This window comes from Enterobacter sp. EGD-HP1 (assembly GCF_000733275.2).
In the GTDB taxonomy this organism is placed as follows: Bacteria; Pseudomonadota; Gammaproteobacteria; order Enterobacterales; family Enterobacteriaceae; genus Enterobacter.
Genome location: NZ_AVOP01000034.1, coordinates 228478 through 286148 on the forward strand (window position 1 = coordinate 228478; position 57671 = coordinate 286148).

Genomic DNA, 57671 nt, shown 5'->3' on the forward strand with positions numbered 1-57671 from the left:
GGAAGAAAGATTCCACCGCCGAGCTGTATCACTTCATCGGTAAAGATATCGTTTACTTCCACAGCCTGTTCTGGCCGGCGATGCTGGAAGGCAGCAACTTCCGCAAGCCAACCAACCTGTTCGTACACGGTTACGTGACGGTGAACGGCGCGAAGATGTCCAAGTCCCGCGGAACGTTCATCAAAGCCAGCACCTGGCTGAACCACTTCGACGCGGACAGCCTGCGCTACTACTACACCGCGAAGCTCTCTTCCCGCATCGACGATATCGACCTGAACCTGGAAGATTTCGTGCAGCGCGTGAACGCGGACATCGTCAACAAGGTGGTCAACCTGGCCTCCCGTAACGCGGGCTTTATCGCCAAGCGTTTTGACGGCGTGATGGCGGCTGAACTGGCTGACCCTGCCCTGTACAAAACCTTTACCGACGCGGCGGCCACCATTGGCGAAGCGTGGGAAACCCGTGAATTCGGTAAAGCGGTACGCGAAATCATGGCCCTGGCCGACCTGGCAAACCGTTATGTGGACGAGCAGGCACCGTGGGTTGTCGCGAAACAGGAAGGCCGCGATGCGGACCTTCAGGCCATCTGCTCCATGGGCATCAACCTGTTCCGCGTGCTGATGACCTACCTGAAGCCGGTTCTGCCGCAGCTGGCTGCCCGCGCGGAAGCATTCCTGAACACCGAACTGACCTGGGATGCTATCCAGCACCCGCTGCTCGGCCACAAGGTGAACACCTTTAAAGCGCTGTACAACCGCATCGAGATGAAGCAGGTTGAAGCCCTGGTGGAAGCGTCTAAAGAAGAGGTGAAGGCGGCTGCGGCACCGGTCACCGGCCCGCTGGCGGACGATCCGATTCAGGAAACCATTACCTTCGATGATTTCGCCAAAGTCGACCTGCGCGTGGCGCTGATCGAAAACGCGGAGTTTGTGGAAGGCTCTGACAAGCTGCTGCGCCTGACGCTGGATCTGGGCGGCGAGAAGCGTAACGTCTTCTCCGGCATCCGTTCTGCCTACCCGGACCCGCAGGTGCTGATCGGTCGTCAGACCGTGATGGTGGCGAACCTGGCGCCGCGCAAAATGCGCTTCGGCATCTCCGAGGGGATGGTGATGGCCGCGGGTCCTGGCGGGAAAGATATCTTCCTGTTAAGCCCTGACGAAGGCGCGAAGCCTGGCCAGCAGGTGAAATAACAAAAAAGCCGGATTCTTATCCGGCTTTTTTTTGCCGGGTGGCGGCTTCGCCTTACCCGGCCTACAAAACCCGTAGGCCCTGCAAGCGCAGCGCCGCTGGGCAAATCACACTTTCGGATGATGTACCCGGTGGGTCAGCCCGCGCAGGAAATTACGCAGGAACTGATCGCCACACTCGCGGTAATTTTTGTGGTCCGGCGCGCGCATCATGGCGGTCACTTCCGGCACGGATACGCGGTATTTTTGCTCGGTCATGATCGCCACAATATCGTCCGTTTTCAGCGAGAACGCGATACGCAGCTTTTTCAGCACCGTGTTGTTGTTCACGCGACGCTCCAGCGCCAGCTCCGGCGCGGCCGGATCTTTGCCACGCTTGTCGTAAATCAGGCCGTTCAGGAAACCCGACAGAATAATGTCAGGGCAGCGAACAAAGCCCTCTTCGTCTTCTTTGGTCATCCAGGTATCGAAACCGGCAGACGTGGATTCCATGTCCGACAGCGCAAGAATGCGCACCATGTCGTTATTGTTTGCCTTCAGGGTGTAGCGCAGGCTACGGAGAATATCGTTACTTAGCATAGAGCCTTCGAATGTCGATGATGCAATGGCGCGCAGTGTACCAGTTTTACAGGCCAATCGCCTCTTTCAAACTCTTCAGGTAGCGACGGCTGACGGGTACCGTTTGCCCGGCACGCAGCACCAGCTCGGCCTGGCCGTTATCTTCCAGGCGGATCTCCTTCAGGTGCGCCATGTTCACCAGATACTGGCGATGGCAGCGGATCAGCGGCGTGCGGCTCTCCAGCGTGCGCAGGGTCAGTTCGGTGAACCCTTCATTCCCTTCCGCGCTGGTGACAAACACCCCGCTCAGGCGGCTGCTGACGAACGCCACGTCATCCATCTGCAGAAGGTAGATTCGGCTGTGCCCGGTGCAGGGGATAAACTTCAGCGGCTGCTGGTTTTCCGGCAGCAGCGTGACATCCTGTACGGTTCGCTCCTGGCGTAAACGGGTGAGCGTTTTTTCCAGGCGCTTCTCTTCGATCGGCTTGAGTAAATAGTCAAACGCGTGCTCCTCAAAGGCCTTAACGGCATATTCATCAAACGCCGTCAGGAACACGATGTAGGGGCGATGCGCCGGGTCGAGCATGCCGACCATCTCCAGCCCGCTGATGCGGGGCATCTGAATGTCGAGGAACAGCACGTCCGGGCGCAGCTTGTGCACCGCGCCGATGGCCTCAATAGCGTTCGCGCACTCCCCCACAATCTCAATATCGGGCTGCTCCTGCAGCAGAACGCGCAGGTTTTCCCGTGCCAGCGGCTCGTCATCCACAATCAGCACTCTTAACATGCGTTTTCCTCCAGCGGCAGTCGTACGGTAATACGGGTAAATCGGTCTGGCTCACAGGCGACGGTAATGCCGCAGTCGTCGCCAAAATGGGCGCGCAGGCGTTTATCCACCAGGCTCATCCCCAAACCGCCGGAGGCGGAAGGCTGATAAAGCCCGGCATTATCTTCAATATCCAGCACCAGATGGTGGTTGAAACGGCTGGCGGCAATGGTTATCTCCCCTGTCCCCAGAAGCTGGGACGTGCCGTGCTTAATGGCGTTTTCGACAATAGGCTGCAGGGTAAAGGCCGGAAGATGCTGATACGCCAGCTCGTCCGGGACGGAGAGCGTCACCTGCAGGCGCGACTGGAAACGCGCCTGCTCAATCTGCAGATAGGCATTCACGTGCTCAATCTCATCGGCGAGGGTGACGATCTCCGACGGCCGTTTCAGGTTTTTGCGGAAAAAAGTCGACAGAAACTGCACCAGCTGCGCGGCCTGATCGCTGTCGCGGCGGATCACCGCTTTGAGCGTGTTGAGGGCATTGAACAGGAAATGCGGGTTGACCTGGGCATGCAGCAGCTTAATCTCAGACTGCGTCAGCAGGGCTTTCTGCCGTTCATACTGCCCGGCCAGAATTTGCGCGGACAGCAGCTGGGCAATCCCCTCCCCCAGCGTGCGGTTGATGGAGCTGAACAGACGGTTTTTTGCCTCATACAGCTTGATGGTGCCCATCACCCGCTGATTTTCCCCACGCAGCGGAATCACCAGCGTGGAGCCCAGCTTGCACTGCGGATGCAGCGAGCAGCGGTAAGGCACTTCATTACCGTCGGCATACACCACCTCGCCCGTTTCAATGGCGCGCAGCGTGTAGGCTGAGGAGATGGGTTTACCCGGCAGATGGTGATCGTCCCCGGTGCCGGTAAAGGCCAGCAGCCGCTCGCGGTCGGTTATGGCCACCGCGCCAATATCCAGCTCCTTGTAGAGCACCTGCGCAACCTTCATGCTGTTCTCTTCGTTAAATCCCTGGCGCAGGATCCCTTCGGTCGACGCGGCAACCTTCAGCGCCGTGGCGGAAAACGCCGAGGTGTACTTCTCAAACATGGCGCGCTTGTCGAGCAGAATACGCATAAACAGCGCCGCGCCTACGGTGTTGGTTACCATCATCGGGGCGGCAATGCTGCTGACCAGGTGCAGCGCATCTTCAAACGGACGGGCAATGAGCAGAATGATCGCCATCTGCGCCATTTCGGCCACAAAGGTAATGGCACCGGCGGTGAGCGGGCTAAAGACTTTATCCGGGCGGCCGCGTTTGATCATATAGCTGTGCACCAGTCCGCCGAGCAGCCCTTCCACGATCGTGGAGATCATGCAGCTGAGCGCCGTCATCCCGCCCATGGAATAGCGATGCAGTCCCCCGGTTAAACCGACAAGGCCACCGACGACGGGACCGCCCAGCAGCCCGCCCATCACCGCGCCGATCGCGCGCGTATTGGCAATAGAGTCTTCGATATGGAGACCAAACCAGGTCCCCATAATGCAAAATATGGAAAATACGACGTAACAGAGGAATTTGTGCGGCAGACGTACGGTGACCTGCATCAGCGGGATAAACAGGCGCGTTTTACTCATCAGCCAGGCAATGACCAGAAACACGCACATCTGCTGAAGCAACAGCAGCACCAGATTAAACTCGTACATACTCAAAACCGCACACGCTAAAAACGCGTAACATACACGGATGCGGCTCAACTTTCTTTGAAGCATCCCAAAAAAGCGCAAAATCGTGTCCGTTATCACACCTTTTTCAGAACATCGCATACGCTTCGCATTATTTGTGCAAAAAACAATCAATCCTTCCTGGTTCGCCAAAGTGAGTCTACAGTTAAGCTGGGGACGCGTAAGCCAGGGGGCGAATATGGCGCTTTACACAATAGGTGAAGTGGCACTCCTTTGTGATATCAATCCCGTTACCCTACGGGCGTGGCAGCGACGGTATGGATTACTCAAACCGCAGAGGACCGACGGTGGGCATCGCCTTTTCAATGAGGCCGATATCGACCGCATTCGCGAAATTAAAAGCTGGATCGACAACGGGGTGCAGGTCGGCAAGGTGAAGTCCCTGCTGAGCCACGACGATCCGGACACGCATCACCGCTGGCGCGAACAGCAGGAAACCCTGCTGCGACTCCTGCAGGCGGGCAATCTTCAGCGCCTGCGCGCATGGATAAAAGAACAAGGCCGTGATTATCCGGCACAGACGCTGATCAACCACCTTTTCATTCCGCTCCGTCGACGCCTGCAGTGCCAGCAGTCCACCCTGCAGGCGCTGCTCAGCATGCTCGACGGGGTGCTGATCAACTACATTGCCGTCTGCCTTGCCTCGGCGAAGAACAAAGCCGGAAAAGATGCGCTGGTGGTCGGCTGGAACGTGCACGATACCACCCGCCTGTGGCTGGAAGCGTGGATTGCGACCCAGAAGGGCTGGCGCGTGGACGTGCTGGCGCACTCGCTGGCGCAGCTCAGACCTGAGTTTTTCGACGGCCAGACCCTGCTGGTCTGGTGTGGTGAAGTGCCCTCCGCCACGCAGCAACAGCTGCTGACGGAGTGGCGAGAGAATGGTTACCCGGTTTATTCCCTTGGTCCGGATGAGCCATAACGGCATTTAATGGTTCATTAACAGCTGCGCTTCACCGTATAATTGTTCCGTTAACAACAGGAGCACATGATGAAGGCAACCAAACTGGCCATTATTACCCTTTTTGTCCTGATGGCCGTGAGCGGTATCGGCGGCGTAATGCTGGCAGGATACTCGTTTATTGTTCGCGGCGGTGTCGGCTGAGGTACAGCGCCAGCCGCTCAAAAAGGCGATCGACGACGATTGCCGCCAGCGCGACCAGTACCGCACCCTGCACAATATAAGCCGTATTAAACCCGCTCAGGCCGATAATAATCGGCGTTCCCAGCGTATTGGCACCGACCGTAGACGCAATGGTCGCCGTCCCGATGTTAATAATGACCGACGTGCGGATCCCGGCGATGATAACCGGTGCCGCCAGCGGCAGTTCCACCTTGCGCAGCCGCTGGCCGCGACTCATCCCCATCCCTTCTGCCACGCTTAGCACCGACGCCGGTAGCGCCGCGAGGCCCGCCAGCGTGCCCTGCAGCACCGGCAGTACGCCGTACAGAATCAGCGCAATAATGGCGGGCTGCTGGCCAAAGCCCATCACCGGAACCGCTATCGCCAGCACCGCCACTGGGGGAAACGTCTGACCAATGGCCGCTATCGTCTCCACCAGCGGACGAAACTCTTTGCCCGCAGGCCGCGTGACCGCGATGCCTGCCCCTACTCCCAGCACAACCGCGATTGTGCTTGAGAGCGCCACCAGCCAGAGATGCGCCAGGGCGAGATTAACAAAGCTCTCCTGCTGATAAACCGGCCGCGGCAGCCCGGGAAAAAGGGCGTTAAACAGCGCCGCGCTGTGCGGCATCAGAAACAGTAAGGCGACAAAGAGCGCTATCAGCCAGAGGAGCGGATCACGCAGTGCCTTCACGCGTCACCTCCCCGGCCAGCAGATCGCGAAAATGTAAGGTTCCGCACGGCGTTCCCCGGGCGTCCGAAACGGGCAATACCTCGCACTGGCGCGCGACAAACGCGGAGAGGGCATCCCTCAGGCTCATCTGTGCCTGCAGCGGTTCGCCGCTCACCGGTACCTCCTCCCGACGCATATAGTCGCTGACCGTCCGCAGGGAGAGCAGCCTCACGCCCAGTTCGCTGCGGCCAAAGAACTCGCGCACAAAGTCGTTCTTCGGCCATGTTAATAGCTCAAGGGGCGAACCCTGCTGCACCACTTCGCCATGATCCATCAACACCAGATGGTCGGCCAGGCGCAGGGCTTCATCAATATCGTGCGTCACGAGAACGATCGTGCGCCCGAGAATGCGGTGAATGCGGGTCATCTCCGCCTGCAGCGCCCCGCGCGTCACCGGATCCAGCGCGCCGAAGGGTTCATCCATCAGCAGTACCTGCGGGTTGGCCGCCAGCGCGCGCGCCACGCCCACGCGCTGCTGCTGGCCTCCGGACAACTGATGAGGATAGCGATCGCGCAGCGCGGCCTCCAGCCCCAGCAGAGACATCAGCTCATCCACACGGTCAGCGATTTTAGCCCGCGACCATTTCTCCAGCTGCAGCACGGTGGCGATGTTCTGCGCCACCGTCCAGTGCGGAAACAGGCCGATAGACTGAATGGCATAGCCCATCCGACGGCGCAGCTCCAGCACCGGCAGGCTGCGGATCTCTTCTCCGGCAAAGCGGATCAGTCCGCTGTCGTGTTCAACCAGCCGGTTGATCATCTTAAGCGTGGTGGATTTTCCCGAGCCCGAGGTGCCAATCAGCACGGAAAACGCGCCCTCAGCAAAGTTCAGGTTCAGGTGGCTCGCCGCCGGGCGGCCGGCAAAGGTTTTACTGACGTCATGAAATTCAATCATTGGCTCTTCTCCTGAGCAGCGCGAGCCATAAGGCAAACAGCGCGTCGACGACGACTGCCAGCGCAATCGTGGGCACCACGCCCAGTAACACCAGATCGAGCGCACTGCTCAGCAGCCCCTGGAACACCAGCGCGCCAAAACCACCCGCACCAATCAGCGCCGCAATCACCGCCATGCCGACGGTTTGTACCGCCACCACCCGCAGGCTGCGCAGCAGCAGGGGCAGCGCCAGCGGGAGCTGAATTTTCCAGAAACACTGCCGTGCGCTCATCCCCATCGCATGGGCGCTTTCCAGCACATCCGGCGCGACCTGGCCCAGGCCCGCGACCACGCCGCGCACCAGCGGCAGCAGCGCGTACAGCACCAGCGCAATCAGCGCGGGCGTTAATCCCGTTCCGGCTATGCCAAGCGTTCCCAGCACCGGAAACGACTTTACCAGCCCGGCCAGCGGCGCAATCAGCAGGCCAAACAGCGCAACGGAAGGAATGGTCTGGATAACGTTGAGTACCGCAAAGACCCCGCCCTGACGTGCAGGGTGGCGATAGCACCACATGCCGAGCGGTATCCCGAGCAGGAGCGCCGGAAAAAGCGTGCCGAAGAGGATAGTCAGGTGTTGCGCCAGGGCATCATCAAACACCTCCTGACGGTTGGCGTACTCTTTTAACAGCGAGAGATTGTTCAGCTCACCGCTGAACAGCAGGAACAGGGGAATACACCATATCTGCGCGTTGAGCACCCAGCGCCAGACGGGGCTGGAGATGAGTCGACGAATGGCATCGCTGCTGGCCAGCAGGCACAGCGCCAGCCACAGCCAGAGGCCGCTGCCCACCGTGGTTCTCGCCAGCGGGCTTTCCGCCGACGCCATATGCGTCGCCGCCTGCCCGGCTCCCCAGAAGAGGAGGATAAACAGCCCTTCAGCAAGCAGCAGCGTCAGCCACTGCGCCGTGCGCCCTTGCCAGAGCGATAGCGCAACCCACGCGCCCAGCGCCGCGGCCAGCCACCACGGCGTGAACGCCCACACTTCCCAGAGATAGCGCCCTTCCCCTGACATCAGGCGGTTAGGTGCGACATTCACAAACGGCAGCGCGACTGCCGCGATGGCCACGCAGGCCAGCAGCAGCAGTACGCGGTTATGACATTTTATTGGCACAGCCCTTTCCCGTTACTTCACAAGCCCTTGTTGTTTCAGGAAGTCGGCGGCCACTTTTTTGGCATCCAGCCCCTCGACGGCAATGCTGGCATTCAGCTGCTGCAGCGTTTTTTCATCCAGCTTTTCGAAGACCGGCTTAAGCCAGTCAGCAATCTCCGGATAGGCTTTCAGCACCGCCTCACGCACAACCGGGGTCGGAGCGTAGATCGGCTGAACGCCCTTAGGATCGGTCAGGGTTTGCAGGCCGAGTGCCGCCACCGGGCCGTCGGTGCCGTAGGCCATGGCCGCGTTAACGCCGGAAGTTTGCTGTGCCGCCGCCTTGATGGTTACCGCCGTATCCCCGCCCGCCAGCGAGAGCAGCTGCGCCTGGTCGAGCTTGAAGTCGTAGGCTTTTTCGAACGCCGGGAGCGCGTCAGGACGCTCGATAAACTCCGCGGATGCCGCCAGCTTAAAGTCGCCCTTCTCTTTCAGATAGCGGCTGAGATCCGCAAGCGAGGTCAGCTTACCTTTCTCCGCCACGTCCTTGCGCACCGCGATAGTCCAGGTGTTGTTGGCCGGGGCCGGGGTCAGCCAGACCAGCTTGTTCTGTTCTGCGTCGAGTTTTTTGACTTTCTCATACCCGGCTTTGGCGTTTTTCCATGCCGGATCGTTTTCATCTTTGAAGAAAAACGCGCCGTTGCCGGTGTATTCCGGGTAGATATCCAGCTCGCCGGAGGTGATTGCCCCGCGCACGACGGGCGTGGTGCCGAGCTGGACTTTATTGACGGTTTTCACGCCGTGGCTCTCCAGCACCTGCAAAATAATATTACCCAGCAACGCCCCTTCGGTATCGATCTTTGAGCCCACTTTTACCGGCTCCGCCGCCTGTAGCGGCAGGCTCAGCGCCGCCAGCAGCGCCGCAGATCCCAACATCCCCTTTGCAATCGTCATTCCGCTATCCTCATTTTTTTATCGCCTTTTTCAGAGGCTTGAGAGAAAAGCGTAGCTTAAAACAGCGGATTTACCCGGCAAAATGCCTTTTTAGCATAACGTAAGACGCATCCCCCGGAGAACGGGGGATGCAAAGGAAGGAAGGTTACAGCAGCTCGAACTCGCCTTTATTCACGCGGGCGGAATCCACCCCGATAAAGACGTTAAACTTGCCTGGCTCCGCATCGTATTTCATCTGCTGGTTCCAGAACTTCAGCGCGTCCACGTCAATCGGGAAGCTGATGGTTTGGGTTTCGCCAGGCTTCAGATTGACCTTCTCGAAGCCGCGCAGCTGCTTAACAGGACGGCTCATCGAGGCGGTGACATCCTGAACGTACATCTGAATCACCGTTGCCCCTTCGCGCTTGCCGGTGTTGGTCACCTCAACGCTGGCGGTAACTTTGCCGTCACGCTTCAGGGTTGGCGAAGACATTTTCACGTCAGACACCTTGAAGGTGGTGTAGCTCAGGCCGTAACCAAACGGATACAGCGGGCCGTTAGCTTCGTCGAAGTAACGGGACGTGTACTTATTCGGTTTGTCGGCGTTGTACGGACGACCGGTGTTCAGGTGGCTGTAGTAGACCGGGATCTGCCCGACGGAGCGCGGGAAGGACATCGGCAGCTTGCCTGACGGGTTGTAATCACCAAACAGCACGTCGGCGATGGCGTTACCGCCTTCGGTACCGGCGAACCAGGTTTCCAGAATAGCGTCAGCCTGCTGGTCCTCTTTCACCAGCGCCAGCGGACGACCGTTCATCAGCACCAGCACCAGCGGCTTGCCGGTGGCTTTCAGAGCGGCGATCAGATCGCGCTGGCTCTGCGGAATAGTGATGTCGGTCCGGCTGGAGGCTTCGTGCGCCATACCCTGCGCTTCCCCCACGACCGCAACAACGACGTCAGACTGCTTCGCCGCGTTGACCGCCTCGTCGATCATCTCCTTCGGCGTGCGCGGATCGACCTTCACCGCTTCCTCATACTGGTTGAGGAAGGTAACGATGTCTTTATCGTTAGTGACGTTCGCCCCTTTGGCATACACCACTTTCGCGTTATCACCCACGGCACTCTTGATCCCGGTCAGCACGGTCACGGACTGATCGGCCACCCCTGCGGCAGACCAGCTGCCCATCACGTCGCGCTTGCTGTCGGCCAGTGGGCCCACCACGGCAATGGTGCCGGATTTTTTCAGCGGCAGCGTGTCGAGGCGGTTCTTCAGCAGCACCAGGCTTTCGCGGGCCACTTCGCGGGCTTCTTTACGGTGCAGACGGCTTTCGGCATTGGTATCCGCCGGGTCTGAATCCTTCGGCCCCAGATGGCTGTATGGATCGTTAAACAGCCCCATGTCGTATTTCACGTTCAGCACGTGGCGCGCAGCATCGTCCAACTCCGCCATCGTGACCTTGCCGCTCTTCACCAGCCCCGGCAGGTATTTGCTGTAATACTCGTCGCTCATGCTCATGTTGATGCCGGACTTGAGCGCTACGCGCACCGCGTCTTCCGGATCGGAGGCGGTACCGTGTTTGATCAGTTCTTTAATCGCGCCGTGATCGGAAACGGTGATGCCTTTAAAGCCCCACTGGTCACGCAGCACGTCTTTCAGCAGCCAGGCGTCAGAGGTCGCAGGCGTGCCGTTTAGCGAGTTCAGCGCGACCATCACCGCGCCGCTGCCCGCATCCAGCCCGGCCTTGTACGGCGGCATGTAGTCGTTAAACAGGCGCTGCGGGCTCATGTCGACGGTGTTGTACTCTTTCCCGCCTTCGACTGCGCCATAGGCCGCAAAGTGTTTGACGCTGGTCATCACCGAGTAGCGGTCCGCCGGGCTTTTGCCCTGCATCGCTTCCACCATGGTTTTCCCCATCGTGGAGGTTAAATAGGTATCTTCACCAAAGCCTTCCGAGGCGCGGCCCCAGCGCGGATCGCGCGAGACGTCCACCATTGGCGCCCAGGTCATGTTCAGGCCATCGTCGGCTGCTTCATAGGCGGACACGCGCCCAACGGTTTTTACCGCGTCGAGATTAAAGGAGGAGGCTAAGCCGAGGCTGATGGGGAAGACGGTACGCTGGCCATGCACCACGTCATAGGCAAAGAAGAGCGGAATTTTCAGGCGGCTGAGATTCATCACCTGATCCTGCATTTTGCGGATATCCTCGCGGGTGACGGTATTAAAGATGGCCCCTACCTGCCCGTCTTTGATCATCTCGCGGATAGCCTCTTTCGGGTTATCCGGACCGACGCTGATAAGACGCAGCTGGCCGATTTTCTCATCAACCGTCATTTTCTTCAGCAATTCCGTGACAAACGCGTCCCGGGCTTCAGGCGTGAGCGGGTGATTACCAAACAAATCTTCTGCCAGCGCAGGTTGCAGCGCCAGGCTGACGGCGACACCTACAGAACATAGCCATTTCATGTCGTTTTACTCTCTCATCAATAACCGCCGGACGATCTCGGCCATACCGTGCGAAAAGCGCAGTGTGCCACAAACCCTCAGAACGTTGCAGGGTTATTCTCTGATTTTTCTCGTGAATACTCGACCGCTTAACAGTTAATCGCGCTATGCTTTACAGCGAGAAATTTGCCCCACCACAAGGAGTGGAAGATGTCTTCTGTTCGAACAAACGATAACACGGCTTTTATTAACGAACTGTCGCGCCTGGTTGGCTCCTCTCACCTGCTTACCGACCCGGCCAAAACCGCCCGCTACCGTAAGGGCTTCCGCTCCGGTCAGGGCGAGGCGCTGGCGGTGGTCTTCCCCGGCACGCTGCTGGAGCTGTGGCGCGTCCTGAGCGCCTGCGTCACCGCCGACAAGATTATTTTAATGCAGGCCGCCAATACCGGCCTGACCGAAGGCTCCACGCCGAACGGCAACGATTACGATCGCGACATCGTGATTATCAGCACCCTGCGCCTCGACAAACTTCACCTGCTGGATAAAGGCGAGCAGGTGCTCGCGTTCCCCGGCACCACGCTTTACTCACTGGAAAAAGCGCTTAAGCCGCTGGGACGCGAGCCACACTCGGTGATCGGCTCCTCCTGTATTGGCGCGTCGGTGATCGGCGGGATCTGCAATAACTCCGGCGGCTCGCTGGTGCAGCGCGGTCCGGCGTATACCGAGATGTCGCTGTATGCCCGCATTGACGAAAACGGCAAGCTGACGCTGGTTAACCATCTGGGTATCGATCTCGGCGTGACGCCGGAACAGATCCTCAGCAAGCTTGACGACGATCGCGTGAAGGACGAAGACGTGCAGCACGATGGTCGTCATGCGCACGATCACGACTACGTGACCCGCGTGCGGGATATCGACGCCGATACCCCGGCCCGCTACAACGCCGACCCGGACCGCCTGTTTGAATCCTCCGGCTGCGCCGGGAAGCTGGCCGTTTTTGCCGTGCGTCTGGATACCTTCCCGGCGGAGAAAAAGCAGCAGGTATTTTACATCGGCACCAACCAGCCTGAGGTTTTGACGGAGATCCGCCGTCATATTCTGGGCGAATTCACCCATCTGCCGGTGGCGGGCGAGTACATGCACCGGGACATTTACGACATCGCCGAGCGCTACGGCAAAGATACGTTCCTGATGATCGACAAGCTCGGCACCGACAAAATGCCGTTCTTCTTCACCATGAAGGGCCGCACCGACGCGATGCTGGAAAAAGTGTCGCTGTTCAAACCCCACTTCACCGACCGCTTCATGCAGAAGCTGGGTAACGTTTTCCCGGCGCATCTGCCGGAGCGGATGAAGACCTGGCGCGATAAGTATGAGCATCACCTGCTGCTGAAAATGGCCGGGGACGGGATTGCCGAAGCGCAGAGCTGGCTGACCGAATTCTTCAAAACCGCCGAAGGAGATTTCTTTGCCTGTACACCTGAAGAGGGCAGCAAAGCCTTCCTGCACCGTTTTGCCGCCGCAGGCGCCGCCATCCGTTACCAGGCGGTGCATTCCGAAGAGGTGGAAGATATTCTGGCGCTGGATATCGCCCTGCGCCGTAACGACACCGAGTGGTTTGAGCACCTCCCGCCGGAAATCGACAGCAAGCTGGTGCACAAGCTCTATTACGGCCACTTTATGTGCTATGTCTTCCATCAGGATTACATCGTCAAAAAAGGGGTCGATGCACACGAACTGAAGGAGCAGATGCTCGCTCTGCTGCGTGAACGTGGCGCACAATATCCTGCGGAACACAACGTCGGGCATCTTTATAAAGCCCCTGACGCACTTAAACAGTTTTATCGCGAGAATGACCCTACAAACAGCATGAATCCCGGCATCGGTAAAACAACGCGGAAGAAATACTGGAAAGAGAGCGCGGACGCGGAGCAGCACATAACGCAAACGTCTGATTAATTCCTACAGCCAAATTTGAGAGATTGTTAAGCGCTCCTTAATCGTAATAGAGTAATTGCTTATCGCCGGAGAAACGTTTCTCCGGCTTTCTATAACGAGGAGCAGGCACATCATGTCGGCTATTGATGTTTTATCCGAGACCGAGCTGGAAGTGCGCGACGCCCTTCCCGATGATGTGCATGCTGTTGCCGCGATCTATGCCTGGCATGTGCTTCACGGGCGCGCGTCATTTGAAGAAGTCCCCCCCACTATCGACGAAATGCGTCATCGAATGAAAAGCGTGGCGGAGAACGGTTTACCGTGGCTTATTGCGCTGTATCGCGGGATTGTAGTGGGCTACTGCTACGCCACCCCTTACCGTCCTCGACACGCCTACCGCTATACCTTAGAAGAGTCAATTTACGTGGATGCCAGCATCACTGGTCGCGGTTTTGGTTCGGCGTTAATGTCTGCGCTGATTGAACGCTGCGAACAAGGCCCGTGGCGGCAGATGATTGCCGTTGTGGGAGATGGCAATAATAATGCCGGCTCGCTGCGGCTGCATAAAAAGCACGGCTTCGAGATTGCCGGCCAGCTGCGCAGCGTGGGGTATAAGAAAGGCGACTGGCGGGATACGGTGATAATGCAGCGCCCGCTCAACGATGGAGACTGGACGCTGCCGGAATAGGCGCTTTCGCCCGGTGGCGCTTCGCTTACCGGGCCTACGTGTCGAGGTCTTTGTAGGCCGGGTAAGGCGAAGCCGCCACCCGGCGCTGACAAACGGCTCAGTCGTTCTGCGCCGTCGCCATCTGTTCCGCTTTCTGCTTTTTATACGTCAATGCTGCAGCCGGAACGGGCTGCACTTTTCCGGTCTCAATCCAGGTACGCAGGCGGCTCGCATCGGCGAAATGGGTATATTTGCCGAAGGCATCCATTACCACCAGCGCAACCGGCTTACCGTTAAACACCGTGCGCATCACCAGACAGTGTCCTGCCGCGTTGGTAAAGCCGGTTTTCGTTAACTGAATATTCCAGTTATCGCGGTATACCAGATGGTTAGTGTTGCGGAACGGCAGCGTATAAGCCGGGTTCGCAAAGGTCGCCATCTCTTCACGGGTGGTACTGAGCTGACCAATCAGCGGATACTGTTTGCTGGCAATAAGCAGTTTCGTCAGATCGCGGGCCGTGGAGACGTTATTGATCGACAGACCCGTCGGTTCAACATAATGCGTATTGGTCATCCCCAGCGCTTTGGCTTTCGCGTTCATCGCACGGATAAAGGCGTCGTAGCCGCCCGGATAGTGGTGCGCCAGGCTCGCCGCCGCACGGTTTTCAGACGACATCAGCGCCAGCAGCAGCATATTTTTACGGCTGATTTCACTGTTCAGCCGCACGCGAGAGTAGATACCTTTCATCTCCGGCGTGTGGCTAATATCCACTTTCAGCTTTTCGTCCAGCGGCAGATGGGCATCAAGCACCACCATCGCGGTCATTAATTTGGTTATCGAAGCGATCGGGCGCACCAGGTCCGGATGGCTGGCGTAGATCACCTTATTGGTGTTGAGATCGACAATCATCGCGCTGCCGGACGCAATTTGCGGCTGAGCAGCAGCGGTGGTCACTGCGGGCGTTTTAGCGACGGCCGGCACGGCAGCGGACGCGCCCAGCAACAGCGCCAGGCTAAGTAAAGAGACTCGGAATTTCAGCATGGTGAGACTTCTGATAATTATTCACGCACGTCATGACGTACACCGCCTGTATCAACGGATAAACACAGGCTGGCTTCGGCATCATAGCGGTCACCGGGCGTTGTCGCCAGCGGATAATCGTGAACAGATGCTGCATTGCTGGCATTTACGCCAGCAATGCAGTGAACTCAAAAGAGACGGTATCCATAACCCCAAAGAATAACCGTCAGCGCCAGTAGCGCCTCCAGCACCAGCACCCCAATGGCGAGCGTCGAACTGGAAAAGCTCAGGCCCTCTTCTTTATTGATATTCAGGAAGGTTGGAACCCCCAGATACAGCAGATACCCGGTGTAAAAGAGGGCAATGGTACCGATCAGCGCGCACAGCCAGACCAGTGGATAGAGCGCAACAATACCGCTTAAGAACAGCGGGGTCGCGACATATCCGGCAAAGACCATACAGTGCGCCAGCGATGGACGTTGCGGGTAGTTACGCGCCATCCAGTGAATGACCCGCCCCATGACCGCCACACCCGCCAGCATCAGGCCATAAAAAAGAATGGCCAGATAGAGCCCGGTAAACCAGGAAAGCTGAACCACGGTGCCGTCACCGAAGTTCCAGCCGATTTGTGTTGTTCCGATAAAAGCGCATATTACCGGCACCGCAGCCATCAGCAGCACATGATGCGTGTAATGATGCGAGACCGTTTCGTTCTCACTTTTAATGACATGCATTTCACGATCGGGATGGGAGAAAAGTCCCCAGACATGGTTCATAGCGCCCCCTTTTTGTCGGCCCGTCAGCGATACCTTAAGTATAATGCAGGCTTTAGATTATTTTCTGTACAGTGGGAAATTTCCGTTGATTTCCCCGCTGTTGATTCATGGGGTATATGATTAAACGAGGCACGAAGAGGGAGATAACATTTACGTAATGGATATTAACGCACTCATTGAACAATATGGCTATGCCGCGCTGGTCATCGGTAGCGTGGCAGAAGGTGAAACCATCACGCTGTTAGGCGGCGTCGCCGCGCATCAGGGATTGCTGAAATTCCCGCTGGTCGTCGCCGCGGTCGCGCTGGGCGGGATGATTGGCGATCAGCTGCTCTATTTTCTCGGGCTGCGCTTCGGGCCCACGCTGCTTAAGCGTTTCGCAAAGCACCAGAAGAAAATCCGCCGCGCTCAACGGCTCATTCAGCGTCATCCCTATCTGTTCGTCATCGGCACGCGCTTTATGTATGGCTTTCGCATCATCGGGCCGATACTGATTGGCGCCAGCCATCTGCCGCCCAAAATTTTCCTGCCGCTCAATATTGCTGGCGCGATTGCCTGGGCGCTCATCTTTACGACGCTCGGCTACGTCGGGGGCGAAGTGATTGCGCCATGGCTGCATAATCTTGACCAGCACCTGAAGCACTGGGCGTGGCTGATTCTGGTGGTCGTGGCAGTGATTGGGGTCAGGCTGTGGCTGAAGCACCGGGAAAAGACGCGGGATGAGGAGTAAGTGCGGGCTGGTGCCCTCACACCGGCCCTCTCCCACAGGGAGAGGGAGAAAGGCATCTACCCCTCCGGCTTAAACTGCGGGTTCGCCAGCATAAACCCCCCGTCGACGATAAACGATTGCCCAGTGGTATAGCTGGCGTCGCTGTCGCACAGCCACGCGACCAGGCTGGCAATTTCTTTGGTATGGCCCGGCCTTGCCAGCGGGATTTCCGGCATTGAGCCTTCCTTCACTTCGCTATCGTCCATGTCATTCATCGGCGTGGCAATGGCACCCGGCGCGACGGCGTTCACCAGAATATTGTGTTTAACCAGTTCCATCGCCATGGATTTGGTTAACCCGCCTAGCGCATGTTTTGCCGCCGTGTAGGCACTCGCCTCCGGCAGCGGCGTGTGCTCATGCACCGAGGTAATGTTCACAATCCGCCCCCCTTTCCCCTGCTTCACCATCTGCCGGGCGGCAATTTGTGAACAGAGAAACGCGCCGTCCACGTCGACGGTGAAAATCGTCCGCCAGTCGTCAAACGGCATATCAAGAAACGGCGCTTTGGTCATCGCTCCCGCATTATTGACCAGCACGTCCAGCCGACCAAAACGCGCAATCAGCGTTTCAATGGCCTCTGCACCTTCCGGCAGCGTGCTCAAATCAAGATGGATAGCCTCCGCGCGCTGTCCCTGCGCTTCAACTTCGCGGCAGGTTTCCAGCGCTCCTTTTTCATCCGAGTGCCAGGTGACGCCAATATCAAACCCGCGTTCGGCGAGCATCAGGGCCGTGGTTTTACCAATCCCGGAATCCGATGCGGTCACAATCGCTACTCTGGTCATACTCACCTCCTGAAAAACGACAAAGAGGTAAGTATAGATAATGACCTTTTTAGCCGTGGTGATAGCCACCGCCCAGCGCCGAGGTGAGCTGCAGCGTGGCGTCAACATACTGGCCTTTCAGCAACACGCCGGCGAGCTGTTCCCTGAGGGCCGGTATTCTGGCTTCACTGACACGGGAGCCCGCAACAATCCCCGCGCTGAAACGCGCCTGCGCCAGCGCCACAACCCGCGCCGCATCTTTTTCGACCTGCTGCTGATGGCGGTTCTTTGCCGTCAGCGTTTCGACTTCACTTGCCGTGCGCGCCACCTGATTGACGGCTTCGACCACCGCTTTGTTGTAATTGGCCACCGAGAGGTTGTTCTGTGCCTGGGCAATATCCAGGCTGGCGTTCAGCCTGCCGCTGTCAAAAATCGGCAGCGTCAATCCGGCAGTCACGCCCATCTGCTGCGCTGAAGAGCGAAACAGATCGCTCAGATGGAGGGCATCCTGCTGTAAGAACGCCATCAGGTTCACGTCAGGATAAAAAGCCGCTCTGGCAGCCTCCACTTCGCTCATGGAGGCTTCGATGTACCAGTGCGCTTCCTGAAGATCCGGACGCCGCGCCAGCAGTTCATAACCGAGCGTCGAGGGTAGCGAAGCGTCTACCGTCGGCAGCGCATGCCGCTTAAGCGTCACGGAGGAAGAATTCGTCAGCGCGACCAGACGCGCCACGACGGCCTTCATTTTCCCGTTAACTTCTGCCAGCTGCTCTTCGGTTTTGTTGGCGTTGATATCGGTTTCAACACCCTCCACGGAGGAGGTGATCCCGTGCTGATACAGCTCGCGGTCAGCGCCGATAATATTGTCCTGTTCATGTTTGATCTGCGCGAGAACCTCCCCCACCGCGGCCTGAGTCTGCCACTCCCAGTAAAGCCGCGCTACGCTGCTGGCCAGCAGCTGGCGGGTCTGCTCCAGCTCTGCTTTTTGCGCATTCACTTTGCCAATCCGGGCCTCGACCCGGGCACGATTTTTCCCCCACAGATCGAGATCCCAGCCTGCGGTCAGGCCAAAGGTGCCGTTGGTGTACCAGGGCCCGGTAGTGCCTGCAGCCGGGTCGGTAAGGGCAAAGGGCCCCATCAACCCTTCGGCGGACATTTTCTGGCGCTCCGCATCGGCCGAAAAATCAATTTGCGGACCATCGGCCGCCATAACGGCTTTCGCCTGGGCTTCGGCAAGCGTAATGCGCTGACGGGCAATCTGCATATCTGGCGCATCGCTCAACGCTTTCGCAATAAGCGAATTAAGTTCGGGATCGTTATACGCTTTCCACCACTCATTTTTCGGCCAGTCCTGATGACTCAGAACCGTATTCACCGACGCCGCAGTGGTTTGCGCTTTAATGGGAGATACCGTGGCATGTTCAGGTGCACAGGCAGCCAGAATAAAAACGAAGGGAGCACTCAGAGATAAAATAAGAGAACGTTTCATGACGCCATAAGCTCAAAAAATAAAGGCGCACGTTACGCTCGATGTCATCCTTTTTTTTAGTAACGCGTGGCAAACCGCAAATTGTCATACATTTTAATACCTGGAAATTTATTCCAAAAAATAATGATTAAATTCAATATATTCATGCGAACTATGAATGCGCTGCTACACTTATTCAGGACATACATGAGCGGGAGAAGGGAATGAAAATATTACTGTGGGTTATTTTAATTATATTTCTGATAGGGCTCTTAGTGGTCACCGGCGTATTCAAGATGATTTTCTGATTCATTTGCCCGGCGCATCGCCGGGCAACGTCCTTGATATCAGGATTTCAGCGAAGCGCCTTTCGTCGCAATAACCTCTTTATACCAGTAGAAACTTTTCTTACGGCTGCGCGCCAGCGTGCCGTTACCGCCGTCATCGCGATCGACGTAAATAAAACCGTAGCGTTTAGAAAGTTCAGCTTTAGACGCGCTCACCAGGTCGATTGGCCCCCAGCTGGTATACCCCATCACCTCAACGCCGTCTTCAATCGCTTCCCGCACCTGTACCAGATGGTCGTTAAGGTAGCTGATGCGATAGTCATCCTGCACCACGCCGTCCGCATCCGGTTTATCCTTCGCCCCGAGGCCATTCTCCACGATAAACAACGGCTTCTGATAGCGATCCCAGAGCACATTTAACAGGGTACGCAGACCGATGGGATCAATCTGCCAGCCCCACTCGGAGCTGGCCAGATGCGGGTTTGGCACCATGCTCAGGATGTTGCCGCGCGCCTGCTGGTTGAGGGCCTCATCCGCTGTGACGCAGCCCGTCATGTAGTAGCTGAAGGAGATAAAATCGACGGTCGATTTCAGCGCCTCGCGGTCGGCATCCGTTACCTCAAGCTGAATCCCGCTGTCGCGGAAGAAGCGCTGCATATAGCCCGGGTAGGCACCGCGGCACTGCACGTCGCCAAAGAATTGCCACGCGCGGTTTTCCTGCAGCGTCTCCAGGACATCTTCCGGCTTGCAGGTCAGCGGATACATCAGGCCGCCCAGCAGCATGTTGCCGATTCTGGCATCCGGGATAATCTCGTGGCAGGCCTTCACCGCCAGCGCGCTGGCCACCAGCTGGTGGTGGATCGCCTGGTAGACCTCCGCTTTGCTGCTGGTTTCCGGCAGGCCCACGCCGGTCATCGGCGCGTGCAGAGACATATTGATCTCGTTGAAGGTCAGCCAGAGCTTCACCTTCTCTTTGTAGCGCGCAAACACGGTGCGGGCGTAGCGTTCAAAGAATTCGATAGTCTGACGGCTGCCCCAGCCGCCGTACCGTTTCACCAGCCCCCACGGCATTTCGTAATGGGACAGCGTCACCAGCGGGGTGATGTTGTGCGCGGCCAGCTCGTCAAACAGCCGGTCGTAAAACGCCAGCCCCGCTTCGTTCGGCTGCTGCTCGTCGCCGTTCGGAAAAATGCGCGTCCAGGCAATGGAGACGCGCAGGCAGCTAAAGCCCATTTCAGCGAACAGTTTGATGTCTTCCGGGTAGCGGTGATAGAAGTCGATGGCGACATCCTTGATGCCGCTGTCCCCCGCCACGCGCTCAACCACCGGCCCGAAGACGCCCTGCGGCTGAACGTCTGAGGTGGACAGCCCTTTGCCCTCCTCCAGATACGCGCCTTCTACCTGATTCGCGGCAACCGCGCCGCCCCATAAAAAATCGTCCGGGAAAGTTTTCATCACGTTCTCCTGTTATTGATGGCTTACGCTGAGCAGCGGTGCACCGGCGTTGACGGACGTTGCCGCCACGGTCGCCACCTCGCGATACTCGTCGCTGTTACTGATAATGATCGGCGTCGCCAGGTCGTATCCGGCGTCGATAATCGCCTGTCGGTCAAACTCCAGCAGCAGGTCGCCGGGCTGCACCCTGTCGCCCACCTTCACGTGGGCGGTAAACGGCCTGCCGTCGAGCTTCACGGTGTCGATACCCACGTGGATTAACACTTCAATACCGCTGTCGCTGAGCAGGCCGATGGCGTGTTTGGTCTGAAACAGCGAGGCCACCACGCCGGCAAACGGGGCCACCACTTTGTTATCGGAGGGAATAATCGCGGCACCGCTGCCCAGCAGGCCGCTGGCAAACGTGGTATCCGGCACCTGGTCGAGCGCCAGAACGGTGCCGGTCATCGGTGCCAGCACATCGTTTTCACCCGCTGGCGCAACCGCCTCGGGCGCTGCGTGTCCCGGCATGCCCGCCACCAGCGTCAGGCCGCAGCTCAGCACCAGCGCTACCGCGGTGCCGATAAGGCCGCCCCACAGCGTAGCGTTTACCCCACCCGGCGGAATCATCTGGGCGATGGTAAAGATATTGGCGAAGCCGAAGGAGTAAACGTGGGTATCGCTGAAGCCGACTATCGCCCCGCCGATTGCCCCCGCCACACAGCCAAAGATAAACGGACGGCGCAGCGGCAGGTTTACGCCGTACACAGCCGGTTCGGTAATACCAAATATCCCGGCCGTCACCGATGAGCCGGCCAGCATCTTCTGGCGGGCGTCGCGGGTACGCAGGAAAATCCCAAGCGCAGCCCCCACCTGGCCAAACACCGCCGGTAGCAGCATTGGCAGCATCGAGTCGTGGCCCAGCACCGCGAGGTTGTTAATCATCAGCGGCACCAGCCCCCAGTGCAGGCCAAAGATAACGCAGACCTGCCACAGCGCGCCCATCGCCGCGCCCGCCAGCCACGGTGCCAGGACGTAAATCCACTGGTAGCCGTTGGCCAGCAGCTGGCTGAGCCAGGTCGCCAGCGGCCCGATAACGAGGAAAGTCAGCGGCACGGTCACGCCCAGACAGATCAGCGGCGCGAAGAAGTTTTTCATCGAGGACGGCAGCAGCCTGGTGCTCTGTTTTTCCAGCCAGCAGCTGACCCACGCGGCGAGAATAATTGGGATCACCGACGAGCTGTAGTTGAACCACGTAACGGGGATGCCTAAAAAGGCTTCCGAAACCGCCCCCGGCTGCTGGCTGGCGTTAAACGCCGCAATCATCATCGGATGGGTGAGCGCCCCGCCGATCACCATGGTAATAAACGGGTTACCGCCGAATTTCTTACCTGCGGTATAGCCCAGCACCAGCGGGAAGAAGAAGAACAGCGCGTCGCTTGCCGCGAACCAGATTTTATAGGTCCCGCTTTCGGTGGTGAGCCAGCCGCAGACCACGGCCAGCGCCAGCAGCCCTTTCAGAATACCGGACGCGGCCAAAATGCCGATAAACGGAGTGAAAATCCCGGAGACGATGTCAATCAGGCGGCCCAGCAGATTGCCCTTTTCGCCCTTCTCTTCCGCGACGGGCGCGTCATCGGTAAGGCCTGCCTCATTGCGCACCGCCTGCCAGACGTCGTGAACGTGGTTGCCAATCACCACCTGGAACTGGCCGCCGCTTTCGACCACCATAATGACGCCCGGGTTTTTCTTCAGCCCTTCGGCATCCGCTTTCTGGTTCTCTTTCAGTTTGAAGCGAAGCCGGGTCGCGCAGTGCACGAGGCTGACGATGTTCTCTTTTCCGCCAACGTGGCCGAGAATATCCTTCGCTAAAGCCTGGTATTCCATCTCGATTTCCTTACATCCGATGCCCGCAGGCACCTGTTGACTGAGTACAAAAAATAAAAAAACCCGAGAACGGCCTTCTGACGAAAGCCGCGCTCAGGTTTTGCCTGCGTAGTGCAGTAACAATCCTGTTTGAGGCTTAACGCCCCTCTTTTCTCACCCGCTCGATATGAATGGCGAGGAACATAATTTCTTCGGTTGTCAGCTCACGCTGATAGCTTTTGTTCAGGTGCTGGGCGATTTTCTCAGCGCATTTCCACGCCTTCGCGTAGTTGTCTTTTACCGCCGTATGCAGCGAGACATCGTCATCTTCCACCACGGTGCGGGTGAGCATCCGCTGGGCAAAAAACTTCAGATGCGTCACGAAACGCTGGTAGCTGAGCGACTCTTCATCGTACTCAAGCTGCAGCTGATACTTCACCAGCTGCAGGATCTCCTGCATCACCCTTGTCACGTGCATCACTTCCGGCATTTCGCTGTTCAGCTGCGCGGTGACCAGATGCAGCGCGATAAACCCGGCCTCATCCTCCTCCAGTTCGACGTTCAGGCGTCTGGCGATAATGGCCCGCGCTTCCTGCCCTAATTCGAACTCCTTCGGATACAGCCGTTTAATATCCCACAGCAGCACGTTTTTGATGGCCAGCCCTTTCTTCTGCCGCTCAATCGCAAAGTAGCAGTGATCGGTTAGGGTGATATACAAACTCTCCTGCAATTTTCCGAGCCGCTGCGCCGCCAGCCCGATGATGCGGTCGCAGGTGGTCATCACCTCCAGCGGAATTTGACTCAGCAGCTCGCCAAGTCGACGCACCAGCTCATCGCTTTGTAACGCAAACACCTTTTCAACCAACGCGGTATCCAGCGCTTCACCGACGCGCTTCTGAAAGGCCAGCCCACGGCCCATCACCACCTGTTCGCGCCCGCGCTCATCCTGAACAACCACCACGTTATTATTGAGTATCTTGGCGATTTTCATCTGAACCCCAGAAACAAAAAAACCTGACCTCCGGCAGATGCCAGAAAATCAGGTTTTGCCTGCCGAAGCAGTAACAATCCAGTTCTGGCACTCTATCAGTTTCATTCGTAGCCTCAATACGTCACGCATCAGAAACGTGATGCGGATCGACATTGCTAGAACGTCACAACGGTTTTCAGCTCCGTTACCCAGGCATCCTGCGTCCGGGATACACCGCCCGGATGGTGCCAGTACTGAATCCCCGGCTGCAGCTCCAGCCACGATGCCGGACGGAAGCGATAGTAAAACTCACCGTTCAGGGAGTGGCCCGGCACCGGGTGATACGCCGGATCGTTATAGTCCGACACGCCGCTCAGGCTGTTCATATAGCGCTGGTTGCGCGCGTACTGGCTGCTCATATCAATCCAGGTTAGCCCGAAGCCAATCCAGTCTTCCGGCCGGGCGTCAAACAGCCCGCGGTAGCGCAGCGAGGCGGCGTAAACCTGGTGCATGTAGTTAGTGCTTTGATCCGCAAGGCTCATGCTGAACGAGGTGCTCAACCCGCGATTCGGATCGTCCTGGTGCTGCGTGATCTGCTGGTTCAGCCCGGCGTACATAAACCACGTGCGCTTATGCTTCTCGTAACCGTCCGGATCGCTCGCCCCCGCCCCGCCGGATTTGCCGCGATAGAGATCGGTTTGCGGCGCGTTGGTAAACACCACGCCGAGGTTATACGCGCCCGGCAGGCCGTTAATCAGCGGACGCGCTTCGATTTCAACCGGGAGCAAGACCCCTTTGCTGCCCTTCGTCGACCAGCTCCATGCGTGGCTGCGGCTGGAGGCGTCCGGGTTTTGCTCCATCACGCCGCCTTTTAAGGTGACGGCTGGCGTGAGCTTATACTCCAGCGTGGTGCCCCAGGTGTGAACGTTCCAGTTGTTCCAGGTCAGCGAGTTGGCCGATTTCCCGCCGCACTGGGAGAGCAGCTGAAAGTCGCACGGGATGATCTGGTCGAAGGTTTGCACCTTGTTCATCATCCCGATGCGCCAGGTCAGACGCCGGTCATCAAAGCTGCGGGCAAAGGTCAGCCAGCCCAGACGGGTAATCGACTGTCCGCCCCAGCTCTCCTGGGTCAGGTCGTTAAAGTTGACGCGCGGATCCTGCACGCGTTTGGTGGTGAGGTCGTCATTGTGGTTGCGGTTGACGATGTTCCCCTCGATACGTGCATCCGGGATGCCGGTCCAGCGCTCCAGATCCTGGTTGAAGGTCAGCGCGAACTGGTCAATATAGGCCACGTGGGAGTCGTGGTTATATCCGCCACCGCCGTTCCAGCCGATTTCATTCAGGTATCCGAGGTTATAGGTAAAACCGTTATCGTTAAGGATTTTACGTATGCCGAGCATTTCGCCCAGAACAGGCTCCGGCGGGGCTTCAAACCCTAATACCGTTCCATTCCACTCCTGCGCCATTGTTAAAGGCGATATCATCAATAAAGCGAGGGCATAGAGATTATTTTTATTTGTCATAATAGCAACCTGTAGCTGAGTATTAGTGCGTAACTGTTCGCAGGAAATTTTTCTATTTCCTGTCGATATTTCATTTTTTTAAAATCAGTAAAAAGCGCTAAGCCAAATGTCTCTCCTGCGTAAACGACAGGCAAAAAAAAACCTAAGCGCTCCACAGCGAAAATGCTGTGAAACGCTTAGGTTTTGCCTGTTAACCAGTAACAATCCTGCGTTGAAAACAGTGGCACCTTAACACCGTCGCGCCACGTTGAAAACCAGAACTGTTTTCTGGTTTAAAAAATTGTGAGCAATTTAACGCTTATTATTTTGACTGAATCACCCGGGCAATATCAGACGACGTCTGCAATGTACGAATTTCCTGAAATAATCCCAGCGCTTCATCGTACTCTTTGCGTAAATAACTCAGCCATTGTTTAATTCGCGCGACGTGATACAAACCGGTGTCGCCCTGCTTTTCCAGACGGCTGTATTTTTGCAGCAGCGTGACGACGTCTGCCCAGGGCATACGCGGCTCGTTATATTTCACCACCCGGCTGAGGTTAGGGACATTCAGCGCGCCGCGGCCGATCATTACCGCATCGCAGCCGGTGGCCTGCAGACAGGCCTGCGCGCTCTCGTAGTCCCAGATTTCGCCGTTGGCGATCACCGTAATGGTGAGGCGTTTGCGGATCTCACCGATCGCCTGCCAGTTAATGCGCTCTGCTTTGTAGCCGTCCTCTTTGGTACGGCCATGCACCACCAGCTCGGTGGCCCCGGCCTGCTGCACCGCATCGGCGATTTCAAACTGCCGCGCGTCGCTGTCCCACCCCAGGCGCACCTTCACCGTCACTGGCAAATGCGAAGGCACGGCCTCACGCATGGCTTTCGCACCGCGGTAAATCAGCTCAGGATCTTTCAGCAACGTCGCCCCGCCGCCGCTGCCGTTCACCAGCTTCGACGGACAGCCGCAGTTGAGATCCACCCCGTAAGAGCCCAGCTCAACCGCGCGGGCGGCGTTTTCCGCCAGCCATTCGGGGTACTGCCCGAGCAGCTGAATACGCACCAGCGTGCCGGAAGAGGTCCGGCTCTGGTTGTGCAGCTCGGGGCACAGGCGGAAGAAGGATTTTACCGGCAACAACATATCGACCACGCGCAGAAACTCCGTCACGCAGAGATCGTAATCGTTCACCTCGGTCAGAAGCTCGCGCACGAGGGAGTCGAGCACGCCTTCCATTGGGGCCAGTAAAACACGCATAGCAGTTCCTGTGAAAAAAGACGCGCTATAGTAGCCGCTCTCTATATCGCTGGGAAGCGCTTCTGTTCAGGGAAAAAGTCAGCCGGCGTTGCTCCGACAATGGCGCGAAACGCCGCCGCAAATGCCGCCTGCCCGGAAAACCCCAGCATCCAGGCCACCTGTTTAACCGGATATCCGTTGGCGAGCAGGTCCAGAGAGGCACAAATCCTTGCTCGCTGTCGCCAGGCCCGGAAGCTAAAGCCGGTATCTTTAATAAAGGCGCGTGAGAATGTGCGTTCAGACATCGCGGCCTGTTCCGCCAGCCTGTCCATTGAAACATCCCAGAGATTGCTGGCAATGATGTCACAGGCAACGCGATGTAACCGCTCATCCACGGGCATCGGTAATTCGGCCGAAATCTGCTGCGCCTCGCTGAGGATGTCGAGCAGCAAAACGGCCATGCTGCGCTGACTGGCTGGCCGATATTGCTCACTGAACAGCCCGGCAATCAGCTCTTTGAACAACGCTGTCGCCATAATCACGTGAACCTCTTCTTTCCGTTTAAAAGGCTCACATTGCGATATCAGCGCCGGGCTAAACCAGACCGCGCGGAGCTCCGTTGCGGATAACACGCTGTAGGCGTGTTCCTGAAAAGGCGGGATCCACAGCGCGCGCTGCGGCGGGATGACCCAGCGTTTGGTGCCGGTTTCGACCAGCATCACCCCTTTGATGGCAAACAAAAGTTGCCCCTGTGAATGCCGGTGAGGCGGATCCACTTCGCCGCGCGTATAGCGAATTGCCCCTCTGGACCATCCAATGGCATCGTCGTGAATTGGCGTTTTATCGATAACGGTTGGCATTTCACATTCCTCCCTTCCTCTTATGATGCTGCTTGTACACGTAACCAGAGAGAGACGCAATGCACATTCATTTTATCCTGCATGAACATTTCGAAGCGCCAGGTGCCTATGAAATCTGGGGGAAAAACCGCGGCTGTAGCCTGAGCTACTCCAGAGTTTATCAGGGCGATCCGTTACCCGAAGACCTGGAGAGCACGGACGTGCTTATCATCATGGGAGGCCCGCAGTCACCCGCCACCACGCTTGAGGAATGCCCCTGGTTTGATGCGCAGGCGGAAATACGACTCATCGGCCGCGCGATAGAGGCAGGTAAAACGGTGATAGGCGTTTGTCTGGGCTCACAGCTTATCGGCGAAGCGCTGGGCGCAGCGTTTTGCCACAGCCCCGAAAAAGAGATCGGCAACTTTCCCGTCAGGCTCACTGAGGCAGGCAAGGCCAACCCGCTGTTTAAGGATTTTGGCCACGAGCTGAGCGTCGGTCACTGGCATAACGACATGCCAGGGTTAACGCCGCAGGCTAAGGTGCTCGCTTACAGCGAGGGCTGTCCCCGTCAGATCGTGCAATATGGCGAACGGGTTTACGGTTTTCAGTGCCATATGGAGCTGACGCCGGAGGTCGTTGAGCTGCTGATTGAACATTCGCAGAACGATCTCCGCCGCGCGGCTGAATTCCGTTTTGTCGAAACGGCGGAAAAACTTCGCTCGCATGATTATCGCGAAATGAATCAGGTGCTGTTTTCTTTTCTCGATAAACTGACCGCCTCGCGCTGATGCATTCTCTGGCGCGTCACTTCGCCACCGCACGCCCTTTCCTCTAAACTGTAGCCTGCCCCTGTAAGGTGATATCGGACGTTCCATTCTGGAATGTCTGGTATGCTCAAATTTCATGATGTGATCCGTGGCACATTTTTAGGTTTAATTGTATGATGAATGCGTTTCAGCAAGGACTATCACCATGAGCAAATCATTGAACATTATCTGGCAATATCTGCGCGCATTCGTTCTGATTTACGCCTGTCTGTATGCCGGGATTTTCGTCGCGTCGCTGCTGCCTATCACCATTCCCGGCAGCATTATCGGTATGCTGATCCTCTTTGTTTTGCTGGCGCTGCAAATCCTGCCCGCAAAATGGGTCAACCCCGGCTGCTTCGTCCTCATTCGCTATATGGCGCTGCTTTTCGTGCCTATCGGCGTCGGGGTGATGCAGTATTTTGATTTGCTCAAGGCCCAGTTCGGCCCGATTGTGGTCTCCTGCGCCGTCAGTACGCTGGTGGTTTTCCTGGTCGTGAGCTGGAGTTCGCATCTGGTGCATGGCGAACGTAACGTGATTGGGGAGAAAACAAAAAAATGATGGCCAATATCTGGTGGTCCCTGCCGCTCACTCTGGCAGTGTTTTTCGCCGCACGTAAGCTTGCCGCGCGTTTCAAAATGCCCTTGCTGAACCCCCTGCTGGTGGCGATGGTGGTGATTATTCCGTTCCTGCTGCTCACCGGCATTCCTTACGAACGTTACTTTGCCGGCAGCAAAATCTTAAACGACCTGCTGCAGCCTGCCGTTGTGGCGCTCGCCTTTCCTTTATATGAGCAGCTCCACCAGATCCGCGCCCGCTGGAAATCCATCATTACCATCTGTTTTGTGGGCAGCCTGGTGGCGATGATCACCGGAACGTCGGTAGCGCTGTTGATGGGGGCCTCCCCGCAGATTGCCGCCTCTATCCTGCCGAAATCGGTGACTACGCCTATCGCGATGGCGGTCGGCGGCAGCCTCGGCGGTATTCCGGCCATCAGCGCGATGTGCGTTATTTTCGTCGGTATTCTCGGCGCGGTGTTTGGTCACACCCTGCTGAACGGGATGCGTATTCACACTAAAGCGGCACGGGGACTGTCGATGGGGACCGCCTCCCACGCCCTGGGCACAGCCCGCTGTGCGGAGCTGGACTATCAGGAAGGGGCGTTTAGCTCGCTGGCGCTGGTGATCTGCGGGATTATCACCTCCCTGCTGGCCCCGTTCATTTTCCCGCTGATTCTGGCGGTGATGGGCTAAAATTTGCGATGCGTCGCGCAAATTTCATTTTGATTTCATAAGTTGCATACATAATGAGAAGTGGATCACATATAAAGCCCTGACGGCTCCGTAAACTACCGATCCATTAACCTTTATGAGGCAAACGCCATGCACCCACGTTTTCAAGCTGCTTTCGCCCAGCTTGCAGAGAATTTGCAGTCAGCCCTTGCTCCCGTTCTGGCAGATGCACACTTCCCCGCCCTGCTGACCGCGGAGCAGGTCACGATGCTGAAACAGGCAACGGGACTGGACGAAGACGCGCTGGCTTTCGCACTGCTCCCGCTGGCCGCCGCCTGCGCGCGGGCCGATCTCTCCCACTTTAACGTCGGGGCGATTGCGCGCGGCGTCAGCGGAACCTGGTACTTCGGTGGCAACATGGAGTTCCTGGGCGCGACCATGCAGCAAACCGTTCACGCCGAGCAGAGCGCCATCAGCCACGCCTGGCTGCGCGGTGAAAAAGCCCTGAGCGCCATTACCGTTAACTACACCCCCTGCGGCCACTGCCGTCAGTTTATGAACGAGCTGAACAGCGGGCTGCAGCTGCGCATCAACCTGCCGGGCCGCGCGCCGCACACGCTGGGGGATTATCTGCCCGACGCGTTTGGCCCGAAAGATCTGGAGATCAAAACGCTCCTGATGGACGATCAGGACCACGGTTACGCCCTGTCCGGCGATGACCTGAACCAGGCAGCCATTCGCGCGGCGAACAAGAGCCACACGCCTTACAGCAAGTCCCCGAGCGGCGTGGCGCTGCAGTGCCGCGATGGCCGAATCTTTAGCGGGAGCTATGCGGAAAACGCCGCGTTTAACCCAACGCTGCCACCGCTGCAGGGTGCACTCAACCTGCTGAGCCTGAACGGCTATGACTATCCGGACATTCAGCGCGCCGTTCTGGCTGAGATTGCTGATGCGCCACTGATTCAGTGGGATGCCACCGCCGCAACGCTCAAAGCGTTAGGCTGTACGACAATTGACCGCGTACTGCTTGCGTAATCCTTTCGGCGGGCAGAAGTGCCCGCCAGTTTGCTGAAAAACCCCTCAGTTGAGTCGCTGTTTCTTGCGCTAACCAGGCGGGTAAAGTAGCCTGAGTTAAATTTCATCCACGAACGAGCCATCTCCATGTTAAAGCGCGTTTTTTACAGCCTGTCTGTCCTGGTCGGCATACTGCTGTTGATCGTGCTGGGTCTCGACCGCTGGATGAGCTGGAAAACCGCCCCCTACATCTTTGATGACCTGCAGGACCTGCCCTATCGTCAGGTTGGCGTGGTGCTCGGCACCGCCAAGTATTACCGCACCGGCGTCATTAACCAGTATTACCGTTACCGCATTCAGGGCGCGCTTAACGCCTACAACAGCGGCAAGGTAAACTACCTGCTGCTGAGCGGGGATAACGCTCTGCAAAGCTACAATGAACCGGTGACGATGCGGAAGGACCTGATTGCAGCGGGCGTGGATCCTGCCGATATCGTGCTCGACTACGCCGGGTTCCGCACCCTGGACTCCATCGTGCGCACGCGCAAAGTTTTCGACACCAACGACTTCATCATCATCACCCAGCGCTTCCACTGCGAGCGCGCGCTGTTTATCGCGCTGCATATGGGCATTCAGGCGCAGTGTTACGCGGTGCCGTCGCCAAAAGATATGCTGAGCGTGCGCGTCCGCGAGTTTGGTGCGCGTTTTGGCGCGCTGGCAGACCTGTATATTTTCAAACGCGAACCGCGCTTTTTAGGCCCGCTGGTACCCATTCCGGCGATGCACGAAGTACCGGAAGATGCGCAGGGTTACCCGGCCGTCACGCCCGAACAGCTGCTTGATTTGCAGAAAAAAGAGAAATAACAGGGCCGCCTTTATACTTTCTTTACGCCGGGCCTGACGCTTTTTATCCCCCCTTTACGTCGGCTCTTTTAAGCTGAGTTCACTGCCGCTACGGCTTCATTGAAGAATGACTATGAACTCAATAATGAATGCGTTTTTCCTCAAAAGTCTCCGTCCGTATTTTAACTTTCCCGGTTTATCGCTTCCTGGCGCACTCAATTCCGGTCTCTGGCTTGATGAAAAAATTGACGCCCTGCAGCACAACATTTCAGTGGAAGTAGCAGATTATCTGGAACGTTACCCGCAGACGAAACATGTCGACGTTTACCTGAACGATATCAACGGCACGATGCGCGGCAAGCGTCTGTCGGTTGAGAGCATGCTGACCCTGGAAAAAGGCTGTTATTTTCCCCTTTCGGTCTACCTGATGGATCAGAAAGGAAAAATTGCCGCCCCGCTTCATGATGAGCCGGACCGACTCTGCGTTCCGGTCGCCGGCTCCCTGCGCCCCTGTCCGCAGGATCCGCAGTACAACGCGCAGATCCTGCTGACGATGAAAGACAGCAACGGTAACCCCTGCTTGCTTGAGCCGCGCGTGATACTGCAGAACGTGCTGGCCCGCTTCCACCAGCACGGGCTCTTCCCGGTGATTGCCCCGGAAATCGAGTTCTATCTGACGGGGCATGACGATCGGGATCCGCAAAATCAGGGCTGTTTTCACATGGATACCTCGTCGGCGCATGCGGCGCTGTTTGACGAGCTGGAACAGCTGGCGCACCTTCAGCGCATCCCGCTGTCCGGGATCGTGGCGGAAGCCGAGTCCGGCCAGTACGAATTAAACCTGAAGCACAGCCATCGCGTCGTTGAGGTCTGCGATAACGTGCTGGCGCTGCGTCGCCTGACCCGATACGTTGCCGAAAAGCGCGGCCTGCAGGCCAACTTTATGGCTAAACCTTTTAGCCAGCTGTCCGGCAGCGGCCTGCACTTTCATTTCAGCCTGAACAATCGTCACGGCGAAAATGTCTTTGCTTCCCCGGTGAACGCGCTTAACAGCATGATGCGTTTGTGCATTGCGGGCCAGCTGGCGCTGATGCCCGCCTCTGTCGCCATTCTTGCGCCGGGCGTCAACGCGTTTCGTCGCCTGCGTAAAAACCTGACGGAACCCGTATTTAACTCATGGGGCTATAACACCCGCTCCGCTGCCCTGCGTATTCCCTGTTCGGATGACAACAACCGTCGTATCGAGTACCGGCTGGCCGGGGCTGATGCCAATCCGTATCTGGTGGCAGCCGCTATCCTCACCGGCATGCTGTACGGGCTGGAAAACATCGACGAGGAGGATTTGCCCGAACCGCAGCACGATCGGCCCGAACTGCCGCTGTTTCAGCAGGAGGCGATTGAGACCTTTGCCCGCTGTCAGTACCTCACCGACAGCCTGGGCGACGCTTTTTCCGCACAGTGGGTCGCCTGCAAGCTCTCTGAACTCGACTGGTTTGAACGCATTGTGACCCGAGAGGAGTCACAGCTGGCATAGGGCATAAAAAAGCCCGCTCGGTGAGCGGGCCGGGTATAGCGAGAGACGATTATTTCTTACGCGCGTACTTCAGTGAATCCAGCGCGACCGCGAAGATAATGATCGCGCCCTTGATAATGTACTGCCAGTACGGGTTCACGCCGATATAGGTCAGCCCGTAGTTGATCACGGTGAAGATAATCACACCGGTCACCACGCCCAGTACCGTACCCACGCCACCGCTGAAGGAGACACCGCCCACCACGCAGGCCGCAATCGCATCCAGCTCGTACATGAAGCCAAGGTTGTTGGTTGCAGAGCCGATACGGCCAGCTTCCAGCATCCCGCCGAAGGCGTAGAACACACCGGACAGCGCGTAAATCATCAGCAGGTTCAGAGCAACGTTTACCCCGGACACTTTTGCCGCTTCCGGGTTACCGCCGATGGCAAAGATGTTTTTACCAAAGCGCGTTTTGTTCCACAGGATCCAGACGAAGGCTACCGCAATCAGCGCATAGAAGGTGATGTACGACAGGCGGAAGCTGCCCAGCGCGATAAACCCTTGCGTGAAGGTCGAGAAGCCGCTGTCAAAGCCCGAAATCGGCGACGCACCCACGAAGTCGTAGTACAGGGAGTTGATACCGTAAACGATGATCATCGTACCCAGGGTGGTGATAAATGGCGTCACGTTCAGGTAAGCGATGATAATACCGTTGATCAGGCCAATCACCGCCCCGATGGCGCAGACAATCAGGATCACCACGAAAATTGGCATGGTGGCCATTTCCGGGAAGACCTTGTTGGCGTTTTCCATCGACTGCAGCAGGGTTGCTGCAATAACCGCCGCCAGACCCACCTGACGACCGGCAGAAAGATCCGTCCCCTGGGTCACGATCAGGCCCGCCACGCCCAGCGCAATGATAATACGCACGGAGGACTGGGTCAGAATGTTACTCAGGTTCAGCAGGCTTAAGAACGTAGGGTCCTGGAAAATGATGATAGCCAGCAGTACTAAAAGAACAACGTAAATACCGCCTTCTTTCAGGTAAGTGAGAAAACTTTTTTTATTTAACGCACTCATGAGGAGCCCCTGATCTTAAAGGTGCAAAGACGCAAGACGCAAAATTTCGTTTTGCGTTGTCGTTTTGGTGTCAACAATACCGGCAACGAGACCATTGCTCATAACCAGAATACGATCCGTGATCCCTAACAATTCCGGCATTTCGGAAGAAATAATAATGATCCCTTTATTCTTTTTCGCCAGCTCGGCAATCAGCTGATAAATTTCAAACTTCGCGCCGACGTCAATACCGCGGGTCGGTTCATCCAGCATCAGAATTTCTGGCTGGGTTAATAACCAACGGCCGATAATGACTTTCTGCTGGTTACCGCCTGACAGCGAACCAATTTGGGTGCGGTGGCCTGGCGTTTTCACGCGCATGGAGTCAATGACCCATTGGGTATCGCTTTTCATGCGGGAGTTATCCAGCAGTCCGACTTTGTTTTTATAATTGCGAATGTTAGAAATTAACGAGTTAAAGTTAATATCCAGATAGGCATAAATACCGGTCGAACGACGCTCTTCCGTCACCAGCGCAAAACCATTATTAATGGCTTCGTTGGCGTTATGGTTGTTGATTTTCTTACCGTGCAGCGTAATCGTGCCTTCGGCTTTCTCACGGATACCGAACAGGGTTTCCACGATATCGGTACGTTTTGCGCCAACCAGACCGGCAATCCCGAGGATTTCACCCTTGTGCAGGTCGAAGGAGACATCGCGAATAGACGGCTGACGTAACGAGGTCAGATTGCGCACTTCCAGGATCACTTCGCCCGGCTTGTTTTCTTTGTCCGGGAAGCGCTGGTTTAAAGAACGGCCAACCATCATGGCGATGATCTTGTCCATGTCCAGCCCTTCCAGCGGCTGCGTGGCAATCCACTGACCGTCGCGCAGGATGGTGATCTCATCGCACAGCTGGAAGATCTCTTCCATTTTGTGGGAGATATACACAATGCCGCAGCCGCGATCTTTTAGCTTACGAATAATGGTAAAAAGGTGATTAACCTCTTTTTCCGTTAATGATGATGTTGGTTCGTCCATGATGACGATTTTCGCATCATAGGAGAACGCTTTGGCGATTTCGATCATCTGCATCTGGGAGACGGATAATGTTCCCACGCGGGCGCGCGGATCGATATCAATATCCAACTCGTCGAAAATCGCTTTGGTGTCGCGATACATTTTGTCCTGATCGACAAAAACACCTTTGGTTGGATAACGCCCCAACCACATGTTATCCATAACTGAACGCTGCAGCACCAGGTTTAATTCCTGGTGAACCATCGAGATACCGTTTTCCAGTGCTTCTTTCGCTGAATGGAAATCGATCTCTTTCCCCTGAAAAAGAATGCTGCCAGAATCTTTTTGATAGATCCCAAAAAGACATTTTAATAATGTTGATTTACCCGCACCGTTTTCACCCATTAAGGCGTGAATAGAGTGAGGACGAACTTTTAAATTAACATTATCGAGTGCCTTAACGCCGGGAAATGACTTGTTGATACCGCTCATTTCCAACAGGTATTCACCGGATGACTGAGTAGTTGTGCTGACCATAATTATACCTTGTTGGCCTCGCATATCGCGTTATAAAAGGGCGCAACGAATTGCGCCCAGTGGAGACAGTACCGCTAACTTATTTACCGATAAACTCAGCCAGGTTGGACTGGTCTACGCCCACGTAAGGTACGCGAACGATTTTGTTTTCAATTTTCCAGCTGGTGCCATCTGCCGCACCTTTGCCGTCGGCCAGGTTTTTCGCCAGATCGAAGGTCGCTTTCGCCTGGTTGTTGGCATCGTTCAGAACGGTACCGGCCATCGCACCAGATTTAACCAGCGCCAGCGCTTCTGGCAACGCATCTACACCGAACACAGGAATGGAGGATTTGTTGTGCGCTTTCAGCGCTTCTACCGCACCCATTGCCATCGCATCGTTGTTGGCGATAACCACTTCGATTTTGTTCGCGTTAGGGCCGGACAGCCACGCGTCCATCTTATCTTTCGCCTGAGCGGTATCCCACATCGCGGTATCTAACGCCAGCTGCTGGGTTTTCAGACCCTTGTCGTTCAGCTCTTTGATAACGTAAGTGGTACGGGCTTCAGCATCCGGGTGGCCGGGTTCGCCTTTCAGCAGTACGAACTGAATCTGACCGTCTTTGTTCAGGTCCCAGCTCGGGTTCGCCGCCCAGTGTTTGGCGATCAGATCGCCCTGAATAATACCGGACTCTTTGGAGTCGGTACCGACGTAATACGCTTTGTCGTAGCTATCCAGCGCCTTACGGGAAGGTTCTTTGTTGAAAAAGACGATTGGCACGTTCTGGCCGCGCGCTTTTTCAATAACCGTGCCTGCTGCAGCCGGGTCAACCAGGTTGATGGCCAGGGCTTTCACGCCTTTCGCCAGCAGAACGTCGATCTGGTCGTTCTGTTTGGACTGGTCGTTCTGGGAGTCGTTCATCAGCAGCTGAACGTCTGGCGCTGCTTTCGCATCTTTCTCAATTGCTTTACGCACAACAGACATGAAGTTGTCGTCGTATTTATAGATGGTCACACCAATACGGGTATCCGCAGCGTGCGCTGCTGCACCAAAAAGCATGCTTGCCATTACAGCAGACAGGGTCAACACCTTCTTATTCATGGTATCTCCGGTTTTTTTTATGCAGGGTAGTTCTTGTGAATAACGATCGGCGGGCAGGTGTTAATAAAACGTTACTGACAGCCGAAGTTCACTTATAAAATTTCTATCTTCCGTGTTCGGTAACGCTCCAGAAATGCGTTTTATTCGTTGTTTGCGGCACATTGGCTATAGTGAAAGTGAATAATCACCGTTACATAGCGTTTCAGCTCCTAAAACGCTGACATCATAGTCAGCGCCTTGTTAAGATACTGTGAATTTACTCACAGATTGAAAACGGTTACATCACCTGATGTAATCAGTTAGTGATCGGAACCACAATTTGCCTGGCCGCGACGGAGTGCCGGCGCACTAAAGTCGGCATGAAACAGTGCGTTGCGCCCGGATCCAGCAGCCCTGCCGCCCCCTGTAACGCCAGCTCAGTCGCCAGTTTCGCCATAGAGGCAATGGGGTAGCGCACCGTTGTCAGCTGCGGGTCGGTGTAACGGGCAATCGGAATATCATCAAAGCCAATGAGTGATAAATGCTGTGGCACCGCAATGCCATTATCTTTCAGCGCCGTCAGGGCCCCTGCCGCCATGCTGTCGTTATAGGCAAACACCGCAGAAAGCTGCAGGTTGCGGCCCAGCAGCTCGACCATTGCCGCCTCGCCGCCCTGCATGTCCGGCGTACCGGTGCCTGTCCAGCTTTCTGACGGCGTAATGCCGTGCTCTTTCAGGGCGTTTTGCCACCCCTCGCGCCGCATGTCGTCATCTTCAATATGATGGCTGGAGGCCAGATAGCCGATCCGCTGATGCCCGTTGTTGATGAGCATTTTCGTGGCCATCATGGCGCCGCTGACGTTATCCAGCCCGACGCAGCGATGGGCATAGCCGGGAACGATGCGGTTGATCAGCACCATGCCCGGGATCTGATCCATAAAGCCGGTTAACTCTTCATCACTCAAAGCTTTTGAGTGGACAATCAAGGCGTTACAGCGCTGGCGGATCAGCACTTCGATGGCATGGCGCTCTTTTTCCGCCTCATGATAGCTGTTGCCGATCAGGACATATTTCTGATGCTGCTGGGCGACCACGTCGACCGCTTTGACCAGCGCGCCGAAAAAGGCATCCGATACATCCATCACCACCACGCCGATGGTGTCGCTGACCTGCGTCGCAAGCGCCTGCGCATTGGCATTTGGCCGGTACCCGAGCTGGGTCACGGCTTTCATTACGGTTTCACGGGTTTCAGGGCTGACCAGCGCGCTGTTGTTCAGCACGCGTGAGACGGTAGCCACAGAAACGCCCGCCTGACGGGCGACGTCACGAATGGTGATCATATTCACCATCCTTCAAAGGATTGCAGCAACTCACAGACACCCCCTGTGTTTAGCAAGGTGGCTATTTTGGCAGCGAGAGAAAGGGGACTACGTGAAGAAGCTCACACTCATGAAAACGCTTACATCCGTTTTGTTAATGATTGTGATCCAGATCGTTATCTGGATGTATTTTTCATTGATATCCCTGAAGCATGTGCGGTTAACTGACGCCACACCCACTCCAGCGGTCCCTGGCGGAAATAGCGTAGCCAGAGAACAGAAAATGCCAGGTTTACTACCCAAACCGGGATAACAAACGCCAGCAGCGCGAGGCGGTCGAATTTCATAAACAGGCCAAAGCGATAGAAAAGCGTGGTGCAGATCAGCGTTTGCAGGAGGTAATTGCTCAACGCCATGCGGCCCACGCAGGCGATAGCGCTGACGATCCACAGGCGGGAAAGCGTTGGCCAGAAGCCATAGATCAGCGCCGCATAGCCGATGGTCTGGAACGGCGCGCTCAGTTCGCGCGGCACCTGAAGCAGGAACGCGCACCAGCGGTAATCCCAGTGGATGTGCCATTGTGCAATGACCGCCGGGAGGTTAATCAGCACGCCGAGCAGGACCAGCCCGACGCCCGTTCGCCGATAGTGACGCAGGCTGAACTCCCCTTTCAGCCAGCCGGTGCGCATCAGTGACGCGCCCATCAGCATCATGCCCGCCAGCTGCCAGCCGTATTGCGCCCCCAGCGCAAGGAGGTTATCCCCCAGCATATCCGCGCGGTTGCTTATCGCTTCCGTGCCGCCCTTCAGCTTCCAGTACTGTTCGTACTGCAGGTTAGCAGCATCCGGGATCCAGGCACGGTTTGTCGCCTCGCCGGAAATCATCCCCAGCAGCAGCAGTACCCCAAGCCCCATGACATAGAGCATCACGCCGGTGTTAAACAGGCTTTTTACGCTGTGCGCGTCGCGAATCAGACGCCAGCAGATGAGCCCGACTAACCCATACGCGAGAAGAATATCGCCGTCCCAGAAGAACAGGCCGTGGATAAAGCCGAGGAGAACCAGCAGCGTCAGGCGCGACTGGATCCAGCGCGTACCGCGTTTGAGGAGCAGTTGCAGACCAGCGCCAAACAGCAGGGCAAACAGCGTAAGGAATTTAACCTGCGCGAAGAGGTCAAGGACAGCCCAGGTCCAGGCATCACTGCGCGTGATGTCGCCATACCAGGCAGGATTGAGATAAGCCGCCTTCGGAAGACCGAAGGCGCTGATATTGAGCAGCAGGATACCGAGAATGGCGACGCCGCGAACAAAATCGAGCGTGACGTTTCGCTCCATGGTTCCTGCCCTGTAAGACTTAGTTGTGGTGACGTACCGCGCGCAGGAACTCCTGGCGGGTATTCTGGCTCGATTTAAACAGGCCGCCCAGCGAGGTTGTTGTGGTCGCACTGGTTGCATCACGCACGCCGCGCGCCTTCACGCAGTAGTGAACCGCGTCGATAGAGACGGCCACGTTATTGGTGCCCAGCAGCGTTTGCAGCGCGGTCAGGATCTGCTGCGTCAGACGCTCCTGAACCTGCGGACGCTGTGCAAAGAACTGCACGATGCGGTTGATCTTCGACAGGCCAATCACCGTGTCTTTTGGGATATACGCCACGGTCGCTTTACCGTCGATGGTCACAAAATGGTGTTCGCAGGTGCTGGTCAGCGTGATATCGCGTACCGTCACCATCTCATCCACTTTCATCTTGTTTTCAATGACGGTGATTTTCGGGAAGTTGGCGTAATCCAGCCCGGAGAAAATTTCGTCGACGTACATTTTCGCGATACGGTGCGGCGTCTCCATCAGACTGTCGTCACTCAGATCGAGATTCAGCAGCTCCATGATATCGGTCATATGACCGGCAATCAGACGCTTGCGGGTTTCATTGTCCAAATCCTGTACGGGCGGACGCAGTGGCGTTTCAAGACCGCGCGCAACCAGGGCTTCGTGGACCAGGGCAGCTTCTTTACTGAGTGATGACATTTTGTTCTCCTGCAGGTGTGGCGTCTTTTGCCCTCGTTGTGGCAAAAGTATGCGCTCATTGTGCGTGAGGCCGCGCACATAATCCAGTATTCACGGCGATAATTATTGCAATTGCTGTTGCCTTTCAGCGTGGCGATTCCAGACCAGAGCTCCCCCGACAAACAGCGCAATGCCCGCCAACCCCAGCGCGGGCTCCAGCCGGTGGGTAAGCCAGGTTGATAACGCCGAGGTCATCGGGCCAATCAACTGACCAATTGCATACCCGGTGGTGAGCAGGCCGGCCATATAGCGCGTGTGGTTTGGCGCCAGCTCGCGACCGTATAAAAGAGAGAGCTGCACGGCACACAAGAAGCCGCCGCCCACCAGCAGCCCGCCCGTCAGCAAACCGCCAATCCCCGGCAGCAGCCAGGCCGCCAGCACGCCAGCGCCCTGCAACCACAGCACGATAGCCAGCCTGCGGTTAGCCGTTGAGGTGTGGCGTAAAAGAATACTGAGCGCAATGCCCACCACGGCGGCGATGCCAAAAATCGGCCAGACAAACTGCGCAAACAGGCTGCCGGGAAAACGCACCGCCGCCATTTGCGACAGGAATGTCGCCGGCAGGATATAGCCAAACCCGGCCAGGCTGTAGCTCCAGACCAGGCGCTTTAAATCCGCCGTCAGCACCAGCGGCTCCGGGGCGGTGCCGGGGCGATGGAGCTGCCCGGATCGCGGGAGGTAGCGTGCCACCAGCGCGATTAGCACCAGCGCCAGCACGCCGTAGATTTGCCATGCCGCCCCGGCCGAAAGAGATTTTGCCTGGATATAGACGGCGAGCAGCCCGCTCAGGGCAATGCCCGCCCCCGGTCCGGCAAACACCGCAGCGCTCAGGCCTGGTTTACCCAGTTGCCCCAGCCTTTCGTTGGTCCAGGCGGCAATGAGCACCATCGACCAGCCGCTCATGCAGCCAATCACGAAGCGCAGCAGGCCGTGCACCACGGCGTTATCCGCCGCCGCGGAGAGCAGCGTCAGCGCAACCGCACCGGTGATGCCAAGCCAGAGGCGCGTTTCCACAAAGCGGTGCGCGCGCATGGCATCCCATGCCCCCACCAGATAGCCCAGATAGTTCATCGCCGCGACCAGACCCGCGCTGGTCAGTGTAAGCTGTCCGGCAGCAATCATGAGCGGCACCTGAGGCGTAAAGGCGAAGCGCCCTATCCCCATCGCCACCACCAGAACGACAAACCCACTGAGCGCAATACGCAGCGCCATGATGGCTCCAATTGTTAAAGAAAAGTAAATTTATGATGCAGCATCTCGCCGTCCGGCGAAAGTGAAAGTTGCTCACAGGTCAATGAAAAGGCTGTATTATGGTTTTTATGAATACGCATTCTCATTAAGGAGCCCTGCATGGAACTGCTCGAAGAGCACCGTTGTTTTGAAGGTCGACAGCAGCGCTGGCGGCATGACTCCACCGTCCTGAACTGTGCGATGACGTTCAGTATTTTCCTGCCGCCGACGGAAAATCCGCCGGTTCTGTTCTGGCTGTCAGGCCTGACCTGCAACGACGAAAACTTCACCACCAAAGCGGGCGCGCAGCGACTTGCCGCCGAGCTGGGTATTGCGCTGGTGATGCCTGACACCAGCCCGCGTGGCGATGATGTGGCCGACGATGCAGGATATGACCTGGGCAAAGGTGCCGGATTTTATCTGAATGCGACCGAGCAGCCCTGGGCGCGCCACTACCGCATGTATGATTACCTTCGCGACGAGCTGCCCGCGCTGGTTCAGTCCGGGTTTGCGGTAAGCAACCGCTGCGCCATCAGCGGACACTCCATGGGTGGACACGGGGCGTTAATCATGGCGCTAAAAAATCCGGGAAAATACGTTAGCGTGTCGGCATTTGCGCCAATTGTGAACCCAACGCAGGTGCCGTGGGGGCAGAAAGCCTTCACGAACTATCTGGGTGAAGATAAAGCGAATTGGCAGGAATGGGACAGCTGTGCGCTGATGCTGGCCAGCAGCTCGGCAAATGCGATCCCGATGCTTATCGATCAGGGCGATGCGGACCAGTTCCTCGCCGGACAGCTACAGCCTGCGGTGCTGGCAGAAGCGGCACGCCAGAAGGACTGGCCGCTGACGCTGCGCATTCAGCCGGGGTATGACCACAGCTATTACTTCATCGCGTCCTTTATTGAGGATCATCTCCGCTTCCATGCGGAGCATTTGTTCGCGTAAGTGCGGATGATTGCCGGGTGGCGGCTTCGCCTTACCCGGCCTACGTTCGTGGATTTTGTAGGCCCGGTAAGCGAAGCGCCACCGGGCATAGAGGTTACATCAGAACTTATAATCCACGCCGACAAAGTAGCGACGGCCATCTTCGGTATAGCTGTAATCGTCACGGCTCAGATCTTTATCCAGCAGGTTCTGCACGCCCGCGCGCAGCTTCATGGCTTTCGTTACCTGCCACGCGGCGCCGGTATTCCAGATGACATAGCCACCCGGCGTTGCTGCACTGCTGGTCAGCGCGCGTTTCTCACCGGTGTAGTTGCCCTGAACGTAGAACGACCAGTCCTGCGTTGCCTTCCAGTCAACGGTTCCGTTGGCGGTGTGGAACGGCAGATCGGACAGCGGCTTGTTGCCGCCGTTGCTGATATCACGACCGTCGTTGTAGGTGTAGTTCAGCGTCACTTTCCAGTCGTCCGCCAGCGGGAATTTCAGCTCGGTCTCCACCCCGCGGATGCGCGCCTTGTTAACGTTGTAGTAGCGGAAAATCGGCTCGCCGTCGGCATTCAGCCCGACATAGTTAGGGTAGCCCTGCGCCTGGTTTACATTGGCCGTACGGCTGATGCTGATGCGGTCATCCACATTATTCTGGAAGGTGGTGACGCTGGCCTGCACGCCCTCTAACCAGCCCTCTTCCCCACTGTAGTAGAGACCGAATTCGAAGCTCTCGCTGGTTTCCGGCTTCAGGTCCGGGTTACCGACAATCTCACAGGCACCGCGGCACGAGCCGGTGACCCAGTCAGGGCTCAGCTGCAGCAGCGACGGCGCTTTAAACGCGGTGGCCCAGCCCCCTTTCACCGTTACGGTATCGGTCGCGTTGTAGACCAGATAGGCTCGCGGGCTCCAGTGGTCACCGTAGGTATCATGGTCGTCCATACGGATGCCGGTGGTCAGCGCCAGAGGTTCAAAGATTCGCCACTCGTCCTCAAGGAACAGGGCATACTGGCTTGTCGACGTACTGCTGCTGGAACCGCCCGTCAGGTTGACCGGATCTTTCAGCTTATCGTGACGCCATTCGCCGCCGAAGGTCAGCAGCTGGTTGATTTCGCCCAGCGGCAGCACGTATTTTCCGTCCACCGCGTTGCTCTCGGAGGTGATCGGATGGCTGTTGCCCGGGTTTTTGTTATCCACCTTTTCGCCGTAAATCTTCAGCTCGCTGTTGCCGACGCCCCAACGACCGTTGTGGCTGAGAGAATAGTTATGACGTTCAAGGCGGTTTTTATCGAGGGAATCCGAGTCGCGATCCTGACGGTCGAAGCCGTAGCCCGCCGTAAAGTCGTGGTTTTCAGACGGTGTCCAGGCGAACTCCACATTCGCATCGCGGCTGGTGAAGCCCTCAATGCGCGGCGTTTCACCGCTCGCCGTGGTAGAGGATTTCTGCTGACCGTCTTTCTCACGCTTCGCGAGGCTACCGTAGGCTTTCAGCCCCAGCAGGCCGTCCACCAGCGGGCCGCTGGTATAGAACTGGCCGTTGTACGTGTCTCCACGGTCGCGGTGCTCCTGAATCGTGGAATCGGCGCTCAGGGTACCCGTCCATTTCTGGCCGATTTTTTTGGTGATAATGTTCACCACGCCGCCCAGTGCATCGGAACCGTACAGAGAAGACATAGGTCCGCGCACCACTTCGATGCGTTCGATGGCGTCAACCGGCACCCAGTTAAGGTCGAAATCATTATGCCGGAACACCGCGTTACGCGAGTTGACGCGCTTGCCGTCGATCAGGATCAGCGTATAGCTGCTGTCCAGTCCACGGATACTTACCCCTTTACGGTTGTCCCCTTCGCTTGTGAGCTGAACGCCCGGCACATCCCGTAACACATCTTTCAGATTCTGAACGGGCTTGCGCTGCAAATCTTCCTGGGTAATCACGCTGATGCTTGCGGGTGCGTCTTTCAGGTTTTGCTCGGTCGCGGAGGCCGTTACAACCATCGTGTCGCCGGATTCCGCTGCGATAACAGGCAGGGCCAGGGACATTGCGGACGCACAAAGTCCTCCCCTGACGAAGGGATTCAACCTAAACATTCCATATCTCCATGAGGTAAATACAACTAAATCAAATCATCATTGCTCACAGCGTCTTCCTTGCCGCCCACATCTGCGGTGGGTCGGTGACACGCTTATTTTTGATAACGATAAAGCAAACGATAATTATTATCAATTAAATTGTTAAGAAATATATCTTTGTTCCAGAATGCGGGAATAAAAAAACCCGCTCGAATGAGCGGGTTAAAAGAGAGGAAGTGCGGTTATTGTTTAAATCGTTCCGGGAATTCCATTTCACTGTAGCGAACGAATTTTGTTCCTTTCGTCAGCTTGTAGCCAAACCAGATGACGAGGAACAGCGGAATACCAATGTAGGTCGCCGTGACGGCGCCCCAGTCAATGGTGTCCGCCAGGAACGCTTCATAGTTCTGTCCAAGCGTAATGATCAGGCACAGAATGAAGGCGAAAATGGGACCCAGCGGGAAGAAGCCGGAGCGATACGGCAGCGAGTTAATATCGTGACCCTGCTTGACGAAGCCGCGGCGGAAACGGTAGTGGCTAATGGCAATCCCCAGCCAGGCAATAAAGCCCGTCATCCCTGAGGTATTAAGCAGCCACAGGTACACCGTCTGGTTACCAAACATGGAGGTCAGGAAGCACAGACCAGCGATTACCGTTGTCGCGTACAGCGCGTTACGCGGGACGCCGCCGCGGGACAGTTTCGCGAAAATACGCGGGGCTTTACCGTCGCATGCCAGCGTGTAGAGCATGCGGGTGGACGCGTACATCCCGGAGTTACCGGCTGAAAGCACAGCGGTCAGGATAACGGCGTTCATCACTGCCGCAGCAGAAAGCAGGCCGGCGTGCTGGAAGACCAGCGTGAACGGGCTGACGCTAATGTCTTTTACGTCATTACGCAGCAGGCTTGGATCGGTGTACGGGATGATCAGGCTGATAATCAGGATCGCGAACACATAGAACAGCAGGATACGCCAGAATACCTGACGGACCGCACGCGGAATATTTTTCTCCGGGTTCTCTGACTCACCGGCGGCGATACCAATCAGCTCGGTGCCCTGGAAGGAGAAGCCGACAATCATCGCCACGCCAATCATCGCCGACAGTCCACCGGCAAACGGCGCATCGCCTATCGCCCAGTTACTCCAGCCTGCAGGTTCTGCGCCTTTGAAAATACCAACGATCATCGCCACACCGACGACGATAAAGATGATGACGGTTGCCACTTTGATCAAAGAGAACCAGTATTCCGCTTCGCCGAAACCGCGCACGGAGATGTAGTTCAGCAAGAAGATGACGGCGAGGAACAGGGCGCTCCAGATCCAGCCCGGCGTATCCGGGAACCACCAGTTCATCACCAGCTGTGCGGCGACAAGGTCAACAGCGATAGTAACCGCCCAGTTGTACCAGTAGTTCCAGCCCAGCGCGAAGCCGAAGCCTTCTTCAACGTATTTTTGACCATAGGTCGAGAACGAACCGGATACCGGCATGTACGCGGCCAGTTCGCCGAGACTGGTCATCAGGAAGTACACCATCAGGCCAATCAGGATATAAGAGAATAATGCCCCACCCGGGCCGGCTGCCGAAATCGTTGCGCCAGAGGCAACGAAAAGACCTGTACCGATTGAGCCGCCAATAGCGATCATCGTCAGGTGACGCGCCTTGAGTTCACGACGTAGCGTGGGCGCTTCTGTGGTTTTAATTTCTGAAACCATATGAAAATGCTGTCCATTTAATAAATGAGGCGCGATTGTAGCAGACGATCCGCGTTCCTTCCGGCAGAAATACTCAGTTATAAGAGAGCTTCATGACTCGGCCAGGATTATAAGTAAAGCATAAAAATGTGGGGTGACGGGCGCGCGTAGCCCCGGTAAGCGAAGCGCCACCGGGGAACGTTAAATGGCGCAGTAGCGCAGAAAACGCTGCAGCGAGCTGGAAAGGTGTTTCTGGCGGTGATGAATGCACCATAACGTGCGCACCAGCTTCGGCAATGGAACCGGTATTTCAACCAGCGACCCCGTTTCAAGCTGTTCGGCAATGACGCGCCGGGAAAGACAGCTGATCCCCAGACCGTGACGCACCGCGTGCTTGATAGCCTCGGAGTTCCCCAGCTCCATCCCTAACTGGAAATGCGGCAGATGGGAAAGCAGCAGATAATCGACAATTTCACGCGTGCCGGATCCCTGCTCGCGCAGGATCCACTGGGCCTGCGCCAGGCGCTCCAGCGTCACCTCGCCCTGCAATAACGACGAGGCCGGGGACGCAAACACCACCAGCTCATCTTCCAGCCAGGGCTCGGCAATGATATCGACGTTATGGCAGGGCCCTTCGATGAGGCCGATATCCACGCGGAAATCGATCACCGCGTTGATCACGTCCTGGCTATTGCCCACGCTCATCTCCAGCGGCAGGGTCGGGAAATCCCGGCGGTAGCGGGCAATCACTTCCGGAAGGATGTAATTCCCAATGGTGCTGCTGGCGTAGACGCGGATCGCGCCGTTGTCCTCGCGGAACAGCTGTTCGATTTCGATAGCCTGTTCCAGCAGCGCCAGCGCGCGTGGATAAAGAAGACGACCGTGCTCGTTGACCACCAGACGCTTCCCTACCCTGTCGAAAAGCTGAACGCCCAGCTGTCCTTCAAGATCGGTCAACGCCGCGCTGACCGCAGACTGCGAGAGCGCCAGCATTTGTGACGCCTGGGTTGTCGAACCGCTTTTCAGCACCTCGGCAAACACTTCCAGCTGACGCAATGTAATGTGCATGGTTTCTTACCACTTATATAGATTGATTATAAGTATATAATCAATTTTATTTTTAAGCCAGAGCGCCGTAACCTTTAGCCAGACAAAGGAGAAGGTTATGTCAGAAATCACCTTACAACATCATCGTACAGTGTGGCACTTCGTGCCGGGCCTCGCGCTAAGCGCAGCAGTAACCGCCGTAGCGCTATGGGGCGGCAGCATCCCGGCTATCGCAGGCGCAGGCTTTAGCGCGTTGACGCTGGCCATTTTGCTCGGCATGGTCGTGGGAAACACCGTTTACCCACATATCTGGAAATCCTGCGACGGCGGCGTGATCTTTGCCAAACAGCACCTGCTGCGTCTCGGGATCATCCTTTACGGCTTCCGTCTCACCTTTTCGCAGATTGCGGACGTGGGCGTGAGCGGAATCGCCATCGACGTCCTGACCCTGACCAGTACCTTTTTGCTGGCCTGCTTTATCGGCCAGAAAATCTTTGGCCTGGATAAGCAAACCAGCTGGCTGATCGGTGCCGGGAGCAGTATCTGTGGAGCCGCGGCGGTGCTGGCAACAGAGCCCGTCGTTAAAGCCGAAGCCAGCAAGGTGACCGTGGCGGTGGCGACGGTGGTGATCTTCGGTACGCTGGCGATCTTCCTCTATCCGGCGATGTATCCACTGGTGGCGCACTGGTTTAGCCCGGAAACCTACGGCATCTACATCGGTTCGACCATGCACGAAGTGGCTCAGGTGGTGGCGGCAGGACATGCCATTAACCCGGAAGCTGAAAACGCGGCGGTGATTGCCAAAATGCTGCGCGTGATGATGCTGGCACCGTTCCTGATTTTCCTCGCGGCGCGGGTTAAGCAGCTGGCACCGGCAGGCGGCGGCGAGAAAAGCAAAATCACCATTCCGTGGTTTGCGATCCTGTTTATCGTGGTGGCGATTTTCAACTCCTTCCACCTGCTGCCGAAAGCCGTTGTCGATATGCTGGTGACGCTGGATACCGTGCTGCTGGCGATGGCCATGGCGGCGCTGGGGGTGACCACACACGTCAGCGCGCTGAAAAAAGCCGGTGCCAAACCGCTGCTGATGGCGCTGGTGCTCTTCATCTGGCTGATTGTCGGCGGCGGTGCCATTAACCTCGCGGTGCACAGCCTGATGGCATAAACCATCTCGTCCTTCTCCTGTTAACCCGCTATCATAAGCGTTTCGGGTTAGCAGGAGTTTTTTATGAAATACGTTGGAGCGCACGTCAGTGCTGCAGGTGGCCTTGCGAATGCCGCCATTCGCGCCGCCGAAATCGAGGCGACCGCTTTCGCCCTGTTCACCAAAAATCAGCGCCAGTGGCGCGCCGCACCGCTCACCGCTGAGGTGATTGATGATTTCAAAGCCGCCTGTGAGAAATACCACTACGGGCCCGGTCAGATCCTCCCCCACGACAGCTACCTGATCAACCTCGGGCACCCGGTCCAGGAAGCACTGGATAAGTCCCGCGAGGCGTTTCTGGATGAAGTACAGCGCTGCGAACAGCTGGGGCTTACGCTGCTGAACTTCCATCCGGGTAGCCATCTGATGCAAATCGATGAAGATGCCTGCCTGGCGCGCATTGCCGAGTCCATCAACATCACGCTGGACAAGACCAAAGGCGTCACCGCGGTGATTGAGAATACCGCCGGTCAGGGCAGCAACCTCGGCTTTAGGTTCGAACATCTGGCGGCAATTATTGACGGCGTGGAGGACAAATCCCGCGTGGGCGTGTGCATTGATACCTGCCACGCGTTTGCCGCTGGTTATGACCTGCGCACCACCGAGGCAACGAAAAACACGTTTGATGAGTTCGAGCGCATTGTGGGCTTTAAGTACCTGCGCGGCATGCACCTGAACGATGCGAAAAGTGCGTTCGGCAGCCGCGTTGACCGCCACCACAGCCTGGGTGAAGGCAACATTGGCCACGATGCGTTCCGCTTTATTATGCAGGACGCCCGCTTCGACGGTATTCCGATGGTGCTGGAAACCATTAACCCGGACATCTGGGCAGAAGAGATTGCCTGGCTGAAGGCACAGCAAACCGCTGAACAGGCGGCATAAAAAAAGCCGGGAGCGTAACGCAACCCGGCTTTTTTGTTGTTTATCGCTTACGCCACTTTCGCCACAACTTCCGCTTCCGGACGTTTCAGCACTGCGTAAGAGAGACCCGCCACCAGCGTACCGGCAACAATTGCCAGCAGATAGCCCAGGACCGGAGTGATTGCGCCTGGGATCAGCAGGACAAACAGACCGCCGTGTGGTGCCATCAGCTTCGCGCCAATCGCCATAGAGATTGCACCCGTTACCGCGCCACCGACGATACAGCATGGCAGAACGCGCATTGGGTCACGCGCTGCGAACGGAATCGCGCCTTCGGTAATGAAGCAGAGGCCCAGAACCAGCGCCGCTTTGCCGCCTTCCTGCTGTGCTTTATCGAACTTACGACGGGCAATAATCGTTGCCAGACCGAGCGCCAGCGGTGGAACCATGCCTGCCGCCATGATGGCTGCCATTGGCGCGTAGGTCTGGGTACTCAGCAGGCCAACGCCAAAGGCGTACGCCGCTTTGTTCACCGGACCACCCATGTCGGTACACATCATGCCACCGAGGATTGCACCCAGCAGAACCGCGTTCGCGGTACCCATGGTTTGCAGCCAGTGGGTCAGACCCGCCAGGATGCCCGCAACCGGTTTACCAATCAGGTAAATCATCGCCAGACCGACCACCAGGCTGGAAATCAGCGGGATGATCAGAATCGGTTTCAGCGCTTCCATACTCTGCGGCAGCTTGAGCTTCGAGCTGATGAGCTTCGCGACGTAACCGGCCAGGAAGCCCGCGATAATACCGCCGATAAAGCCGGAACCGGTGCTCACGGCCAGCATACCGCCGATAAGACCCGGCGTCAGGCCAGGACGGTCAGCGATGGAGAAGGCAATAAAGCCGGCCAGAACGGGGACCATCAGTGCGAACGCGGAACCGCCGCCAATCTGCATTAACGCAGCGGCCAGCGTGCCTTGCTCTTTAAACGCGGTAATACCAAATGCGAACGAGAGGGCAATACACAGACCGCCCGCAACCACCATCGGCAGCATGTAAGACACGCCGGTCAACAGATGGCGATATGCGCCTGCAGACTCTTTCTTACCTTCCGTCGCGGTTTGACGCGCGCCGGTTGCCTGATACGGCTTCGCTTCTACCAGCGCTTTATCAAACTCCTGCGCGGTCTTTTTCAGCGCCAGGCCGGTAGAGGTGCGGTACATTGGCTTACCGGCAAATTTCGCCAGATCCACTTCGATATCCGCCGCCACGATCACCAGATCGGCTTCCGCCACTTCTTCAGGGGTAATCGCATTGCCCGCGCCAACGGAGCCGCGCGTTTCAACTTTCACCCACCAGCCGCGTTTTTTCGCTTCGGTTTCAATGGCTTCAGCCGCCATAAAGGTGTGAGCCACGCCCGTCGGGCAGGCCGTCACCGCGACAACGCGTTTCGGACCCGCAGCCTGTGCCGTCGCGACAGGCGCGCTGTAGACAGACGCGTGGCCTTTCGCTTCGCTCAGGAACAGTTCCGGGTGTGCCACCGCGCGATTAATATCGCCCAGCCACACTTTTTTGCCGTTCAGCGCACTGTCAGCCGGGATTTTGTCGCCCAGTACAATGGCCAGTTCTGCATCGCCTGGATTATCGATAATGTCCAGATGTGCTTTTTGTGCCGCCGCGCCCAGCAAGGTCTTCGCCATATAGGCGCGGGCCTGTCCGAGACCGGAGTCAATGATCAGCAGCGTTTTCATTATTCCTCTCCTGCTGTTAGTTAAAAGGTTTTAAGTCAACGCGCGCCATCATCGCGGCTAACTGGGTACGATCGGTAATACCGACATTGCTCTGGCTTACGGCCAGGGCAGCAACGGCGGTGGCAAGACGTAAAGTATGTTCACTGGATTCACGCATCAGCAGACCATAAATCAGGCCGCCAACCATGGAATCCCCTGCGCCAACGGTGCTGACAACTTCCATTGACGGCGGTTTGGCGATCCATTCGCCAGACGCGTTAACCCACAGCGCGCCTTCTGCACCAAGAGAAATCACCACGTGAGCGATACCCTGCTCGCGCAGCGCATGGGCAGCGTCAATCACATCTTTTAATTCTGGCAGCTTACGGCCCGCCCAGATCTCCAGCTCGCGGCGATTCGGCTTCACCAGCCACGGCGAGGCTTTCAGACCGGCAACCAGCGCGTCGCGGCTGCTGTCAAAAATGATGCACGGGCACTGGCTGCGCAGGCGCGTCATCCAGTCGGTAAAGGCTTCCGGGCTCACGCCGGACGGCAGGCTGCCGCTGACGCAGACCATGTCAAACTGACCGAGCCAGGTCAGCGAGTCGTTCACAAAACGCTCCCAGTCGGACGGCGTCACTTCGAAGCCAGAGAAGTTCAGATCGGTCACTTCACCGTCTTTCTCCGTCAGCTTAACGTTGATGCGGGTACGGCCCTGAACAACCTGAAAACGGTTGGCAATGCCCAGCTCGCTGAACAGCTGCTGGAAACCATCCTGGTTATCTTTACCGAGGAATCCGCCCACGGTGACGTCGATACCGAGATCCTTGAGCACTTTCGCGACGTTAATCCCTTTACCCGCAGCATGCAGGCCAGTGGTACGCACGAGGTTGACTTCGCCGCGCTCAATTTCCGGGCAAAATCCTACCAGGTCATAAGCCGGGTTCAGCGTAATAGTCGCAACACGTCTGCTCATTATGCGCCCTCCCCCAGACCCGCCGCGATGGCATCGCCAATCGCTTTCAGCGCCTGTTCAGCATCGGCACCCTGCGCGGTGAAACGCAGACGATGTCCTTTCTTCACGCCCAGCGCGACAACTTTCATCAGACTACGGCCATTGGCCGGTTTGCCCGTGCCATCAAGATTCGCCACGGTGATCTCACTCTCGAATTGTTTAATGGTATTCACCAGCATGGTGCCCGGACGGGCATGCAGGCCGTGCTCGTTGCGTACCACGAACTCAGCGGTCTGCACGTCTTCGGTCGGCGCATCATCACTGGTCAGCAGTGCCAGCACGGTGGAGGCATCAGCGTTCAGCAGTTTTTCAGCTTTGTTGTTCAGCAGCAGATCGCCCAGACGCTTCAGCACGGAAACCGGCTGATCGTCGTTCATCGCCACGGTCACCAGCATGGCCGCGCGCTCGCCTTCCACGTCAAACGCGTTGGCCGCGCGGCTCACGGCGATAGCGCTGCGCAGGTTGCCTTCAGCGCTGTCGTTCAGCCAGATACCCTGACCCAGATTCAACGGCTTATCGTTAATGACGCGCGTCACAAACGTGGCGTCCGCCGCGCCGGCTTCTTTCAGACGGCCCGCGTTCAGCGCCTGCAGCGTCACCAGATCGGAAGCAGCCACATCCAGCGTCAGCGTTTCATTATCCAGCTTCAGCGCTTCGCTCTGTTTTTCGCCCATCAGCAAGGCGCGCAGCTCTTCAGCTGTGGTGGCGGACTTCAGCTGTTCAGCCACATCGTCATCGCTCAGGACATGCGTCAGCTGACGCAACAGGCCTAAGTGTTCGTCGCTGCTGGCCGCGATGCCGATAGCCACGTAGGCTACCTGACCGTCGCCCCAGAGCACGCCCTGCGGGAACTGATAAACCTGAACGCCGGTTTTCAACACCTGATCGCGGGTGTCGGTTGTGCCGTGCGGAATGGCAATGCCATTGCCGAGGAAGGTTGAGGTCTGCTGCTCGCGAGCCAGCATGCCGTTGACATAGCCGTCCGCGACGTTACCTGCCTGCACAAGCGCAGCGGCAACCTGGCGAATAGCCTCTTCTTTATCCCCGGCCTGAGCGCCCGGGTGGATATCCTGAACAGATAACTGGAACATGGTTCTCCACTCCTGCTGAACTTGAATCGTTTCAGCTTTAATGAGAAAAAATGCGCTAGCCTGCTCCGTTTGTTAAAACAAGATAGCGCTGAAACGTTTCAAAAAGTCTTGCGCTTTCTGCAATGTCTTGCAAGTAAACTCGTATTTCCGATCTCAGAATTTAGAGATACAGCACATTTCTTCTTCGTTCAGCTGAATTTTGCTGAAGTTCAGCAAGACAGTTTCAGCTAAGGTCAGCCGGATGAGAGGTAAGTTGAAATGCCATTTTGATTTTTCGTGGCATCATTGACCGCACCCACTGTTTATTTTTTAGCTGACGGCGTAAACTCCGCCCCTCTCTGCTACTCGCTAATTATAAAACATGCATAACTCTCCTGCGGCCGTCTCGCCGAAGCCCTTTGATTTAACCTCCGCGGCATTCCTGGTGGTTGCCTTCTTCACGGGTATTGCCGGTGCGTTACAGACGCCGACATTGAGCTTATTCCTGACAAATGAGGTTCACGTCCGTCCGGCGATGGTGGGCTTCTTTTTTACCGGTAGCGCCATTATCGGCATCCTGGTCAGCCAGTTTCTGGCAGGACGATCCGACAGAAAAGGCGATCGTAAAAGCCTGATCGTTTTCTGCTGTCTGCTGGGAGTCATGGCCTGCGTTCTGTTTGCCTGGAACCGCAACTATTTCATTCTGCTCTTCGTCGGGGTATTCCTGAGCAGCTTTGGCTCAACGGCGAACCCTCAGCTGTTCGCCCTTGCCCGCGAACACGCCGACCATACCGGGCGTGAAGCGGTGATGTTCAGCTCTGTCCTGCGCGCTCAGGTGTCGCTGGCGTGGGTGATTGGCCCGCCGCTGGCCTACGCGCTGGCGATGGGTTTTGGCTTTAAGGTGATGTACCTGAGTGCGGCCGTCGCGTTTGTGGTGTGCGGCGCGCTGGTGTGGTTCTTCCTGCCGTCCATGCGCAAAGAGCCCAAAGTAGCAACGGGCGTGCTGGAAGCGCCGCGCCGCAACCGCCGCGATGCCCTGCTCCTGTTTGTTATCTGTACGCTGATGTGGGGGACCAACAGCCTGTATATCATCAATATGCCGCTGTTTATTATTGATGAACTGCACCTGTCGGAGAAGCTGGCGGGCATCATGATGGGCACCGCGGCCGGGCTTGAGATCCCGACGATGCTCATTGCGGGCTATTACGCAAAGCGCTTCGGAAAGCGTTTTTTAATGCGCATCGCCGCCGTCGCCGGTCTGTTGTTCTATATCGGTATGCTGACGGTACATACGCCGGGGCTGTTGCTGGCTTTACAGCTGCTGAACGCCATCTATATTGGTATTCTCGCCGGGATAGGCATGCTCTATTTCCAGGATCTGATGCCGGGCCAGGCAGGCTCTGCCACCACCCTTTATACTAATACCACCCGCGTAGGCTGGATTATCGCGGGCTCAATGGCCGGTGTCGTGGCCGAAATCTGGAACTATCACACGGTGTTCTGGATTGCGCTGGTGATGTGTACACTGACAATCGGCTGCCTGGCAAGGATTAAAGACGTTTAAGGCGCGGTGAGCGCTTCCAGTTCAAGAAGGTACGTCATCGCCTGCCCTCGCGTGCTGCCACACATTTCGGCAGTGGGCTGAAGCCCGGAGCAGACCTTCGGGCGCAGCGGCGAGCCAAAGATCATGCACAGGTTGGTTTCCGAGAGCTGAACGCAGCGGGTATTGGCAGGTTTGCCCTCCGGCATTCCTGGAATGGGGCTTGAAATGGACGGTGCAGTACAGCACGCGCCACAATCGGGACGACAATCCATAAATGCTCTCTTTCGCTGACGATCGCCCGCGCAGTCGGGCATCGCGCGCACAGTAACACCTTTTGCGTATTGATAGCAAAAGCCACGAATTCCTCTTGCCTGAAAGGCCGCGCGCGAGTAATTTGGCGCGATATTTTTTACCTCCCGTAAACAGGATTACTGCAATGCCAAGAGCGAACGAAATTAAGAAAGGTATGGTGCTGAATTACAACGGCAAACTGCTGATTGTGAAAGATATCGACATTCAGGCACCCAGCGCCCGTGGTGCAGCAACGCTGTACAAAATGCGTTTCGCCGATGTGCGTACCGGCCTGAAAGTGGAAGAGCGCTTTAAAGGTGACGATATCGTCGATACCGTGACCCTGACCCGCCGCTATGTCGATTTCTCCTACATCGACGGCAACGAATACGTGTTCATGGATAAAGAAGATTACACCCCGTACATCTTCACCAAAGATCAGATCGAAGAAGAGCTGCTGTTCATCCCTGAAGGCGGTATGCCTGACATGCAGGTCCTGACCTGGGACGGCGTGCTGCTGGCCCTGGAGCTGCCTCAGACCGTCGATCTGGAAATCGTTGAAACCGCACCTGGCATCAAAGGCGCATCAGCGAGTGCCCGCAACAAACCGGCTACCCTGACGACCGGTCTGGTTGTGCAGGTACCGGAATATCTCTCCGCTGGCGAGAAAATCCGCATCCATATCGAAGAAAAACGCTATATGGGTCGCGCTGACTGATTGCGGCATTTGTCGGGTGGCGGCTTCGCCTTACCCGACCTACAAAAACACAAAAACCGGCTCTCAGGCCGGTTTTTGTGTAGGCCCGGTAAGCGTAGCGCCACCGGGCAACAGAGCTTACAGAAGCTCCGGATACTTCGTCATCTTCAGCGCCAGCTCAACGCCGCGCACTTCCGCCATTCCCTTAAGACGGCCAATCGCCGAATAGCCCGGGTTGGTTTTCTTACGCAAATCGTCCAGCATCTGATGGCCGTGATCCGGACGGAACGGAATAGGACGCACATCGCCCGCCTGCTTGCGGCGCGCCTCTTCCGCCAGGATAGCGTCCACTACCGCCACCATATTCACATCGCCGCCCAGGTGCGCCGCCTCGTGGAAGGTTTTTGGATTCTCTTCGCGGCAGGTCGCCCGCAGATGCGTGAAGTGGATACGATCGCCGAAGGTTTCAATCATCCGCACCAGGTCGTTGTCCGCACGCACGCCGTAGGAGCCGGTACACATGGTAAAGCCGTTATAGATGCTGTTTACCGTCTCTTTCAGCCACTGCATATCTTCAAGGGTGGAAACGATACGCGGCAGGCCGAGGATAGGACGCGGTGGATCGTCCGGGTGCACGGCGAGGCGTACCCCTACCTCTTCAGCAACCGGCACGATGGCGCGCAGGAAGTACGCCATGTTTTCACGCAGCTGGTGCTTATCAATATCGCCGTATTCCGCCAGACGCGCGCGGAACTGATCCAGGGTATATCCCTCTTCAGCCCCCGGCAGGCCCGCGATAATATTACGGGTCAGCTTTTCGATGTCTGCCTCGCTGGCGGCGTTAAACCACTCACGCGCCTGCTGCTGCTCTTCCGCGGTGTAATCCGCTTCGGCGCCAGGGCGTTTCAGAATGTGCAGTTCGAATGCCGCAAAGGCGATCTGATCGAAACGCAGCGCTTTCGAGCCGTCCGGCATCTGGTATTCAAGGTCGGTACGCGTCCAGTCGAGGATGGGCATGAAGTTATAGCAGACCGTATCAATGCCGCAGGCCGCCAGGTTGCGAATGCTCTGCTGATAATTAGCAATCCAGGTCTGGTATTCCCCTGAATGGGTTTTGATATCTTCGTGAACCGGGATGCTTTCCACTACAGACCAGGTTAACCCCTTCTCCGCCAGAAGCGCCTGACGCTGTTGAATTTCTTCAACCGGCCAAACCTGACCGTTAGGAATATGATGCAGCGCCGTGACGACACCCGTAGCGCCAGCCTGACGCACATCATCAAGAGAAACCGGATCGTTCGGCCCGTACCAACGCCAGGTTTGTTCCATTGCCTCACCCTCTTAAGTTGTTATACCAATATGCGTTACTGCAATGACGACTACCATACATGTTTGCCGCTAAGGGTCAACATACCGCCACACATTGATTGATCAAACTCACAGAATGGGGATATTTACGGCTCACCAATTTTATTTGCTGTCATATAACTTTACACTGGCATTGTTAATTAATGGTTAATCAGGTGTGTATCTCATGAAGACAATTGCCTCCACCGCCCTTCCTGCCCACGTTCAGCAACCTCGCTACGATCGCGCGCAATTACGCTCCCGCATCATCCATTTTGGATTTGGTGCCTTTCACCGCGCGCACCAGGCATTGTTAACAAATCGGGTGCTGAATGAAAAAGGCGGCGACTGGGGGATTTGTGAGATTAGCCTTTTCAGCGGCGACGTGCTGATGGGCCAGCTGCGCGCGCAGGATCACCTCTTCACCGTGCTGGAGAAAGGTGCAGAAGGCAATGAGGCGATTATCGTCGGTGCCGTCCACGAATGCCTGAACGCAAAGCTGGACTCTCTGCCTGCCATTATTGAGAAATTTTGCGAGCCTCAGGTCGCTATTGTGTCGCTCACCATCACGGAGAAAGGCTACTGCATCGATCCCGCGACCGGGAAACTCGATCTGCACAACGCCCGAATAATTCATGACCTTGAGAACCCCTCAGCGCCGCATTCTGCCCCTGGGATCCTGGTCGAAGCGCTCCACCGCCGCCGCGAGCGCGGCTTGCCAGCCTTTACCGTGCTTTCCTGCGACAATATCCCTGACAACGGGCACGTGGTGAAAAACGCGGTGCTGGGCATGGCGCAAAAGCGTTCCGCGGCGCTGTCTGAATGGATTGATAGCCACGTGAGCTTCCCGGGGACGATGGTCGACAGAATTGTTCCCGCTGCGACGGAAGCCTCGCTGGCGGAAATCACCGACGCGCTCGGCGTTGAGGATCCGTGCGCCATCAGCTGTGAACCGTTTATTCAGTGGGTGGTGGAAGATAATTTTGTCGCCGGTCGTCCGGAGTGGGAAGTCGCGGGCGTTCAGATGGTGCAGGATGTTCTGCCGTGGGAGCAGATGAAATTGCGCATGCTCAACGGTAGCCACTCTTTCCTGGCATATCTGGGGTACCTCGCGGGCTACGCCCATATTAATGAATGCATGGAGGACGCTGCGTTCCGCGAAGCCGCCCGTCGGCTCATGCTGGACGAGCAGGCGCCCACATTACGCATTAAGGATGTCGACCTCACCGCCTACGCCGATAGCCTGCTGGAGCGCTTTGCCAACCCGGCACTCCAGCATCGGACCTGGCAAATCGCGATGGACGGTAGCCAGAAGCTTCCGCAAAGAATGCTGGACGGGATCCGCGTTCATCTTGAGCGAAAAACACCGTGGTCGCTGCTGGCCCTGGGCGTGGCCGGCTGGATCCGCTACGTTAGCGGTACCGACGACCATGGCAACGCGATTGATGTCC

The 57671-nt window shown here is 56.9% G+C and carries 51 protein-coding genes and 1 pseudogene (2 of these 52 only partly in view); 19 read left to right on the plus strand and 33 right to left on the minus strand.

All coding sequences use genetic code 11. From position 1 onward, the window contains the following. Nucleotides 1-1190: the 3' portion of a methionine--tRNA ligase gene (metG, locus tag N037_RS19775; protein ID WP_032642880.1), read on the plus strand. It extends 844 nt beyond the left edge of the window; only the last 1190 of its 2034 coding nucleotides appear in the window; its start codon lies beyond the left edge, outside the window; it ends in the stop codon at nt 1188-1190. 105 nt (nt 1191-1295) lie between these two features. On the opposite strand, the gene N037_RS19780 is transcribed toward metG, so the two are convergent. Genes N037_RS19780 through N037_RS19790 form a run of 3 tightly spaced genes read right to left on the minus strand, consistent with a single transcriptional unit; the run spans nt 1296 to nt 4211 of the window. After that, nucleotides 1296-1766, minus strand: coding sequence for a DUF1456 family protein (locus tag N037_RS19780; RefSeq protein ID WP_029740178.1), 471 nt, complete (start codon nt 1764-1766; stop codon nt 1296-1298). A 46-nt stretch (nt 1767-1812) separates the two neighbouring features. Then, nucleotides 1813-2532 carry a two-component system response regulator BtsR gene (btsR, locus tag N037_RS19785; RefSeq protein ID WP_023312443.1) on the minus strand — a complete coding sequence of 240 codons (720 nt, stop codon included), beginning with the start codon at nt 2530-2532 and terminating at the stop codon, nt 1813-1815. After that, entirely contained in the window at nt 2526-4211 is a 1686-nt protein-coding gene (locus N037_RS19790) for a sensor histidine kinase (protein ID WP_032642882.1), read from the minus strand. The genes btsR and N037_RS19790 overlap by 7 nt, the downstream gene beginning before the upstream one ends. A 217-nt stretch (nt 4212-4428) precedes the next feature. On the opposite strand from N037_RS19790, the gene mlrA reads away from it, so the two are divergent. Both mlrA and N037_RS24385 read left to right on the plus strand, forming a co-directional pair. Next, complete coding sequence (gene mlrA, locus N037_RS19795) at nt 4429-5169, plus strand: HTH-type transcriptional regulator MlrA (RefSeq protein WP_032642884.1); 741 nt, start codon at nt 4429-4431, stop codon at nt 5167-5169. Between the two features lie 69 nt (nt 5170-5238). Continuing rightward, nucleotides 5239-5352 carry a protein YohO gene (locus tag N037_RS24385; RefSeq protein ID WP_008500895.1) on the plus strand — a complete coding sequence of 38 codons (114 nt, stop codon included), beginning with the start codon at nt 5239-5241 and terminating at the stop codon, nt 5350-5352. Here N037_RS24385 and N037_RS19800 read toward each other — a convergent pair. The 5 genes from N037_RS19800 to bglX all read right to left on the minus strand — a co-directional run bounded on the left by N037_RS19800 (nt 5327) and on the right by bglX (nt 11521). After that, nucleotides 5327-6064, minus strand: coding sequence for an ABC transporter permease (locus N037_RS19800; protein ID WP_032642886.1), 738 nt, complete (start codon nt 6062-6064; stop codon nt 5327-5329). The two genes, N037_RS24385 and N037_RS19800, sit on opposite strands and share 26 nt — an antisense overlap. Beyond that, nucleotides 6048-6998, minus strand: coding sequence for an ABC transporter ATP-binding protein (locus tag N037_RS19805; RefSeq protein ID WP_032642888.1), 951 nt, complete (start codon nt 6996-6998; stop codon nt 6048-6050). Before N037_RS19805 ends, N037_RS19800 begins: the two co-directional genes overlap by 17 nt. Continuing rightward, nucleotides 6991-8148 carry an ABC transporter permease gene (locus N037_RS19810; RefSeq protein ID WP_032642890.1) on the minus strand — a complete coding sequence of 386 codons (1158 nt, stop codon included), beginning with the start codon at nt 8146-8148 and terminating at the stop codon, nt 6991-6993. Before N037_RS19810 ends, N037_RS19805 begins: the two co-directional genes overlap by 8 nt. 12 nt (nt 8149-8160) lie before the next feature. After that, nucleotides 8161-9078, minus strand: coding sequence for a glycine betaine ABC transporter substrate-binding protein OsmF (osmF, locus tag N037_RS19815; RefSeq protein WP_032642892.1), 918 nt, complete (start codon nt 9076-9078; stop codon nt 8161-8163). Nucleotides 9079-9223: 145 nt separating this feature from the next. Continuing rightward, a complete protein-coding gene (gene bglX, locus N037_RS19820) occupies nt 9224-11521 on the minus strand; it encodes a beta-glucosidase BglX (protein ID WP_032642894.1) in 2298 nt (765 codons plus the stop codon). A gap of 189 nt (nt 11522-11710) precedes the next feature. Between bglX and dld the strand changes: the two genes are divergently transcribed. After that, nucleotides 11711-13459 carry a D-lactate dehydrogenase gene (gene dld / locus N037_RS19825; RefSeq protein ID WP_032642896.1) on the plus strand — a complete coding sequence of 583 codons (1749 nt, stop codon included), beginning with the start codon at nt 11711-11713 and terminating at the stop codon, nt 13457-13459. A gap of 112 nt (nt 13460-13571) precedes the next feature. Continuing rightward, nucleotides 13572-14126 carry a GNAT family N-acetyltransferase gene (locus tag N037_RS19830; RefSeq protein WP_023336329.1) on the plus strand — a complete coding sequence of 185 codons (555 nt, stop codon included), beginning with the start codon at nt 13572-13574 and terminating at the stop codon, nt 14124-14126. Between the two features lie 97 nt (nt 14127-14223). Here the strand turns inward: N037_RS19830 and pbpG are convergent, their stop codons facing one another. After that, complete coding sequence (gene pbpG / locus N037_RS19835) at nt 14224-15147, minus strand: D-alanyl-D-alanine endopeptidase (RefSeq protein ID WP_023336330.1); 924 nt, start codon at nt 15145-15147, stop codon at nt 14224-14226. A gap of 167 nt (nt 15148-15314) precedes the next feature. Then, entirely contained in the window at nt 15315-15902 is a 588-nt protein-coding gene (locus tag N037_RS19840) for a Yip1 family protein (protein ID WP_013097942.1), read from the minus strand. A 157-nt stretch (nt 15903-16059) separates the two neighbouring features. Here N037_RS19840 and N037_RS19845 point away from each other — a divergent pair, with 157 nt between their 5' ends. Further along, the gene (locus N037_RS19845) at nt 16060-16632 is read left to right on the plus strand and encodes a DedA family protein (RefSeq protein ID WP_032642898.1); all 573 of its coding nucleotides are present in this window, start codon (nt 16060-16062) and stop codon (nt 16630-16632) included. 56 nt (nt 16633-16688) lie between these two features. Here the strand turns inward: N037_RS19845 and N037_RS19850 are convergent, their stop codons facing one another. Then, the gene (locus tag N037_RS19850) at nt 16689-17453 is read right to left on the minus strand and encodes an SDR family oxidoreductase (RefSeq protein ID WP_023336332.1); all 765 of its coding nucleotides are present in this window, start codon (nt 17451-17453) and stop codon (nt 16689-16691) included. A 49-nt stretch (nt 17454-17502) separates the two neighbouring features. After that, nucleotides 17503-18921: a multidrug resistance outer membrane protein MdtQ gene (gene mdtQ / locus N037_RS19855; protein ID WP_032642900.1), complete on the minus strand. Its 1419-nt coding sequence runs from the start codon at nt 18919-18921 to the stop codon at nt 17503-17505. A 203-nt stretch (nt 18922-19124) separates the two neighbouring features. Here mdtQ and yohP point away from each other — a divergent pair, with 203 nt between their 5' ends. Beyond that, nucleotides 19125-19208 (plus strand): small membrane protein YohP, encoded by an 84-nt coding sequence (yohP, locus tag N037_RS25445; RefSeq protein WP_015572324.1) that lies wholly within the window; start codon nt 19125-19127, stop codon nt 19206-19208. Nucleotides 19209-19247: 39 nt separating this feature from the next. Here yohP and N037_RS19860 read toward each other — a convergent pair whose 3' ends face one another. The 6 genes and pseudogenes from N037_RS19860 to N037_RS19885 all read right to left on the minus strand — a co-directional run bounded on the left by N037_RS19860 (nt 19248) and on the right by N037_RS19885 (nt 27053). After that, the gene (locus N037_RS19860; protein ID WP_032642902.1) at nt 19248-20642 is read right to left on the minus strand and encodes a glycoside hydrolase family 1 protein; all 1395 of its coding nucleotides are present in this window, start codon (nt 20640-20642) and stop codon (nt 19248-19250) included. Between the two features lie 12 nt (nt 20643-20654). Further along, nucleotides 20655-22615, minus strand: a pseudogene (bglF, locus tag N037_RS19865) (PTS beta-glucoside transporter subunit IIABC); the annotation flags it as partial. A gap of 29 nt (nt 22616-22644) precedes the next feature. After that, the gene (licT, locus tag N037_RS19870) at nt 22645-23478 is read right to left on the minus strand and encodes a BglG family transcription antiterminator LicT (RefSeq protein WP_023336336.1); all 834 of its coding nucleotides are present in this window, start codon (nt 23476-23478) and stop codon (nt 22645-22647) included. Nucleotides 23479-23633: 155 nt separating this feature from the next. Then, nucleotides 23634-24941 (minus strand): carbohydrate porin, encoded by a 1308-nt coding sequence (locus tag N037_RS19875; RefSeq protein ID WP_442855940.1) that lies wholly within the window; start codon nt 24939-24941, stop codon nt 23634-23636. A 340-nt stretch (nt 24942-25281) separates the two neighbouring features. Continuing rightward, a complete protein-coding gene (dusC, locus tag N037_RS19880; RefSeq protein WP_032642907.1) occupies nt 25282-26214 on the minus strand; it encodes a tRNA dihydrouridine(16) synthase DusC in 933 nt (310 codons plus the stop codon). Nucleotides 26215-26255: 41 nt separating this feature from the next. Next, nucleotides 26256-27053: an AraC family transcriptional regulator gene (locus N037_RS19885; protein WP_032642908.1), complete on the minus strand. Its 798-nt coding sequence runs from the start codon at nt 27051-27053 to the stop codon at nt 26256-26258. Between the two features lie 59 nt (nt 27054-27112). On the opposite strand from N037_RS19885, the gene N037_RS19890 reads away from it, so the two are divergent. The 6 genes from N037_RS19890 to N037_RS19915 all read left to right on the plus strand — a co-directional run bounded on the left by N037_RS19890 (nt 27113) and on the right by N037_RS19915 (nt 32465). Next, on the plus strand, nt 27113-27823 hold the full coding sequence (locus N037_RS19890) for a type 1 glutamine amidotransferase (RefSeq protein ID WP_032642909.1): 711 nt from the start codon (nt 27113-27115) through the stop codon (nt 27821-27823). Nucleotides 27824-28007: 184 nt separating this feature from the next. Then, nucleotides 28008-28403, plus strand: a complete 396-nt coding sequence (locus tag N037_RS19895) for a CidA/LrgA family protein (protein ID WP_023336341.1) — start codon at nt 28008-28010, stop codon at nt 28401-28403. Then, the gene (locus tag N037_RS19900) at nt 28400-29095 is read left to right on the plus strand and encodes a CidB/LrgB family autolysis modulator (RefSeq protein ID WP_029740398.1); all 696 of its coding nucleotides are present in this window, start codon (nt 28400-28402) and stop codon (nt 29093-29095) included. The genes N037_RS19895 and N037_RS19900 overlap by 4 nt, the downstream gene beginning before the upstream one ends. 129 nt (nt 29096-29224) lie before the next feature. Next, the gene (gene cdd / locus N037_RS19905) at nt 29225-30109 is read left to right on the plus strand and encodes a cytidine deaminase (protein WP_032642910.1); all 885 of its coding nucleotides are present in this window, start codon (nt 29225-29227) and stop codon (nt 30107-30109) included. Between the two features lie 126 nt (nt 30110-30235). Continuing rightward, entirely contained in the window at nt 30236-30952 is a 717-nt protein-coding gene (sanA, locus tag N037_RS19910) for an outer membrane permeability protein SanA (protein ID WP_023336344.1), read from the plus strand. A 124-nt stretch (nt 30953-31076) separates the two neighbouring features. Continuing rightward, nucleotides 31077-32465, plus strand: a complete 1389-nt coding sequence (locus N037_RS19915; RefSeq protein WP_032642911.1) for a glutamine synthetase family protein — start codon at nt 31077-31079, stop codon at nt 32463-32465. Nucleotides 32466-32514: 49 nt separating this feature from the next. Here the strand turns inward: N037_RS19915 and mglC are convergent, their stop codons facing one another. From mglC to N037_RS19950, 7 genes are all read right to left on the minus strand, one after another. Beyond that, complete coding sequence (mglC, locus tag N037_RS19920) at nt 32515-33525, minus strand: galactose/methyl galactoside ABC transporter permease MglC (RefSeq protein ID WP_013097952.1); 1011 nt, start codon at nt 33523-33525, stop codon at nt 32515-32517. Between the two features lie 15 nt (nt 33526-33540). Further along, entirely contained in the window at nt 33541-35061 is a 1521-nt protein-coding gene (mglA, locus tag N037_RS19925) for a galactose/methyl galactoside ABC transporter ATP-binding protein MglA (RefSeq protein WP_008500922.1), read from the minus strand. Nucleotides 35062-35140: 79 nt separating this feature from the next. Further along, a complete protein-coding gene (mglB, locus tag N037_RS19930) occupies nt 35141-36139 on the minus strand; it encodes a galactose/glucose ABC transporter substrate-binding protein MglB (RefSeq protein ID WP_023336346.1) in 999 nt (332 codons plus the stop codon). Nucleotides 36140-36434: 295 nt separating this feature from the next. Further along, entirely contained in the window at nt 36435-37457 is a 1023-nt protein-coding gene (galS, locus tag N037_RS19935; protein ID WP_032642913.1) for an HTH-type transcriptional regulator GalS, read from the minus strand. 155 nt (nt 37458-37612) lie between these two features. Then, on the minus strand, nt 37613-38770 hold the full coding sequence (gene yeiB / locus N037_RS19940; RefSeq protein ID WP_032642915.1) for a DUF418 domain-containing protein YeiB: 1158 nt from the start codon (nt 38768-38770) through the stop codon (nt 37613-37615). A gap of 19 nt (nt 38771-38789) precedes the next feature. Next, nucleotides 38790-39458: a GTP cyclohydrolase I FolE gene (folE, locus tag N037_RS19945; RefSeq protein WP_008500927.1), complete on the minus strand. Its 669-nt coding sequence runs from the start codon at nt 39456-39458 to the stop codon at nt 38790-38792. A 102-nt stretch (nt 39459-39560) separates the two neighbouring features. Then, nucleotides 39561-40709 carry a YbfB/YjiJ family MFS transporter gene (locus N037_RS19950; RefSeq protein WP_032642917.1) on the minus strand — a complete coding sequence of 383 codons (1149 nt, stop codon included), beginning with the start codon at nt 40707-40709 and terminating at the stop codon, nt 39561-39563. Between the two features lie 138 nt (nt 40710-40847). Here N037_RS19950 and fghA point away from each other — a divergent pair, with 138 nt between their 5' ends. After that, nucleotides 40848-41675, plus strand: a complete 828-nt coding sequence (gene fghA / locus N037_RS19955) for an S-formylglutathione hydrolase (RefSeq protein ID WP_032642919.1) — start codon at nt 40848-40850, stop codon at nt 41673-41675. Nucleotides 41676-41774: 99 nt separating this feature from the next. Here the strand turns inward: fghA and cirA are convergent, their stop codons facing one another. From cirA to yieE, 3 genes are all read right to left on the minus strand, one after another. Beyond that, nucleotides 41775-43745 carry a catecholate siderophore receptor CirA gene (gene cirA, locus N037_RS19960; RefSeq protein WP_032642921.1) on the minus strand — a complete coding sequence of 657 codons (1971 nt, stop codon included), beginning with the start codon at nt 43743-43745 and terminating at the stop codon, nt 41775-41777. Between the two features lie 224 nt (nt 43746-43969). Then, nucleotides 43970-45439: an amino acid permease gene (locus N037_RS19965; RefSeq protein ID WP_023336352.1), complete on the minus strand. Its 1470-nt coding sequence runs from the start codon at nt 45437-45439 to the stop codon at nt 43970-43972. Between the two features lie 180 nt (nt 45440-45619). Continuing rightward, the gene (gene yieE / locus N037_RS19970; RefSeq protein ID WP_023312476.1) at nt 45620-46486 is read right to left on the minus strand and encodes a DNA-binding transcriptional regulator YeiE; all 867 of its coding nucleotides are present in this window, start codon (nt 46484-46486) and stop codon (nt 45620-45622) included. A 97-nt stretch (nt 46487-46583) separates the two neighbouring features. Between yieE and N037_RS19975 the strand changes: the two genes are divergently transcribed. Together N037_RS19975 and nfo are read left to right on the plus strand one after the other, a co-directional pair. Further along, nucleotides 46584-47630 (plus strand): YeiH family protein, encoded by a 1047-nt coding sequence (locus tag N037_RS19975; RefSeq protein WP_023336353.1) that lies wholly within the window; start codon nt 46584-46586, stop codon nt 47628-47630. A 63-nt stretch (nt 47631-47693) separates the two neighbouring features. After that, nucleotides 47694-48551, plus strand: a complete 858-nt coding sequence (nfo, locus tag N037_RS19980; protein WP_032642923.1) for a deoxyribonuclease IV — start codon at nt 47694-47696, stop codon at nt 48549-48551. A 47-nt stretch (nt 48552-48598) separates the two neighbouring features. On the opposite strand, the gene fruA is transcribed toward nfo, so the two are convergent. The 3 genes from fruA to fruB are packed head-to-tail and all read right to left on the minus strand — an operon-like array spanning nt 48599 to nt 52363. Continuing rightward, entirely contained in the window at nt 48599-50278 is a 1680-nt protein-coding gene (gene fruA, locus N037_RS19985) for a PTS fructose transporter subunit IIBC (protein WP_032642924.1), read from the minus strand. A 16-nt stretch (nt 50279-50294) separates the two neighbouring features. After that, the gene (gene fruK, locus N037_RS19990; protein ID WP_008500936.1) at nt 50295-51233 is read right to left on the minus strand and encodes a 1-phosphofructokinase; all 939 of its coding nucleotides are present in this window, start codon (nt 51231-51233) and stop codon (nt 50295-50297) included. Continuing rightward, nucleotides 51233-52363, minus strand: coding sequence for a fused PTS fructose transporter subunit IIA/HPr protein (gene fruB, locus N037_RS19995; protein WP_023336356.1), 1131 nt, complete (start codon nt 52361-52363; stop codon nt 51233-51235). The genes fruK and fruB overlap by 1 nt, the downstream gene beginning before the upstream one ends. 361 nt (nt 52364-52724) lie before the next feature. On the opposite strand from fruB, the gene setB reads away from it, so the two are divergent. Beyond that, a complete protein-coding gene (gene setB / locus N037_RS20000) occupies nt 52725-53906 on the plus strand; it encodes a sugar efflux transporter SetB (protein WP_032642926.1) in 1182 nt (393 codons plus the stop codon). Here the strand turns inward: setB and N037_RS20005 are convergent. Continuing rightward, nucleotides 53903-54157 carry a YkgJ family cysteine cluster protein gene (locus N037_RS20005; RefSeq protein ID WP_023312483.1) on the minus strand — a complete coding sequence of 85 codons (255 nt, stop codon included), beginning with the start codon at nt 54155-54157 and terminating at the stop codon, nt 53903-53905. The genes setB and N037_RS20005 overlap by 4 nt on opposite strands. Nucleotides 54158-54321: 164 nt before the next feature. Between N037_RS20005 and yeiP the strand changes: the two genes are divergently transcribed. Then, nucleotides 54322-54894 carry an elongation factor P-like protein YeiP gene (yeiP, locus tag N037_RS20010; protein ID WP_008500940.1) on the plus strand — a complete coding sequence of 191 codons (573 nt, stop codon included), beginning with the start codon at nt 54322-54324 and terminating at the stop codon, nt 54892-54894. Nucleotides 54895-55011: 117 nt separating this feature from the next. On the opposite strand, the gene uxuA is transcribed toward yeiP, so the two are convergent. Next, complete coding sequence (gene uxuA / locus N037_RS20015; RefSeq protein WP_023336358.1) at nt 55012-56202, minus strand: mannonate dehydratase; 1191 nt, start codon at nt 56200-56202, stop codon at nt 55012-55014. 205 nt (nt 56203-56407) lie between these two features. Here uxuA and N037_RS20020 point away from each other — a divergent pair, with 205 nt between their 5' ends. Next, nucleotides 56408-57671: the 5' portion of a mannitol dehydrogenase family protein gene (locus N037_RS20020; protein ID WP_032642928.1), read on the plus strand. Its footprint extends 203 nt past the window's final position; the window shows 1264 of its 1467 coding nt (coding positions 1-1264); it begins with the start codon at nt 56408-56410; its stop codon lies off the right edge, out of view.

What these genes read in the sequence shown, in the direction of transcription:
- N037_RS19780 (WP_029740178.1), bottom strand. Translation starts at nt 1,766, where the DNA reads ATGCTAAGTAACGATATTCTCCGTAGCCTGCGCTACACCCTGAAGGCA.
- btsR (WP_023312443.1), bottom strand. Translation starts at nt 2,532, where the DNA reads ATGTTAAGAGTGCTGATTGTGGATGACGAGCCGCTGGCACGGGAAAAC.
- N037_RS19790 (WP_032642882.1), bottom strand. Translation starts at nt 4,211, where the DNA reads ATGTACGAGTTTAATCTGGTGCTGCTGTTGCTTCAGCAGATGTGCGTG.
- mlrA (WP_032642884.1), top strand. Translation starts at nt 4,429, where the DNA reads ATGGCGCTTTACACAATAGGTGAAGTGGCACTCCTTTGTGATATCAAT.
- N037_RS24385 (WP_008500895.1), top strand. Translation starts at nt 5,239, where the DNA reads ATGAAGGCAACCAAACTGGCCATTATTACCCTTTTTGTCCTGATGGCC.
- N037_RS19805 (WP_032642888.1), bottom strand. Translation starts at nt 6,998, where the DNA reads ATGATTGAATTTCATGACGTCAGTAAAACCTTTGCCGGCCGCCCGGCG.
- osmF (WP_032642892.1), bottom strand. Translation starts at nt 9,078, where the DNA reads ATGACGATTGCAAAGGGGATGTTGGGATCTGCGGCGCTGCTGGCGGCG.
- bglX (WP_032642894.1), bottom strand. Translation starts at nt 11,521, where the DNA reads ATGAAATGGCTATGTTCTGTAGGTGTCGCCGTCAGCCTGGCGCTGCAA.
- dld (WP_032642896.1), top strand. Translation starts at nt 11,711, where the DNA reads ATGTCTTCTGTTCGAACAAACGATAACACGGCTTTTATTAACGAACTG.
- N037_RS19830 (WP_023336329.1), top strand. Translation starts at nt 13,572, where the DNA reads ATGTCGGCTATTGATGTTTTATCCGAGACCGAGCTGGAAGTGCGCGAC.
- pbpG (WP_023336330.1), bottom strand. Translation starts at nt 15,147, where the DNA reads ATGCTGAAATTCCGAGTCTCTTTACTTAGCCTGGCGCTGTTGCTGGGC.
- N037_RS19840 (WP_013097942.1), bottom strand. Translation starts at nt 15,902, where the DNA reads ATGAACCATGTCTGGGGACTTTTCTCCCATCCCGATCGTGAAATGCAT.
- N037_RS19845 (WP_032642898.1), top strand. Translation starts at nt 16,060, where the DNA reads ATGGATATTAACGCACTCATTGAACAATATGGCTATGCCGCGCTGGTC.
- N037_RS19850 (WP_023336332.1), bottom strand. Translation starts at nt 17,453, where the DNA reads ATGACCAGAGTAGCGATTGTGACCGCATCGGATTCCGGGATTGGTAAA.
- mdtQ (WP_032642900.1), bottom strand. Translation starts at nt 18,921, where the DNA reads ATGAAACGTTCTCTTATTTTATCTCTGAGTGCTCCCTTCGTTTTTATT.
- yohP (WP_015572324.1), top strand. Translation starts at nt 19,125, where the DNA reads ATGAAAATATTACTGTGGGTTATTTTAATTATATTTCTGATAGGGCTC.
- N037_RS19860 (WP_032642902.1), bottom strand. Translation starts at nt 20,642, where the DNA reads ATGAAAACTTTCCCGGACGATTTTTTATGGGGCGGCGCGGTTGCCGCG.
- licT (WP_023336336.1), bottom strand. Translation starts at nt 23,478, where the DNA reads ATGAAAATCGCCAAGATACTCAATAATAACGTGGTGGTTGTTCAGGAT.
- N037_RS19875 (WP_442855940.1), bottom strand. Translation starts at nt 24,941, where the DNA reads ATGATATCGCCTTTAACAATGGCGCAGGAGTGGAATGGAACGGTATTA.
- dusC (WP_032642907.1), bottom strand. Translation starts at nt 26,214, where the DNA reads ATGCGTGTTTTACTGGCCCCAATGGAAGGCGTGCTCGACTCCCTCGTG.
- N037_RS19885 (WP_032642908.1), bottom strand. Translation starts at nt 27,053, where the DNA reads ATGCCAACCGTTATCGATAAAACGCCAATTCACGACGATGCCATTGGA.
- N037_RS19890 (WP_032642909.1), top strand. Translation starts at nt 27,113, where the DNA reads ATGCACATTCATTTTATCCTGCATGAACATTTCGAAGCGCCAGGTGCC.
- N037_RS19895 (WP_023336341.1), top strand. Translation starts at nt 28,008, where the DNA reads ATGAGCAAATCATTGAACATTATCTGGCAATATCTGCGCGCATTCGTT.
- N037_RS19900 (WP_029740398.1), top strand. Translation starts at nt 28,400, where the DNA reads ATGATGGCCAATATCTGGTGGTCCCTGCCGCTCACTCTGGCAGTGTTT.
- cdd (WP_032642910.1), top strand. Translation starts at nt 29,225, where the DNA reads ATGCACCCACGTTTTCAAGCTGCTTTCGCCCAGCTTGCAGAGAATTTG.
- sanA (WP_023336344.1), top strand. Translation starts at nt 30,236, where the DNA reads ATGTTAAAGCGCGTTTTTTACAGCCTGTCTGTCCTGGTCGGCATACTG.
- N037_RS19915 (WP_032642911.1), top strand. Translation starts at nt 31,077, where the DNA reads ATGAATGCGTTTTTCCTCAAAAGTCTCCGTCCGTATTTTAACTTTCCC.
- mglC (WP_013097952.1), bottom strand. Translation starts at nt 33,525, where the DNA reads ATGAGTGCGTTAAATAAAAAAAGTTTTCTCACTTACCTGAAAGAAGGC.
- mglA (WP_008500922.1), bottom strand. Translation starts at nt 35,061, where the DNA reads ATGGTCAGCACAACTACTCAGTCATCCGGTGAATACCTGTTGGAAATG.
- mglB (WP_023336346.1), bottom strand. Translation starts at nt 36,139, where the DNA reads ATGAATAAGAAGGTGTTGACCCTGTCTGCTGTAATGGCAAGCATGCTT.
- galS (WP_032642913.1), bottom strand. Translation starts at nt 37,457, where the DNA reads ATGATCACCATTCGTGACGTCGCCCGTCAGGCGGGCGTTTCTGTGGCT.
- yeiB (WP_032642915.1), bottom strand. Translation starts at nt 38,770, where the DNA reads ATGGAGCGAAACGTCACGCTCGATTTTGTTCGCGGCGTCGCCATTCTC.
- folE (WP_008500927.1), bottom strand. Translation starts at nt 39,458, where the DNA reads ATGTCATCACTCAGTAAAGAAGCTGCCCTGGTCCACGAAGCCCTGGTT.
- N037_RS19950 (WP_032642917.1), bottom strand. Translation starts at nt 40,709, where the DNA reads ATGGCGCTGCGTATTGCGCTCAGTGGGTTTGTCGTTCTGGTGGTGGCG.
- fghA (WP_032642919.1), top strand. Translation starts at nt 40,848, where the DNA reads ATGGAACTGCTCGAAGAGCACCGTTGTTTTGAAGGTCGACAGCAGCGC.
- cirA (WP_032642921.1), bottom strand. Translation starts at nt 43,745, where the DNA reads ATGTTTAGGTTGAATCCCTTCGTCAGGGGAGGACTTTGTGCGTCCGCA.
- N037_RS19965 (WP_023336352.1), bottom strand. Translation starts at nt 45,439, where the DNA reads ATGGTTTCAGAAATTAAAACCACAGAAGCGCCCACGCTACGTCGTGAA.
- yieE (WP_023312476.1), bottom strand. Translation starts at nt 46,486, where the DNA reads ATGCACATTACATTGCGTCAGCTGGAAGTGTTTGCCGAGGTGCTGAAA.
- N037_RS19975 (WP_023336353.1), top strand. Translation starts at nt 46,584, where the DNA reads ATGTCAGAAATCACCTTACAACATCATCGTACAGTGTGGCACTTCGTG.
- nfo (WP_032642923.1), top strand. Translation starts at nt 47,694, where the DNA reads ATGAAATACGTTGGAGCGCACGTCAGTGCTGCAGGTGGCCTTGCGAAT.
- fruA (WP_032642924.1), bottom strand. Translation starts at nt 50,278, where the DNA reads ATGAAAACGCTGCTGATCATTGACTCCGGTCTCGGACAGGCCCGCGCC.
- fruK (WP_008500936.1), bottom strand. Translation starts at nt 51,233, where the DNA reads ATGAGCAGACGTGTTGCGACTATTACGCTGAACCCGGCTTATGACCTG.
- fruB (WP_023336356.1), bottom strand. Translation starts at nt 52,363, where the DNA reads ATGTTCCAGTTATCTGTTCAGGATATCCACCCGGGCGCTCAGGCCGGG.
- setB (WP_032642926.1), top strand. Translation starts at nt 52,725, where the DNA reads ATGCATAACTCTCCTGCGGCCGTCTCGCCGAAGCCCTTTGATTTAACC.
- N037_RS20005 (WP_023312483.1), bottom strand. Translation starts at nt 54,157, where the DNA reads ATGGATTGTCGTCCCGATTGTGGCGCGTGCTGTACTGCACCGTCCATT.
- yeiP (WP_008500940.1), top strand. Translation starts at nt 54,322, where the DNA reads ATGCCAAGAGCGAACGAAATTAAGAAAGGTATGGTGCTGAATTACAAC.
- uxuA (WP_023336358.1), bottom strand. Translation starts at nt 56,202, where the DNA reads ATGGAACAAACCTGGCGTTGGTACGGGCCGAACGATCCGGTTTCTCTT.